The sequence below is a fragment of the Collinsella sp. AM16-21 genome, assembly GCF_003471905.1.
Taxonomy (GTDB): Bacteria; Actinomycetota; Coriobacteriia; order Coriobacteriales; family Coriobacteriaceae; genus Collinsella.
Genome location: NZ_QRKJ01000009.1, coordinates 57,237 through 112,711, shown reverse-complemented (window position 1 = coordinate 112,711; position 55,475 = coordinate 57,237). Strand labels below are relative to the sequence as shown.

49 protein-coding genes and 1 riboswitch (1 of these 50 only partly in view) are annotated in these 55,475 nt (G+C 60.1%); of the genes, 25 read left to right on the top strand and 24 right to left on the bottom strand.

Annotated elements, in window-relative coordinates; translation table 11 throughout:
- Both DW180_RS06595 and DW180_RS06590 read right to left on the bottom strand, forming a co-directional pair.
- Positions 1–716 (bottom strand): hypothetical protein (locus DW180_RS06595; RefSeq protein WP_118238082.1); only part of this gene is annotated, 716 nt, incomplete at its 3' end.
- Positions 717–868: 152 nt separating this feature from the next.
- Positions 869–2,284 carry an MFS transporter gene (locus DW180_RS06590; RefSeq protein WP_118238080.1) on the bottom strand — a complete coding sequence of 472 codons (1,416 nt, stop codon included), beginning with the start codon at positions 2,282–2,284 and terminating at the stop codon, positions 869–871.
- 204 nt (positions 2,285–2,488) lie between these two features.
- Here DW180_RS06590 and DW180_RS06585 point away from each other — a divergent pair, with 204 nt between their 5' ends.
- A complete protein-coding gene (locus DW180_RS06585) occupies positions 2,489–2,899 on the top strand; it encodes a peptide deformylase (RefSeq protein WP_118238078.1) in 411 nt (136 codons plus the stop codon).
- 183 nt (positions 2,900–3,082) lie between these two features.
- Here the strand turns inward: DW180_RS06585 and DW180_RS06580 are convergent, their stop codons facing one another.
- Positions 3,083–4,603: an aminotransferase class I/II-fold pyridoxal phosphate-dependent enzyme gene (locus tag DW180_RS06580; protein WP_118238076.1), complete on the bottom strand. Its 1,521-nt coding sequence runs from the start codon at positions 4,601–4,603 to the stop codon at positions 3,083–3,085.
- 162 nt (positions 4,604–4,765) lie between these two features.
- Positions 4,766–5,623 carry a LysR family transcriptional regulator gene (locus DW180_RS06575; RefSeq protein ID WP_233545208.1) on the bottom strand — a complete coding sequence of 286 codons (858 nt, stop codon included), beginning with the start codon at positions 5,621–5,623 and terminating at the stop codon, positions 4,766–4,768.
- A gap of 118 nt (positions 5,624–5,741) precedes the next feature.
- On the opposite strand from DW180_RS06575, the gene DW180_RS06570 reads away from it, so the two are divergent.
- Positions 5,742–6,653 carry a DMT family transporter gene (locus tag DW180_RS06570; RefSeq protein ID WP_118238072.1) on the top strand — a complete coding sequence of 304 codons (912 nt, stop codon included), beginning with the start codon at positions 5,742–5,744 and terminating at the stop codon, positions 6,651–6,653.
- 139 nt (positions 6,654–6,792) lie between these two features.
- Entirely contained in the window at positions 6,793–9,042 is a 2,250-nt protein-coding gene (locus DW180_RS06565) for a KUP/HAK/KT family potassium transporter (protein WP_118238070.1), read from the top strand.
- Between the two features lie 79 nt (positions 9,043–9,121).
- Here DW180_RS06565 and bsh read toward each other — a convergent pair whose 3' ends face one another.
- A complete protein-coding gene (bsh, locus tag DW180_RS06560; protein WP_118238068.1) occupies positions 9,122–10,087 on the bottom strand; it encodes a choloylglycine hydrolase in 966 nt (321 codons plus the stop codon).
- A gap of 131 nt (positions 10,088–10,218) precedes the next feature.
- Positions 10,219–10,638 carry a peptide deformylase gene (locus DW180_RS06555; RefSeq protein WP_055250721.1) on the bottom strand — a complete coding sequence of 140 codons (420 nt, stop codon included), beginning with the start codon at positions 10,636–10,638 and terminating at the stop codon, positions 10,219–10,221.
- 193 nt (positions 10,639–10,831) lie between these two features.
- Between DW180_RS06555 and DW180_RS06550 the strand changes: the two genes are divergently transcribed.
- The 4 genes from DW180_RS06550 (at position 10,832) to DW180_RS06535 (ending at position 16,999) form a co-directional block, all read left to right on the top strand.
- Entirely contained in the window at positions 10,832–12,145 is a 1,314-nt protein-coding gene (locus DW180_RS06550; protein WP_118238066.1) for an NCS2 family permease, read from the top strand.
- A 207-nt stretch (positions 12,146–12,352) separates the two neighbouring features.
- A complete protein-coding gene (locus tag DW180_RS06545) occupies positions 12,353–14,137 on the top strand; it encodes a hypothetical protein (protein ID WP_118238064.1) in 1,785 nt (594 codons plus the stop codon).
- Positions 14,138–14,408: 271 nt separating this feature from the next.
- Positions 14,409–16,121, top strand: coding sequence for a hypothetical protein (locus tag DW180_RS06540; protein WP_118238062.1), 1,713 nt, complete (start codon positions 14,409–14,411; stop codon positions 16,119–16,121).
- A 212-nt stretch (positions 16,122–16,333) separates the two neighbouring features.
- The gene (locus DW180_RS06535) at positions 16,334–16,999 is read left to right on the top strand and encodes an alpha/beta hydrolase (RefSeq protein WP_158570956.1); all 666 of its coding nucleotides are present in this window, start codon (positions 16,334–16,336) and stop codon (positions 16,997–16,999) included.
- A 61-nt stretch (positions 17,000–17,060) separates the two neighbouring features.
- Here the strand turns inward: DW180_RS06535 and DW180_RS06530 are convergent, their stop codons facing one another.
- The 4 genes from DW180_RS06530 to DW180_RS06515 all read right to left on the bottom strand — a co-directional run bounded on the left by DW180_RS06530 (position 17,061) and on the right by DW180_RS06515 (position 21,622).
- Positions 17,061–18,395 (bottom strand): uracil-xanthine permease family protein, encoded by a 1,335-nt coding sequence (locus tag DW180_RS06530; protein ID WP_118238058.1) that lies wholly within the window; start codon positions 18,393–18,395, stop codon positions 17,061–17,063.
- A 122-nt stretch (positions 18,396–18,517) separates the two neighbouring features.
- Positions 18,518–19,651: a 5-methyltetrahydropteroyltriglutamate--homocysteine S-methyltransferase gene (locus DW180_RS06525; RefSeq protein WP_233545206.1), complete on the bottom strand. Its 1,134-nt coding sequence runs from the start codon at positions 19,649–19,651 to the stop codon at positions 18,518–18,520.
- A 155-nt stretch (positions 19,652–19,806) separates the two neighbouring features.
- Positions 19,807–20,703, bottom strand: coding sequence for a LysR family transcriptional regulator (locus DW180_RS06520; protein WP_117803760.1), 897 nt, complete (start codon positions 20,701–20,703; stop codon positions 19,807–19,809).
- A 10-nt stretch (positions 20,704–20,713) separates the two neighbouring features.
- A complete protein-coding gene (locus DW180_RS06515; protein ID WP_118238054.1) occupies positions 20,714–21,622 on the bottom strand; it encodes an HAD-IIB family hydrolase in 909 nt (302 codons plus the stop codon).
- A gap of 63 nt (positions 21,623–21,685) precedes the next feature.
- A riboswitch (TPP riboswitch) is annotated at positions 21,686–21,796 on the top strand.
- Between the two features lie 51 nt (positions 21,797–21,847).
- Between DW180_RS06515 and thiM the strand changes: the two genes are divergently transcribed.
- The 3 genes from thiM to DW180_RS06500 are packed head-to-tail and all read left to right on the top strand — an operon-like array spanning position 21,848 to position 23,724.
- Positions 21,848–22,687 carry a hydroxyethylthiazole kinase gene (gene thiM / locus DW180_RS06510; protein WP_118238053.1) on the top strand — a complete coding sequence of 280 codons (840 nt, stop codon included), beginning with the start codon at positions 21,848–21,850 and terminating at the stop codon, positions 22,685–22,687.
- A gap of 3 nt (positions 22,688–22,690) precedes the next feature.
- Positions 22,691–23,032: a thiamine-binding protein gene (locus DW180_RS06505; RefSeq protein ID WP_022093950.1), complete on the top strand. Its 342-nt coding sequence runs from the start codon at positions 22,691–22,693 to the stop codon at positions 23,030–23,032.
- The gene (locus DW180_RS06500) at positions 23,029–23,724 is read left to right on the top strand and encodes a thiamine phosphate synthase (protein ID WP_118238051.1); all 696 of its coding nucleotides are present in this window, start codon (positions 23,029–23,031) and stop codon (positions 23,722–23,724) included. The genes DW180_RS06505 and DW180_RS06500 overlap by 4 nt, the downstream gene beginning before the upstream one ends.
- Before the next feature lie 223 nt (positions 23,725–23,947).
- Here DW180_RS06500 and DW180_RS06495 read toward each other — a convergent pair whose 3' ends face one another.
- Entirely contained in the window at positions 23,948–24,817 is an 870-nt protein-coding gene (locus DW180_RS06495; RefSeq protein WP_118238049.1) for a patatin family protein, read from the bottom strand.
- 324 nt (positions 24,818–25,141) lie between these two features.
- Between DW180_RS06495 and DW180_RS06490 the strand changes: the two genes are divergently transcribed.
- Together DW180_RS06490 and DW180_RS06485 are read left to right on the top strand one after the other, a co-directional pair.
- Positions 25,142–27,859 carry an EAL domain-containing protein gene (locus DW180_RS06490; protein WP_118238047.1) on the top strand — a complete coding sequence of 906 codons (2,718 nt, stop codon included), beginning with the start codon at positions 25,142–25,144 and terminating at the stop codon, positions 27,857–27,859.
- 124 nt (positions 27,860–27,983) lie between these two features.
- Positions 27,984–29,516 (top strand): diguanylate cyclase domain-containing protein, encoded by a 1,533-nt coding sequence (locus DW180_RS06485; RefSeq protein ID WP_118238045.1) that lies wholly within the window; start codon positions 27,984–27,986, stop codon positions 29,514–29,516.
- Positions 29,517–29,800: 284 nt separating this feature from the next.
- Here the strand turns inward: DW180_RS06485 and DW180_RS06480 are convergent, their stop codons facing one another.
- Positions 29,801–30,121 (bottom strand): DUF3784 domain-containing protein, encoded by a 321-nt coding sequence (locus DW180_RS06480; protein ID WP_117635527.1) that lies wholly within the window; start codon positions 30,119–30,121, stop codon positions 29,801–29,803.
- A 333-nt stretch (positions 30,122–30,454) separates the two neighbouring features.
- Between DW180_RS06480 and DW180_RS06475 the strand changes: the two genes are divergently transcribed.
- The 4 genes from DW180_RS06475 (at position 30,455) to DW180_RS06460 (ending at position 33,347) form a co-directional block, all read left to right on the top strand.
- On the top strand, positions 30,455–31,078 hold the full coding sequence (locus tag DW180_RS06475) for a flavodoxin family protein (RefSeq protein ID WP_118238044.1): 624 nt from the start codon (positions 30,455–30,457) through the stop codon (positions 31,076–31,078).
- A gap of 17 nt (positions 31,079–31,095) precedes the next feature.
- The gene (locus DW180_RS06470) at positions 31,096–31,437 is read left to right on the top strand and encodes an arsenate reductase family protein (protein WP_055252194.1); all 342 of its coding nucleotides are present in this window, start codon (positions 31,096–31,098) and stop codon (positions 31,435–31,437) included.
- 86 nt (positions 31,438–31,523) lie between these two features.
- A complete protein-coding gene (locus tag DW180_RS06465; protein ID WP_118238043.1) occupies positions 31,524–32,654 on the top strand; it encodes a GTP-binding protein in 1,131 nt (376 codons plus the stop codon).
- 93 nt (positions 32,655–32,747) lie between these two features.
- The gene (locus DW180_RS06460) at positions 32,748–33,347 is read left to right on the top strand and encodes a tRNA (cytidine(34)-2'-O)-methyltransferase (protein WP_118238041.1); all 600 of its coding nucleotides are present in this window, start codon (positions 32,748–32,750) and stop codon (positions 33,345–33,347) included.
- Between the two features lie 29 nt (positions 33,348–33,376).
- Here the strand turns inward: DW180_RS06460 and DW180_RS06455 are convergent, their stop codons facing one another.
- The 4 genes from DW180_RS06455 to DW180_RS06440 all read right to left on the bottom strand — a co-directional run bounded on the left by DW180_RS06455 (position 33,377) and on the right by DW180_RS06440 (position 39,893).
- Positions 33,377–35,872: an excinuclease ABC subunit UvrA gene (locus DW180_RS06455; RefSeq protein ID WP_233539797.1), complete on the bottom strand. Its 2,496-nt coding sequence runs from the start codon at positions 35,870–35,872 to the stop codon at positions 33,377–33,379.
- A 10-nt stretch (positions 35,873–35,882) separates the two neighbouring features.
- Positions 35,883–37,001, bottom strand: a complete 1,119-nt coding sequence (locus tag DW180_RS06450; protein ID WP_118238037.1) for an AAA family ATPase — start codon at positions 36,999–37,001, stop codon at positions 35,883–35,885.
- A 93-nt stretch (positions 37,002–37,094) separates the two neighbouring features.
- The gene (locus DW180_RS06445) at positions 37,095–39,098 is read right to left on the bottom strand and encodes a translation factor GTPase family protein (protein ID WP_118238035.1); all 2,004 of its coding nucleotides are present in this window, start codon (positions 39,096–39,098) and stop codon (positions 37,095–37,097) included.
- Positions 39,099–39,404: 306 nt separating this feature from the next.
- Positions 39,405–39,893 (bottom strand): GNAT family N-acetyltransferase, encoded by a 489-nt coding sequence (locus tag DW180_RS06440; protein WP_117582849.1) that lies wholly within the window; start codon positions 39,891–39,893, stop codon positions 39,405–39,407.
- Positions 39,894–39,969: 76 nt separating this feature from the next.
- On the opposite strand from DW180_RS06440, the gene DW180_RS06435 reads away from it, so the two are divergent.
- A complete protein-coding gene (locus DW180_RS06435; RefSeq protein ID WP_055310006.1) occupies positions 39,970–40,266 on the top strand; it encodes a hypothetical protein in 297 nt (98 codons plus the stop codon).
- Between the two features lie 67 nt (positions 40,267–40,333).
- Here DW180_RS06435 and DW180_RS06430 read toward each other — a convergent pair whose 3' ends face one another.
- Entirely contained in the window at positions 40,334–41,038 is a 705-nt protein-coding gene (locus DW180_RS06430) for a class I SAM-dependent methyltransferase (protein ID WP_118238033.1), read from the bottom strand.
- A 435-nt stretch (positions 41,039–41,473) separates the two neighbouring features.
- Here DW180_RS06430 and DW180_RS06425 point away from each other — a divergent pair, with 435 nt between their 5' ends.
- Complete coding sequence (locus tag DW180_RS06425; RefSeq protein WP_118238031.1) at positions 41,474–41,875, top strand: hypothetical protein; 402 nt, start codon at positions 41,474–41,476, stop codon at positions 41,873–41,875.
- A 129-nt stretch (positions 41,876–42,004) separates the two neighbouring features.
- On the opposite strand, the gene DW180_RS06420 is transcribed toward DW180_RS06425, so the two are convergent.
- Positions 42,005–42,820, bottom strand: a complete 816-nt coding sequence (locus DW180_RS06420) for a putative RNA methyltransferase (protein ID WP_118238029.1) — start codon at positions 42,818–42,820, stop codon at positions 42,005–42,007.
- 178 nt (positions 42,821–42,998) lie between these two features.
- On the opposite strand from DW180_RS06420, the gene DW180_RS06415 reads away from it, so the two are divergent.
- Positions 42,999–44,381, top strand: coding sequence for an MATE family efflux transporter (locus DW180_RS06415; RefSeq protein ID WP_118238027.1), 1,383 nt, complete (start codon positions 42,999–43,001; stop codon positions 44,379–44,381).
- Positions 44,382–44,408: 27 nt separating this feature from the next.
- On the opposite strand, the gene DW180_RS06410 is transcribed toward DW180_RS06415, so the two are convergent.
- Entirely contained in the window at positions 44,409–45,275 is an 867-nt protein-coding gene (locus tag DW180_RS06410; protein WP_117758265.1) for a LysR family transcriptional regulator, read from the bottom strand.
- Between the two features lie 158 nt (positions 45,276–45,433).
- Between DW180_RS06410 and DW180_RS06405 the strand changes: the two genes are divergently transcribed.
- Both DW180_RS06405 and DW180_RS06400 read left to right on the top strand, forming a co-directional pair.
- Positions 45,434–46,336 carry a DMT family transporter gene (locus DW180_RS06405; RefSeq protein WP_117758266.1) on the top strand — a complete coding sequence of 301 codons (903 nt, stop codon included), beginning with the start codon at positions 45,434–45,436 and terminating at the stop codon, positions 46,334–46,336.
- Between the two features lie 88 nt (positions 46,337–46,424).
- Positions 46,425–47,150, top strand: a complete 726-nt coding sequence (locus DW180_RS06400; RefSeq protein WP_117758267.1) for a uracil-DNA glycosylase — start codon at positions 46,425–46,427, stop codon at positions 47,148–47,150.
- A gap of 50 nt (positions 47,151–47,200) precedes the next feature.
- Here DW180_RS06400 and DW180_RS06395 read toward each other — a convergent pair whose 3' ends face one another.
- From DW180_RS06395 to DW180_RS06385, 3 genes are all read right to left on the bottom strand, one after another.
- The gene (locus DW180_RS06395) at positions 47,201–47,881 is read right to left on the bottom strand and encodes an SDR family NAD(P)-dependent oxidoreductase (RefSeq protein WP_117758268.1); all 681 of its coding nucleotides are present in this window, start codon (positions 47,879–47,881) and stop codon (positions 47,201–47,203) included.
- A 9-nt stretch (positions 47,882–47,890) separates the two neighbouring features.
- Positions 47,891–48,613 (bottom strand): VUT family protein, encoded by a 723-nt coding sequence (locus tag DW180_RS06390; protein WP_231501599.1) that lies wholly within the window; start codon positions 48,611–48,613, stop codon positions 47,891–47,893.
- 156 nt (positions 48,614–48,769) lie between these two features.
- Positions 48,770–50,383 carry a peptide chain release factor 3 gene (locus tag DW180_RS06385; RefSeq protein WP_117758269.1) on the bottom strand — a complete coding sequence of 538 codons (1,614 nt, stop codon included), beginning with the start codon at positions 50,381–50,383 and terminating at the stop codon, positions 48,770–48,772.
- A 559-nt stretch (positions 50,384–50,942) separates the two neighbouring features.
- Here DW180_RS06385 and DW180_RS06380 point away from each other — a divergent pair.
- The 4 genes from DW180_RS06380 to DW180_RS06365 all read left to right on the top strand — a co-directional run bounded on the left by DW180_RS06380 (position 50,943) and on the right by DW180_RS06365 (position 53,867).
- A complete protein-coding gene (locus DW180_RS06380) occupies positions 50,943–51,323 on the top strand; it encodes a GntR family transcriptional regulator (protein WP_117758270.1) in 381 nt (126 codons plus the stop codon).
- A 23-nt stretch (positions 51,324–51,346) separates the two neighbouring features.
- Positions 51,347–52,228 (top strand): ABC transporter ATP-binding protein, encoded by an 882-nt coding sequence (locus tag DW180_RS06375; RefSeq protein ID WP_117758271.1) that lies wholly within the window; start codon positions 51,347–51,349, stop codon positions 52,226–52,228.
- The gene (locus tag DW180_RS06370) at positions 52,225–52,923 is read left to right on the top strand and encodes an ABC-2 transporter permease (protein ID WP_118238025.1); all 699 of its coding nucleotides are present in this window, start codon (positions 52,225–52,227) and stop codon (positions 52,921–52,923) included. Before DW180_RS06375 ends, DW180_RS06370 begins: the two co-directional genes overlap by 4 nt.
- Positions 52,924–52,991: 68 nt before the next feature.
- Complete coding sequence (locus tag DW180_RS06365; RefSeq protein ID WP_117640579.1) at positions 52,992–53,867, top strand: EamA family transporter; 876 nt, start codon at positions 52,992–52,994, stop codon at positions 53,865–53,867.
- A gap of 94 nt (positions 53,868–53,961) precedes the next feature.
- Here DW180_RS06365 and DW180_RS06360 read toward each other — a convergent pair whose 3' ends face one another.
- Together DW180_RS06360 and DW180_RS06355 are read right to left on the bottom strand one after the other, a co-directional pair.
- Positions 53,962–55,266, bottom strand: a complete 1,305-nt coding sequence (locus DW180_RS06360; RefSeq protein ID WP_118238023.1) for a chloride channel protein — start codon at positions 55,264–55,266, stop codon at positions 53,962–53,964.
- Between the two features lie 125 nt (positions 55,267–55,391).
- On the bottom strand, positions 55,392–55,475 hold the final stretch of the coding sequence (locus DW180_RS06355; RefSeq protein ID WP_117758274.1) for a TIGR00730 family Rossman fold protein. 450 nt of this gene lie beyond the right edge of the window; 84 of the gene's 534 nt are visible here — the last part of the coding sequence; its start codon lies off the right edge, out of view; the stop codon is at positions 55,392–55,394.

Here is a 55,475-nt window from a genome sequence, read left to right as displayed (position 1 = left end):
CGATCGCCACCGCGACCGCCACGGTCGCCACCACGGCCGCCGCGATCGCCAAAGCCGCCGCGACCGCCACGGTCGCCGCCACGGCCGCCGCGATCGTCACGGCCGCCGCGAGGACCGCGGTCCTCGTCCAGGCCCATGGCGACGAGCGGAGCAATAACCTTATCGAGAGCGGCCATCAGCTCGGTGGCCTCCTCGTAAGAAAGCTCGGGCAGGAGCTTCTCCTTCTTGTTGGCAAGCTCGACCAGGCCCTCAGCGGCATCCTCGGCAGCGAAGACGACGATCTTGCGCATATCGCCCTCGGCGTCGTCGATGCGGCCGACCAGATCGGCAGCCTCGGCCTCGGCCATCAGACCATCGAGCTCGCGGAGGCGCATGCCGAGCAGGTCGGACATTTCCTTCTGCTCCATCTTGGGCTTGAGGTCAAGAAGCTTGATGGCGCGCTCGATGTTCGCCATGCGCTCGGCCTTGGCCTCCTCCTCCTTGGAAATAGCAAAGCGACGGCTACGCAGCAGACGGGCGGCCTTCTGCATCTTGTCCATCAGCTCTTCGTCATCGTAATCAACGGCGGCCTCGACAACCTCGGCCTCCTCCTCGGCGGAAACCTCGTCAGCAGCCTCAACCTCGGCAGCTTCGGTCTCCACGGTCTCGACTGCCTCAACCTCGGCAGCCATGGTCTCGTTCTCGGTCTCGTTCATGATCTCTTCGTTCTCAGACATGAGACTCCTTCTTGGCCCTCTCGGGCATCATCGCCCCATTCGCGGGGCCCGTCGCGCACTCTTTGCGCTTTAAACATTCATGCCTCTCGGCAAAACGTCCATTAGTTTATGGTGTCGCCATCCAATCTAGCTGCAGAATCTATGTGCACACATTAATGCGACATGTGCGACTCGCGGCGGGCGTACACCAGCGACACCGCGAACCCAGCCACGGCAATCACGGCCGCCACGCGCACGGCAGCCGCAAATCCGATCGCCTGGGCAACGTCTGCCGCAACGCCAGTGGCGCCGGCAACCGCCGCAGAACTCGAAAGCAGACCGATAAACAGCGATGGACCAAACGACGCGGCAATCATGTTCCACGTGTTGAGCAATGCCGTTCCGTGAGGATGCTCGGCGGCGGGCAGCGTCTCCAAGCCGGCCGTCTGTGAGGGGTTCAGCACCAAACCGACGCCAGCATACACCACAATGGTCAGTGCCACGACGACGCCGATGTTCATGCTTGCCGCTGTCATCGAAATGGCAGTCTGCCCCACAGCAATCAGGGCAAAGCCGACCGGCAGCAGCGGCCATGCGCCACGGGCGTCCATCACGCGTCCGCCCACAATCGAGGTTACGGCGTTGCAGGCAATCGCCGGCAAAATGAGCAAGCCCGCAACAAGAGCGGTCATGCCGTATGCGCCCTCAAAATAGAGCGGCAGCAAAACGCTCATCGAGAACGTCGTCATCATCGACACCACCACAAGCAGGCACGCAGGCCAAAAACGAACGCTTGCCATGGGGCGCACGTTGAGCACCGGATGTCCGAGCTTGAGCTGGCGGACCGCAAACAGGCCAAGCAGCACCACAGCGGCGAAAAGCGTCACGATACCGGTCATCACATTGGTCGAGAACTCGCCTACGGAATACACAAACGCCGTAATGCCGGCCGCAAGCAAAGCAACCGACAGAATATCAAGCGTAGTGTTCGAGCGCTCTCCAACATTTCGAACGAGCTTTGCTGCCGCCGCGGCGACCACGACACCGCCCACCAGCGGCACTACGAACACCGCCCTCCAGCCAAACAACGTGCACATAAGACCACTGACCACAGGTCCAAACGCCGGCCCCAGCGTAATGCAGGCACCGCCCAGACTCAGATACAGACCGAGCTTCTCGCGCGGAGCGCAAGATAGCACCACATTCATCATGAGCGGAAACAAGATGCCCGATCCCGCAGCCTGCAAAATGCGACTTGGCAGCAAGACGGTAAACGTTGGGGCGACCAGGCACAGGACTTCTCCGGCGACCAGGCATCCACATGCGAAAAACAGCAGCTTGCGCGTCGAGAAGCGACCGGAAAGAAAGGCCATGATGGCCGTAAAGATCGACGTCACGATCATGTAGCCCGAAACAAGCCACTGCGCCGTGATGGCACTCACCGAAAAGGCCGCCATGATGTCGTGCAACGCCACGTTAATGATGTTCTCGTTAAACGCGGCAACAAAGGCCGCGATATACATTACGGCGAGAAACGCCGAAGTGGCCGATGGCGCTACTTGAACTTGTTGCTGAGATTTGCTCCCCATGCATTTCCTTCCTCTTGGAACGACAGTCGTATCGCCCCAGAGGAACAGTCCAGGGCAAGGATGAGCCCTAGACTTACGCCAGACGCCGCACGCGACGAGTCTGGCAACATGGTCCAACGTCGAAAGATTGTAACGCGAACGCGCAGCTTTCCTTCCGCGCTATTATTGAAAGTCCACGAAAGCATGAGACATGAGGAGCCCGCCATGATTAAGCCCATCATGAAATCCGAGTTCTTTTTGCGCCTGCCTTCCGAAGACGCCGGCCCAGAAGATGCCGCGACCGGACAGGATCTTCTGGATACGCTCCACGAGCATGAGCACGAGTGCGTGGGCCTCGCCGCCAACATGATCGGCGTGCGCAAACGCATCATCTGCGTAAAGGACGGCAACAGGGCGCTCCTGATGTACAGCCCTCAAATTCTTGAGCAGGTCAATGCCTATCAGACGAGCGAAGGCTGCCTCTCGCTGATCGACGAGCGTCCCTGCACCCGCTATCGCCGCATTAAGGTGAAGTATTTGGACGAGAACTTCGTCCACCGCATCAAAAACTTCTCGGGCTACACCGCCGAGATCATCCAACACGAAATCGACCACTGCAACGGGATTGTTATTTAGACAGCCAGGGTAACGATGCAGGTTGAGCACACGACAGCGAGCGAGCCGCATTTGCGCCAAGGTGACGTGAAATGAGAGGGCGCTGACCTTCTGGTCGCGCCCTCGAAATTGAACGTCAGATTGGCGTGAATGCGGCTCGCGCAGCGTCAAGTGGTCCGCCGTTCGGTAGAACGGCGGAACTAATTAGCTCTGGCGGTAGTGATCGAAGAAGTCGGCGAGGTCTTCGAGCGACTCTTTGAGCACTTCCATGCGCGGCAGGTACACGATGCGGAAGTGGTCAGGCTCAGCCCAGTTGAAGCCGCCGCCGCGCGTGATCAGGATCTTCTTCTCGTGCAGCAGGTCAAGAGCGAACTGCTCGTCATCGGTGATGTTGAACTTTTTAACATCCATCTTGGGGAAGATATAGAACGCCGCACGCGGCTTGACCACCGAGATGCCGTCGATCTTGTTGAGTGCCTCATACACAAAGTTGCGCTGCTCGTAGACACGACCGCCGGGGCGGATGTAGTTGTTAACAGACTGATGGCCGCCGAGCGCCGTCTGGACGATTGACTGAGCCGGCACGTTGGAGCACAGGCGCATGTTCGAGAGCATGTTGATGCCCATAATAAAGTCGCTCATGCAGCGCTGGTTACCCGAAAGCACCATCCAGCCAATACGATAGCCCGCGATCATGTGCGACTTGGAAAGGCCGCTAAAGGTGACGCAGGGCAGGTCGGGAGCGAGCGAGGCAATCGAGACGTGCTCGTAGCCGTCCATGCACAGGCGGTCGTAGATCTCATCGGCAAAAATCATGAGCTGGTGCCTGCGCGCGATCTCAACGATGCCCTCGAGTACCTCGCGCGGATAGACCGAACCCGTGGGGTTGTTGGGGTTGATGATGACGAGGGCCTTGGTCGCGCTCGTGATCTTGGACTCCATATCCTCCAGGTCGGGATACCAATCCGCTTGCTCATCACACAGATAGTGAACGGGATGACCGCCGGCAAGGGTTGCGCACGCCGTCCAGAGCGGATAGTCGGGGCTGGGGATCAGAATCTCGTCGCCATTGTCGAGCAGCGCGTTCATCGAAAGCTGAATGAGTTCGGACACGCCGTTGCCCGTGTAGATGTGCTCCATCTGAACATTGGGCAGGCCCTTGATCTGCGAGTACTGCATGATTGCCTTGCGCGCAGAGAACAGGCCGCGCGAGTTGGAATAGCCTTCGCAGTCGGGCAGCTGCTGGCGCATGTCCTTAATGACCTCATCGGGCGTGCGGAAGCCAAAGGGCGCCGGATTACCGATGTTGAGCTTGAGAATACGCTCGCCCTCGTCCTCCATACGGGCGGCCTCGTCGACGACGGGGCCGCGCACGTCATACAGGACGTTATCGAGCTTGGTGGATTTTGAAAAAGTACGCATGGTGGTGCTCCTTGGAATTTGAGCTGAGGGATGGGGTTCGGGCTTGGGTACGTTGCGAGGCGATGATTCCTCGCCTTGATCGGCGTCACCGGCGAGCAGCCAGGAAACATCGACCTCCAAAATACGAGCGAGCAGCTCTGCCACATCGCGCCGCGGGATCGTCTTGCCGCTCACATATTGGCTCATCTGACTCTTGCCGAGTTTTTTTCCGAGCATCTCCGATGCGCGGATTACGTCCGACTGGCGAACGTCGCGATCGGACATGGTCTGTCGCAGGCGATCGCTAAACGTCTCTTGGGCCATTAGAACCTCCTTGCTGGCAAAGTTCAATTTATAGAACACGAATTGAACCTAAGTTCAATTTAGGCAGCAGTATAGCGCCGTACCTTATTCGGAAGTTCAATTTCACAAGAAAACGTACCGAACTCCGAGATTTGTCCAAGGCGGACAATGACGCGCACGCGTTTAGAGATATTCAAGGAATCGAGCGGCGGCAAGCGAAACGTCAGCCGTGCGATATATCGCGTTGATCTGCCGATGGGGATGTCCCTCGAGCGGACGCACGGCGACATCGAACTGACAGCGGCGCAAGATGAGCGCCGGAAGAATACTCACGCCCAGACCGTCCTCGACCATGGCCATAATCGCATAATCATCCCAGGTCGATAGCTTAGAACGCACCGCCAGACCCGCGCGGCGAAACAGCGGCGTAATCTCGTCGTCGCTACCGCGTTCCAGAAGAATAAACTGCTCGTTGGCCAAATCGGCAAGGGAAACGACCTCCGCGGTGGCAAGCGAGGAGTCCGCTGGCACCACGGCCATCAGCTCGTCTTGCACCAACGGCCGCGACGCCATGCCGGCGCCGCGTGGCTCGCGCGGAATAAAGCCCAGGTCGCAGCGGCCTTCCGCCACCCATTGCTCAATCTCGGAGTAATCACCCATCAGCAGCTCGTAATCGACATCCGGGTGATCAGCGCGAAACCGCGCGATCACCGGCGGCAGTACATGGGTCGCCACACTCGAGAATGTACCGATACAGATCTTGCCACGCATGAGCCCCCGCATCTCGTCCACGCGTCGCTGCAGGCGGCCAAACTCTTCGCATAACGCCTCGACTGCCGGCATGACCTGCCGCCCGTCGGCAGAAAGCACCACGCCCTCGCGGCCGCGATCAAGCACCTTAAAACCCCAGCCTGCCTCAAGGTCGCCCACCATGCGGCTCACGCCCGATTGCGAATACCTCAAGTGCTCGGCGGCGCGCGTAAAACTTCCGGCGCGCACCGTCTCGAGCAGCACCTGCATCTTTTGGATATTTGTTTCCACGGCGCGCCTCCATCCTTGCATGATGTTTTGTCATGTTAACCATGCATTATATTCGCTTTTCTTCTAAAGCAACCTCACCCATAGTGAACATGCAGGGATATGAAAGGGGCGGCTGCGCATGAGCAACGGACTGATTACATATTTAGCAGCACTGTTGTTGTTTGGCTCCAACGGCATCATCGCCGCTGCCATCGCGCTGCCGAGCTCCGATATCGTGCTGCTGCGCACCTTTCTGGGAGCCCTCTCACTTGTCATCATCCTCGCCATCACCCAACGCCATAAGCTGCATGCGCTTTCTCGTCCCCGCGAAGCCGCGGCCCTGATCCTCTCGGGAGCAGCGCTGGGCGCCAGCTGGATTTTTCTGTTCCGCGCCTACCAGACGATCGGCGTCGGCGTATCCTCGCTGCTGTACTACTGCGGCCCCATCATTGTCATGGCACTCTCCCCGCTCATCTTTGACGAAAAGCTGACCGGCGGCAAAATCGCTGGCTTCATCGCCGTTGCTTGCGGTGCTTTTCTCATTGCAGCGCAAGGTCTAGGCGGCAATATGCCCATTGCTGGTATCGCCTGCGGAATCGCCTCGGCCTTCTGCTATGCGCTGATGGTCATCGCTAGCAAGGGTGCGCCACACATCGAAGGCCTCGAAAACTCCACGCTCCAGGTGAGCGCCGCCTTTGTGACCGCGCTGGTCCTCACGCTCATCACGCAGGGTGCCCCCTCATTCCTGTCCGCCGGCGTCGCCGCTGGTATTGATTGGCGCGCCGTCGCCATGCTCGGCATTGTCAACACCGGCATCGGTTGCCTGCTCTACTTTAGTGCTGTCGCCAAGCTGCCCGTCCAGACCGTCGCGGTCGTCGGCTATCTCGAGCCTCTTTCGGCGGTCGTGTTCTCCGTTGCCCTTTTGGGCGAAGCCATAACGCCGGTCCGTCTGATGGGCGCCGCGCTTATCATCGGCGGCGCGATTTTTTGCGAACTCGCTGGCAAGCGCGCAAGCGCCAAGGCCGGTATCGCCCAGACAGTACGCGCTTAAAAGCTCCTGTTTTGAAATGCTACCCGCGTACATGAATAATCCCCAGATGGGGATTATTGTCTAAAACACCCCGATGTGCCAAACTGCTCTTATATGTATAAAGATGGCATAAAGGTCCACTGCTCTTTGCAGAGGCCAGATGTCTAAGGGAGTCCACGTGGCACACAACAAACTGGAGGCAAGCCTCCAAGGCCAGCACGGGCAGGGCGGGCATGGAGCCATCCCCCTTTCCGCTGGCATGCTGCTCGTAACGCTCGGCGTCGTCTACGGAGACATCGGCACGAGCCCCATGTACACCATGAAATCAATTGTCGCCAACAACGGCGGCATCGGTACCGTCAGCGAGGACATGATCTTAGGCGCGCTTTCGCTCGTCATCTGGACCATGACGCTCGTGACCACGGTCAAGTACGTGCTGATCGCCATGAAGGCCGATAACCACAACGAAGGCGGCATCTTCGCCCTGTTCAGCCTCGTACGCAAGGTGGCACCATGGCTGATTCTTCCCGCCATGATCGGCGGTGCGGCACTACTCGCCGACGGCATCCTCACCCCCGCGGTCACGGTCACCACAGCCATTGAGGGCCTGCGCACTATCGAGTGGGGCCATGCACTGCTGGGCGACGGCCAGACCAACGTCATCATCATTACCATCATCATTATCTGCGGCCTATTTGCCATGCAGCGCGCCGGCACCTCGTCAATCGGCAAGCTCTTCGGCCCGCTCATGACACTATGGTTCCTGTTCTTGGCAGGCGCCGGCCTGTTCAACATGCTCGGCAACCCGTCCATCCTACGTGCGCTCAACCCCATCCGCGGCATCATGTTCCTGTTCTCGCCCATCAACCACTCGGGCATCATGGTGCTCGGCTTCGTCTTCCTGTCGACGACCGGCGCCGAGGCGCTCTACTCGGACATGGGTCATGTGGGCAAGGCCAACATCTACGCATCCTGGCCGTTCGTAAAGGCGGCCCTCATCCTTAACTATCTGGGCCAGGGAGCTTGGCTGCTCGCCAACAATTCCAATCCCCAGATGCTCGCGATGGATATCGTCAACCCGTTCTATATGATGCTTCCCGAGCCCCTGCGCCCCTTTGCCATCGTGCTTTCGGCCGTAGCGGCCATCATCGCCTCGCAGGCGCTCATCACCGGCTCGTTCTCGCTGGTATCCGAGGCAACCCGTCTCAACCTTATGCCGCACCTGCGCATCCACTACCCCAGCGACACCAAGGGCCAGCTCTATATTCCGCTCGTCAACAACATCATGTGGGTCGGCTGCATCTTCATCGTGCTGCTGTTCCAAAACTCCGAGCGCATGGAGAGCGCCTACGGCCTCGCCATTACCGTGACCATGCTCATGACCACGACGCTTTTGACGAGCTACATCGCCGGCATCCTCAAGCACAAGCTGGGTGCCTGCGTCTTCGCTCTGCTCTTTGGTGTCATTGAACTATGCTTCTTCGCCTCGTGCCTCACCATGTTCTTTGACGGCGGCTACGTCATGATCTTCCTGGCGGCACTGCTGTTCGGCCTTATGTATGTGTGGCGTCGCGGCACCGCCATCGAGCGCACGCAGACGATCCTGCTGCCCGTCTCCAAGTACATCGATCAGCTCAACCGTCTGCGCAACGACGAGACCTACCCCGTGCTCGCCGACAACCTGGTGTTCCTCACCAACAGCCCCGACCCGCTCACGCTCGACCGCGACGTGCTCTACTCCATCTTGGATAAGCATCCCAAGCGCGCCAAGGCATATTGGTTCATCAACGTACACGTTACCGATGAGCCCTATACGCACGAGTATTCCGTCGAGACCTTTGGCACGGACTTTTTGTTCCGCGTGCGCCTGGACCTGGGCTTTAAGGTCAACCAGCGCATCAACGCCTACCTGCGCCAGATTGTTGGCGACCTGATGGCATCGGGCGAGCTACCGCCGCAGCACCACACCTATTCCATCTACGAAACACGCGGCAACGTGGGCGACTTCCGTTTTTGCATGCTGCGCAAGATGCTTGCCCCCGAAACAGACATCAACCGCAACGACCGCCGCGTGATGGCCATCAAGTACGCCGTCCGTCGCGCCTGCGGAAGCCCGGCACGTTGGTACGGTCTTGAGAACTCGGCCATCATCATCGAGTACGTGCCCCTCTTTGCCCGCATGCGCCCGGCGGTCAAACTCGTACGCACCCATGTGCCGCTCGAGATCCAGATCGAGGAAGCCGAGGAAATGGAAGTCGACATCTTCTCGGACGACCTGGTCAACGGCAACGAAGCCGGCAGGAACATGAACGTCGACCCCACCGAGTTGCTCGAGAGCGTCGCCGATACGCCCGAACAGCAACAGCTCGACGGCCTCGAGAGCGAACAACTCAACGACGCCAACTTCTAGCGACGTCGCGCATCGACGACAGCGGCCCTGCACCTCACAGGAGATGCAGGGCCGCTTTGCATTGCAGTAAAGCTATCGGCTACGAACGACGCGGCTCGGGAACCACGAGCCTATCGGGGCTCGCGCCCTCGGCATCCATCAGACTCACGTAGCGAATCGACGGATCCCCATACATCGCGTAGTAATAATTGCCCGTGTGCGCGCTAAAGCATCCGGTATAGATGGTCTTCTCGAACTTGCCATCGCCCATCCTGGACGCTCCCTCAATCATCACCACGCCCTCGAGTGAACGGAACATGCGGACGACGTTTTCGGTCTCGCTCTCCTTTTGCGGGTAATTGGCATTGAGGTACGCCGCCTTTACAAAACGGCTCGGCGAATAGCAGTCACCCGGAATACCGCGCATGCCGGCACCCGCGCCATAGGGCTTGAGCTCGGCGCCACGCCATGTCGCCGTCTGCGGAAAATCGCTGGTGGCGGTGATATAGGTGCGCAGGTTTTCCATATGCCACGGGAAAGTCGGCTGGTTGGCAAGGGTATCGACCGGGTCGTCGTATACATGCAGGCCGTCGGCCATCATCTCGACCACGATACTGCGCTGGCTGTCGCCGATAATCCAATGGAGCAGCGACACGCCCAGGCCCTCGCCGGCAGATTTGGCGACAATCACCGTATCGCGCAGTGCAGCCTCGGCCTCGTCGACCGTCGAGAACGTCGCCGCCACCCACAGGGGAAACTCGTAGGCCGCGATATTGTTCTTGCCGTCAACCGGACCCTCGGCATACTCGGCATAGCCGGGAAAGTTGAGTCCCGCCACAGCCAGACCTGCATCGTTACCGCAGTCGAAAAACATGGGATAGTTCTTGTAATCGATGCACATACCGATCACCGCGTGTGCCGCCGACGCATCGTCGATAAACGAATACGGAATGTGAAACCCGCGCGGCATCACGCGAACCTGTTGGCCGTAGTCAAAGCTCCAGTCGAGGTTGCGGCCCAGATACATGTGGCCGGAATTATCGGTAAATCGAATGCTCGTACACATAGCGCCTCCTAGCTTTACGTTCTTGCTAATTTCATTGTCTCCAAACAAAAAGGCGCTAAACACAAAAGCCCGGACATGACAACAATGTCACGCCCGGACCAAAAACGACGAAGTGCGGTGCTGTGGTCGCCCTAGACAAGCTTGCCAAGACAGTGATCGATCATATGCTGGATCATCTGCGCCTCGAAGCCCACAAAGTCCTGCTTGCGCTCGCGCATCTTGCCGTCGACGATCTGGTCAAAGGCAACCTTGCACTTGATATAGCGCGTGGACTTGGTGACCTCCTCGTGCGTCAGGCAGCTCTCCTCCATCTTGCTGGCACCCAGGCCAAACACCAGACGGGGGTTGTAGAGCACGTGGGGCTCGCCGGCGTCGTCCAGGTAGACGCAAACCTTCTTGGTAACGCCAATCTGGTTAGCGGCAAGGCAGCCGGCATCGTCGAGCGACTTGATGGTATCGATCAGGTCCTGAGCAACCGACTCGTCCTCGACGGTCGCAACCTCGCAACGCTGGGACAGGATAGCCTCGTCGTGGCAAAGCTCTTTAATCATACGTTCCTCCATAGGGGTCGTTGTAACCGCTTAAGTATACGGTACCTACACAATTTCATGCGAAAGATACCGCCCGTCCGTTACAAACCGCCGAACATCAACATGTGAGGAACACCAACTTCACAAAGGCGATATAGTGGGTGGGTTCGTGTCAATCGGCCTAAACTCGGGGCCGAACAAGGAAAGGGTATGCATGGACGAACTTTTTCACGCCAGTGAGCGCAAGTCCACAATCGGGACCGAACTTCGCGCTGGACTGACAACATTCCTGGCGATGGCCTACATCATCGCCGTCAACCCCGCAGTGCTCTCGGGCGCCGGCATCGATGCGGGAGCGCTCGCCTGCGCCACTTGCCTGGGCGCCGGCATCATGACCATCTGCATGGGCATCTTCGCCAACCGTCCGCTCGCATGCGCGTCGGGCCTGGGCATCAACGCCATGATTGCGGGCATCACCACCACCATGTGCGGCGGTGACTGGCACGTGGCCATGAGCGTCATCTTCCTCGAGGGTGTCGTCATCTTGCTGCTCGTCCTTTGCGGCCTGCGCGAGGCCATTATGGACGCCATCCCCGTGGTTCTGCGCCACGCTATCTCGGTGGGCCTGGGTCTGTTCATCGCCATGATCGGCCTGTGCGACGCCGGCATTATCACCGCTGGCGCCGGCACACTCGTCGGTCTGGGCGACATCACCTCCCCCACCTTTATCGTCGGCATCATCTCCATCGTCGTGACGGTTGCCCTGGCCTCCCGCAACGTGCCGGGCTCGCTGCTCATCGGTATCATCGTCGCCGTTATCGCCGGCATCCCGCTGGGCGTCACCCACGCCCCCGAGGGCCTCATCGCCCCGCTCGATTTCTCGACCTTTGGCGCTCCGTTTGCCAGCACCGCCGACGGCAACATGGCCATCGTAAAGGTCCTGACCGACCCGATGCTGCTCGTCGTGGCCTTCTCGCTGCTCATGAGTGACTTCTTCGATACCATGGGCACCGCGATGGCCGTCGCCAAGCAGGGCGAGTTCCTGACCGAGGACGGCAATGTCGAGGACATCCGCCCCATCCTGGTCGTTGACTCCGTGGCCGCCGCTGCCGGTGGCTTTATGGGCGTCTCCTCCATCACCACCTTCGTCGAGTCCACCTCTGGCGCCGCCGACGGTGGCCGCACGGGCCTCACCTCCGTCACGACCGGCGTGCTGTTTATCCTCGCCGCGTTCTTCTCCCCCGTCGTCTCCATCGTTTCCAGCGCCGCCACCTGCGGTGCCCTGGTCTATGTCGGCTACCTCATGATGAGCGAGGCCTCCGAGATCGACTGGTCCGACGTGTCGCAGGGCTTCCCGGCGTTCATGATTGTCGCCGGCGTGCCCTTCACCTACTCCATCTCTGCCGGCATTGGCCTGGGCTTTATCGCCTATGTGGTCGTCGCGCTCTTTAAGGGCGAGGCCTCCAAGATCAAGCCGCTCATGTGGATCGCAGCCCTCGCCTTCCTCGTCTACTTCTTTGTAGCGTAAGGGCAAGATTCACAATACCAAACACCAAAGCGCGGAGTCGCATCGAGCGGCTCCGTGCTTTTCTTTTCAAGTCAGGCATCGCACGGACGCGCGATGTATTGCTTCCCAAGTTTTGGACATTTTGCCCTCCAAACGGCACTACCGCCGGCTACATCCTGCAGATATGCTGGGCGTAATCGCATAGGCCCTATGAGGATGGGAGTAACCATGGCCGCCCTGTTCACGACCCCCAAGCGCAATGACAAAACCTCTGGAGCCCATTTTGTCGAGCCCGACGTGCGCCGTCGCACGCTGCTCGCACACGGCAGCTGGCGCCGCGTGACACGCCGCATCGTTGTAGGCGCCGTATGCGCGCTTACGGTGAGCTCTCTGCTCATGCCGAGCGTCTCGCTCGCGGCGGAGTGGATTGATGTTGGCGGCACCCAGTACAACGCCGGCACTGCGGCGGGCGACGGCGCCGGCACCTGGAGCTGGGACGGCGCCGACGACATGAAGCTCATCAACTATAACGGCGGTGAGATCAAGGCTGCAGGCAAGCTCAACATTGCCTACGAGGGCAGGAACACCGTGAAAACCGAGCCTGATTACACCGGAGCCGCCATCAAGACGCAGGACGGCACTAGCCAGAAAGCAGAGTTGAACATAACGAGCTCGAATAGCACGGATGAGCTCAATGTGACAGCCGAGGCCGATGCAATTAAATCAACAGGCGACCTCTCCATTTCTGGCCCAGGCACTGTGAACACCACAAGCACTGCTTCCGACGGAATTGAGGCAAAGGGCGATCTCTCTATCACGGGCTCGGGCACCGTGAATGCAACGGGCGGTACCGAAGGCATCCAATCCAAGGGCAAGACCACCATCGATTCCTCTGGCACAGTGATCGCTAAAGGAGGCGAAGGTTACGGCGTCGCCGCGGGCAGTGACCTGATCATCAAAGGCGGTGGCAAGGTAGAAGCAAGCTCGATAGAAGAAGCGGCGATTTGGGCTGACGGCAACATCGACATCTCGGGCGGCAGCCAGGTCAAGGCAAGCTCCCAGGGAGATCTTGCCGTCGACGCTGAGGGTAGTCTCGCGGTCACGAACGCCTCCCTTGACGCAAGCGGTGTTGAATATGGTGTCTATGCCTACAAGGGCGTTACGCTCGATCATGCGACCGTGACGGTCCGCACAAGCGCGAGCGGCGGCCAGGCCATCGCCCTCATCACTGATGGGGACGACATCGTCATCAAGAATGGTTCCATCGTGGACGCGTTCGCAGAAGGCAAATTCTCGGTTGCAATCTCTACCAGAAACCACCAGCCAAACGTCGCTGGCGGCCACATCTACATCAGCGACTCCGTTGTTAAGGCTATAGCCCGCTATGTCGAGACCGGTGGCGATGGCCCCGATCACTACAGCAACGACCAAAGCGGCGAGGTCATCCCTGAGCCTAGGGGTCTGAACATCGGTATCTTCGCCCAGACCTACGAGGGCATCACGCCCGCGAGTATCTCGATCGTCCGCAGCAAGCTCACGGCCGAGGGAGACACGGCGGCGATCTTCGCCCTTGCCATGAGCGCGGACGGCAAGGCAATCGGCACCATCGAAATCGAAGGCTCCACCATCCTGACGCCTGAAGGCGGCAAGGTCATTGACTATCGCAACAAAGAAGGGCTCAGCAACGGCGGCATCTACGAAGCGGGTCAAACCATCGGCACGGGCGACGCCACGATCGACTCCCCCTATGACGCCGCTGTCGCCAAGAGCACGGTCATCGCGCCTCCCGAGGAGATCGAACCCGAGGAGAAGCCAGGCGAGACCAAGCCCGAGGGTTCCAAGTCCGAGGGCACGAAGACGACCAAGACCGTTGCAGTTGCAGCCACGGGAGCCAAGACCGCCGGCAAACTCGCGGCAACCGGCGACGCCTCGAGCGCAGCCATCGTGGCAGCCGCCCTTGCGGGAACAGCCGCCATCGCCGCGGGCGCCGTGGTGAGCCGCAAGCGCTCGTAAACACTTTTTCGCACAGGACGAGTGGATCGCGGCCCTTGCCTTCCTCGTCTACTTCTTCGTAGCGTAAGGGCAAGGCTGCAAAAGCTGAACAATAAAGCGCGGAGTCGCCATGCGGCCCCGCGCTTTTCTTTTAGCGCCGGTCCCTGCGCCGGCGTGCGGCCTATTTCTCCCCCATTTTGGCCATTTTGCCCTCCAAACGGCACTACCGCCGGCAACATCCAGCAGATACGCTGAATCTAGTCGTATAGGCCCTATGAGAACGGGAGCAACCATGGCAGCCTTGTTCACGACCCCCAAACGCAATGGCACTACCGCCGGAACCCATGTTGCCGAACCCGACGTTCGCCGTCGCATAGGACTCGCGCACGGCAGCTGGCGCCGCGTGACGCGCCGCATCGTCGCGCGCGCCGTGTGCGCGCTCACGGTGAGCTCGCTGCTCATGCCGAGCGTCTCGCTCGCAGCGGAATGGGTCAAGGTCGGCGGCAACAAGTACAACACCGCGGCGAGCGACGAGGCCGGTACCTGGTCGTGGGACGGCGCCGACGACTTGAAGCTCAACAACTATAACGGCGGCGAGATCCAGGCCGCAGGCAAGCTCAACGTGAATTACTCGGGAAACAACATCGTCACTGCCGACTGGATCGAAGGCATCAAGGCTTCTCATGGCACTAACGAGAATGCCGAGCTCAATATCCAAGGCGACGCGGGCAGCACGCTCAGCGTGACATCTACTGAGGACGCTATCCTCTCCACGGGTAATATCAACATCGACGGAGCCGGATCCGTCAACGCCACGAGCACTGGGTTTGATGCCATCAATGCCGGGGGTGATCTCGCTATCAAAGGTTCGGGCAACGTCAACGCCACGGGTGCATCGGATGGCATCAGGGCAAACGGCAATATCACGATTGACGACAGCGGAGTCGTCACCGCCAGGGCTACCGAGGACAAGGGTATTGGGACCGGCAAGAACCTCACCATCAAGGGCGGCGGGACGGTCGAGGCAAGCTCCGAGAAAGACGCTGCCGTCGAGGCCAAGGGCAGCCTCGCAGCCACAAACGCCTCCCTCAACGTAAACGGTGTTGAATATGGCGTCTATGCCCACAAGGGCATCACCCTCGATCATGCAAACGTGACGGTCCGTGCAGGTAAAGGCAGATACGGTGGCGCCATCGCCCTCTTCACCTACCAGGACGACATCGTCGTCAAGAACGGCTCCACCGTGGACGCGTTTGCGGAAGGTGAGGTTTCGGCTGCATTCTCCACCAGAAACAATCGACCCAACGGGAAGGGTGGCCACATCTACATCAGCGACTCCGTTGTCAAGGCCATAGCCCGCTATGTCGAGAACGGCGACGGCCCCACCCCCTACAGCGAAAACCAAGATGGCGAGACGAGCCCCGAGCCCCAAGGCGAGAACATCGGCATCATCGCCCAGACCAGCGAGGGCGTCACACCCGCAGTCATCTCGATCATCCGCAGCAAGGTAACGGCCGAAGGAGATACAGCGGCAATCTTTGCCCGTGCCATGAGCGCTGACGGCAAGACAATCGGCACCATCAAGATTGAGAACGCCGCCATCCAGACGCCCGAAGGCGGCAAGGTCATTGACTATCGCAAGCTCCGTAACGGCATCTACGAGGCAGGCCAAGCCATCGGCACGGGCGACGCCACGGTCGACTCCCTCTATATCAAAGCAGTCGCCAAAAGCACGACCATCGCACCTCCCGAGGTAGCCAAGCCGGAAGACCCCAAGCCCGACGAGACCAAGCCCGCAGAAAGCAAGCCCGCGGAGTCCAAGCAGAACCCCAAGCCTGAGGACTCAAAGCCGACCAAGGCCGTTGCGGCTTCAACCACGAAAGCCAAGACTACCGGCGTGCTCGCGGCAACCGGCGACGCCTCGAGCGCAGCCATCGTGGCAGCCGCCTTTGCGGGAACAGCCGCCATCGTCACAGGCGCCGTGCTGAGCCGCAAGCGCTCGTAGACGCCTTTGGCCTTTAACGCACGGGACGGCACCCACAGAAGTGCCAGCCTGCACGCCGTTTAGCAACGCCACCGCCGAGCTCCCCTCCAGCGGTGGCGTTTTCCGTTTGCGTCCGCGCGGCGCGCGCGAATGTTCTTGATGCTGCCCAACTGGTATACGCTGACGTGCGACAATTGGGGCTGCCAATGTCACAACGCCGAGAGAAGCCCGTCATGGAAGCGCATCAAAAGCAGATAACCGTTTATTCGAATCATACGGAAAGCGCACCTGTCATCTACCTTCCTGTGGTCGTGGGCGACGGCGGCGAGGTGTATGAGTGTTGCCGAGAGCTCGATTGCCCACCCTTCACCCTTATCGCCATTGGCGGCCTCGACTGGAATCGCGAGCTGAGTCCCTGGGCATGCGACGGGACTGTACGCGATTCCGAGCCCTTTGATGGGCAGGCGTCCGGGTTTCTCGATGAGCTGCTGAATCAGATAATCCCCCAGGTCGAGCCGTCGCTTTCTCGGCCGCCCACCTGGCGCGGCGTTGCTGGCTACTCGCTGGCGGGTCTCTTTTCGCTTTGGGCCCTCTGGCAAACCGATGCCTTTGACCGCGCCGCAAGCGCGTCGGGGTCCCTGTGGTTTCCCGAATTTGTCGATCGCGCCAGCACGGCGCCATTTGCCGGCAGCCCGCAAGCCGTCTATCTGTCACTCGGCAAAAAGGAAACCAAGACGCCCAACCGCATGATGCGGCACGTACTCGACGATACGCGCGCGATGGAAGAGCTGTTTATTGAGCGCTACATTCCAACAACGCTGGAGCTCAACCCCGGCAATCACTTTGCCCAAACCGACTTGCGCATGGCCCGCGGCATCCACTGGATACTGACGCATTAAAAATGGTGCCCACGCGCATATGCGCATGGGCACCATATCTTGTTTTAGCTGAACGCAACTGCTACTCAGCAGCCTCCTCGAGTTCGGAGACGTCAAACTCAAAGTCGTTGCCGGGCAGAATGGCATTGAGCACGATGCCCACCAGCGATCCCACGGCAAGACCCGAAAGCGAAATCGTCACGCCGCCCAACTCCAACACGATGGCGCCGGCGGTGCTGTAGGCAATGCCGAGTGAGAGCACAAGCACCAGCGCGGCCACCAGCACGTTGCGGTTGTTCTGGAAATCGACCTGGTTCTCGATGAGGTTGCGTACGCCCACGGCACTGATCATGCCGTAGAGCACGAGCGACACGCCGCCGATAACGCATGCCGGCATGGCGGCGATGACCGCGGCGAACTTGGGGCAGAACGAAAGCACGATGGCGCAGCACGCGGCAATGCGAATCACGCGCGGGTCGAACACACGCGTAAGCGCAAGCACGCCGGTGTTCTCGCCATACGTGGTGTTGGCCGGAGCGCCAAAGAGCGAAGCCAGAATCGTGGCAAGGCCGTCGCCGAGCAGCGTGCGATGCAGACCGGGATCGGCAATATAGTTGCGCTCGCAGGTGGAGCCAATAGCGGAAATATCACCGATATGCTCGATCATGGTCGCGAAAGCCAGCGGCATGATGGTGATGATGGCCGTCGTGGCAAGACCGCTATCGAACTGCGGGCCAAAGAGCGCAAACACGGTGTTGTCCCACACGATGGGCAGACCGACCCACGGAGCGGCGGCAACGCCCGAGAAATCAACCTCGCCGAGCGCAGTCGCAACGGCATAGCTCACCACAACGCCCAGCAAAATCGGCACGATCTTGACCATGCCGCGGCCCCAAATATTGCAGATGACGATCACAGCCACGGCGACAACGGCAACAAGCCAATTGGTCTGGCAGTTGGCAATAGCGGAGCTCGCCAGGATCAGACCGATCGAAATGACGATGGGGCCAGTCACCACCGGTGGGAAGAAGCGCATGACGCGCTTGGCGCCAAACGCGCGGAAGAGTGCCGCCAGCACCGGGTAGAGCAAGCCGGCGCAGGCTACGCCCAGGCAGGCGTAGGGCAAAAGCTCGGCCTCGCCGTTGGGCGCGATGGCGGCATAGCCGGCAATAAAGGCAAACGATGAGCCTAAGAATGCCGGCACCTTACCGCGCGACAGGAAGTGAAAGAGCAGCGTGCCCAAGCCTGCAAACAAAAGCGTTGCCGAAACCGAGAGACCGGTGAGCACAGGCACCAACACCGTGGCGCCAAACATGGCAAACAGATGCTGCAGACCGAGCAGGAACATGCGCGGGCGGCCGAGCGACGATGCGTCGTAGATGGCATCGCTGACGGCGGGCGTCGAGGATTGGGACATGGATGTCCTTTCGAATGGAAGGGCGCTCGGGCATAGCGGATAACCTGCCCGAACGATACGATCCGAACCATTGTACGCGATACGCCACGTCTCGCACGCGCCGCCACCTGCAAACGCTAGCGCTATTTCCAAACGCGCTCGGCAATGCGCCTAACCAGCGCAATCTTTGCCCACTGCTCGTCCTCGGTCAGCTTGTTGCCGATCTCGCAGCTGGCAAAGCCACACTGCGGAGACAGATACAGGTTCTCGAGCGGCACGTACTTTGCCGCCTCGCGGATGCGCTCGACGATGGCATCCCCGTCCTCAAGCTCTGCGGCCTTGGTGGTCACCAGGCCCAACACGACCTTCTTGCCAGGGGCAACATACTTCAGCGGCTCAAAACCGCCGGCGCGCGGCGTATCGAACTCCAGGTAAAATGCGTCGACATCCTCATGTGCAAACAGGTACGGTGCGATGGGGTCATAGCCGCCCTCGAAGGCATAGGTAGAGTGGTAGTTACCACGGCACACGTGCGTGTTAATGACCAGGTCGTCGGGCTTGCCCTCGATGGCGGCGTTGTTGAGCGCCACGCCCAGCTCGCTCACCTTTTGCAGGTCGACCGGGCTCATGCCGGTTTTGGCGACAAAATCGGTATCGCAGTAGATACCCCAGGTGCAGTCATCAAACTGGATGTTGCGACAGCCCGCGGCATACAGGTCGGCAATCACGGTGCGGTATGCTACGGCGATGGCATCGGCGAGCTCCTCGTCGGTCTTATAGACAGCGCGCAGGCTCTCCTGCTGGCCATCGCAGCGGTCGAGCGTAACCTCCGAGAACGTCTGGATCGGCGCCGGAATGGTCTGACGCGCAACCTGACCCTCCCCCTCGAGTGCCTTGACAAATTTAAAGTGCTCGACGAACGGATGGTTCTCGCCGCTGATGGGGCCGGTTACCACGGCGGTGTCAGCCGTGGTCTCCTCGTCGTGGAACATATAGCCCGTACGCGAGGTACGGCGTTCAATGCCGTTGAGCCCCCACATAAAGTCGAGGTGCCAGTAACTGCGGCGAAACTCGCCATCGGTAATCACCTGCAGGCCAGCGGCCTTTTGCTTGTCCACCAGATCGCGAATAGCCTCATCCTCGACGGCCTTAAGCCCCTCGGCATCAAGCGTGCCTGCCGCATAGGCAGCGCGGGCATCCTTTACGGCCTGCGGACGAAGAAAGCTGCCGACGATATCAGCGCGAAACGGCGCGTTCGGTTGAATTGAAGTGCTCATAGATATCTCCCTTTGCATTGGTTGCTTTACTGGGACAGAGTATGAGCGCTCATATAGCCATCGTAAAATATACGTTTATAACAGTTTGATATAGATGCTTCCTATATCAGTTGGGACTGCCATAAAGAGATTTGACCCGTGCAGGACGCAGTAGTCTAGATATGCTGACGGATCGCGTCGATATAGGCTTGACCGTAGCGCGTAAGCGTCGTGTTCTTGCGCGTGATGATGCCGATCTCCATGTACTCATCCACATCGAGCGGAATCGAGATAATGCCGGGGCCGTTGAGCTCGTGGCTGATCACGCCCGAGCATACCGTGTAGCCGTTGAGGCCCATGGCCAAATTGAACAGCGTCGCACGGTCGCGCACGCGGATATTCTTGCGGCGCTCAAACGTCGAGGTCAGCTCCTCGGAATAGTAAAACGAGTTGTAACTGCCCTGCTCGTAGGACAGGAACGGGTAGTCTTCCAAGTCCTCGAGCGTCACGCTGGAGCGGGCCGCCAGCGGATGGTCGGCACAGACGAAGACATGCGGCGTGGCGCAGAAGAGCCCTTCGAACACGAGCTCGTTGGCTGCCAGCATGCGCTCGATGACCTCGCGATTATGCTCGGACAGATACAGGATACCGAGTTCGCTTTTCATGTGCGCGACGTCCTCGATAATCTCGTGGGTTTGCTCCTCGCGCAGGGTAAAGTCGTAGCGCGCGGCATCGAACTCACGGATCACATCAACAAACGCGTTGACGGCAAAGGAATAATGCTGGCAGCTCACACTAAAGTGCGGCACCTGCTCGGACGCGCCCTTGTACTTGCCTTCGAGCAGATCCGCCTGGTCGAGCACCTGGCGTGCGTAGCCCAAGAAGGTCTCGCCCTCCTCGGACACAATGACACCCTTGTTGGTGCGCTCAAAGATGTGCACACCCATCTCGTTTTCGAGATCGCGGATCGACGCGGTAATCGAAGGCTGCGACACAAAGAGCCGGCGCGAGGCTTCGGTAATGCTGCCGCATTCGGCAACTTTGACGACATACCTGAGCTGCTGAAGCTTCATAGCGCCCTCCCTAGACGTTCGTGACGCCAAGACCCGCCGCGTCCATCTGACGCATAAACGGCGGCATCTCCCCCGTCGCGGCGCAGGCGGCAATCTGATGCAGAGCCCCGGCAACCGCATCGTCTGCCGCAGCGCCGATATGCCAGCGCGCGGCAGCCGTGACGGCCTCGTTGGCATTGGCGACTGCAACGGAGTTGGGGACGGCACCGATCATGGGCAGGTCGTTATCGGAATCGCCAAATACGGCCACCTCGTCGGACGTCAGGTCCAAAGCGCGCGCCAGCTCCAGCGCAGCGCAACCCTTGTCCCAACCTGCTGGAAGAATGTCGAACAGGCGCACACGATTGTTGGGAAACACGAGCGAGAGTTCCGGCACCTCGGCGGCAACGCGCTCGCGTAGCTCCGCGAGCTCCTCACGCGAACGAGCACTCCAGATATTCGCCTTGAACACCGGCGCATCATCGACGACAGGACGGCACGGGGCCTCTTCGCCCTTGAGCCATGCGTTGCCGCCCGACTCCATGGCGCGGCGCACACGCTCGGGGTCGCTCGTTACACAATAGGCATCGTTATTCCAAAAGTCATCGCCCAGGCTGTAGACCTTCAGATACGTATCGTCGGTCTGTTGCTCTAAGTAGTCAGCCAAGCGCATAAGGGCGGCGTTATCGGTCGCATGCGAGGCTACCACCTCGCCGTCCACAAACATGACCTGGCCGTTGCAGAACGCGCCGGTCGAGAAGCACTCGGCGCGATTGCGGAACATCCAGCCCATCGCGGAGGGTTGGCGACCCGAAACCGGGCCAAAGTGCAGACCCGCCGCCTGCATGGCATGAATGCCCTCGATGGCGTAGTCGCTGGCGCCGTCATGCCCGGCTGGAATCAGCGTATCGTCCATATCGGTCAGCACAAGTTTAATCATAAGGCCCCCTCGGTCATTCTTAATCCCGTCTATTGTACCGATGCGCTAGTATAGGGAACAACAGATTCGATGCGGGAGTGCCGGCGGTGCAAACCACAAGGCTGAGAGGGCATGGGGCCCAATCCTTTGAACCTGTCAGTTAATGCTGGCGTAGGGAGCATGCCGCCTTTACAGGGGCGCTGTCTATGCACAGCGCCCCTTTTCTATGCCAAGGAGGCATGTGCAGTGATTGATTCGGAAAAGCTTAAGCAACGTATGGTCAAGGCCGTAGAGGAGATTCGAGCCACCAATCCGATGGCCGGCTCCATCACCAACACGGTGACGATCGACTTTGTCGCCAACGCGCAGCTCGCCGTGGGCGGATCGGCCGCCATGGTCTATCTGCCAGACGAGGGCGAGGCACTCGTTGCCGGCGGCGGTGCCATCTATCTCAACATGGGCACGCTCTTCCCCATCTACGAGCAGACGATTCCCCGCGCGGCCAAGGCGGCCCACGATGCCGGCAAGCCCTGGGTGCTCGATCCGGTGGGCTTGGGCATCGGCAGCCTGCGCACCCAGCTGGTAGGCGAACTCAAGCAGTACAAACCCGCCATCGTGCGCGGCAACGCCTCCGAGATCATTGCGCTCGCCGGCCTGTGGGGCCTTGAGGGCGAAGCGGCCGATCTGAGCCGCGTGCGCGGCGTCGATACCACCGACACGGTAGACGCCGCCCGCGATGCCGCCGTGGCGCTCGCCCGCTACACCGGCGGCGCCGTAGTGGTCTCGGGCGAAGTCGACCTGATTACCGACGGCACGACCGTGGCCAAGTCCCACGGCGGCAGCCCACTCATGTCCAAGATCACCGGCTGCGGCTGCTCGCAGGGCGGCGTGCTGGCCGTGTACGCCTGCGCCGCCGACCCGTTTACGGCAGCCATCTGTGGCACCGCCGTCTACAACGTTGCCGGCACGCGTGCCGCCGCCGTCGCCGATGCCCCGGCAAGCTTTAAGGTCGCCTTTATCGATGAACTCTACCGCGCGACCGCCCAAGACATCGCCGATAACCGACTCGAACTCGAGGAGGCATAAACCATGTCCGAACCCGCAACCAATACCGGCATGAACACGCTCGTCGCTGTAGCCATCGCCCCGTGCGGCACCGGCGATGAACTGTCCGCCGAGGTCGCTGAAGTCGTGCGCGTCATTCGCGAGAGCGGCCTTCCCAACCGCACCACCTCGATGTTCACCGAAATCGAGGGCGACTGGGACGAGGTTATGCAGGTCGTGCGCGACGCGACCTTTGTGTTGGCGAGCAAGGGCATCCGCACCGAAGTCGTGCTCAAAGCCGATATTCGACCCGGATTTACCGACACCATGACCGGCAAACTCGAGCGCATGGAAGCGCAGATCAAAAAGCAGGAGGAAGCACGATGAGCATCCGCGACAACCTTGATATCTCGGCTTATCTGGTACTCGGCCCCGAAAACACGCTCGGACGCCCCGTGGGCGATGTGGTGGCCCAGGCACTCGACGCAGGCTTTACCTGCATTCAGGTGCGCTCCAAGGTGGCAAGCGCCCGCGAGATCATCGCACTGACGGGCGATGCCGCGCAGGCCATCGCTCAGGCCGGCAAAACCGGGCAGGTCGCGCTGCTGATCGACGACCGCCTTGACTGCGTACTTGCCGCACGCGAGCAGGGTATTGCCGTCGACGGCGTGCACGTGGGCCAGAGCGATATCCCCGTGGAGGTCTGCCGCAAGCTCCTGGGGCCCGACGCCATCGTGGGTCTTTCGGCCCGCTGCGAGGAGATGCTCGAGTACGTCAAGACCGCCGACATGAGCCTGGTCGATTACCTGGGCATCGGCCCGCTCCACGAGACCGAAACCAAGCGCGACTGCGGACGTGCGGCCGACGGCTCCATCATCACCAAGAGCTTTGAGGACCTGGCTGCCCTCCATGCGGCAAGCCCCGTGCCCATCGTGGTGGGCGGTGGCGTCAAAACGGCCGACCTGCCGCAGCTCAAGACTACCGGCGTCGATGGCTTCTTTGTGGTGAGCGCCGTCTGCAGTGCCGACGACCCCTACGCCGCCGCCAAGGAGCTTGTCGATACCTGGCAGCAGGCATAGGTATAGGCCGAGCAGCTGATTCGCAGCCTCATATCTTCAGCAATGGAAAGCGCATCCCAGTTTGGACCTCCATTCCGGGATGCGCTTTCCGTATAGAGAGCCAGCGGGAAACTGCGTCCCAGTCTGAACGCATATTCCGGGATGAACTTTCCGCCACGGGCCTCTCGCGGAAACTGCATCCCATTCCAAACGCCCATTCTGGGATGCACTTTCCGCCGCCGCCCTACCCCGCCAGATACGCTTCCAACGCCGGCAAAGTCGCCTCCGCATCGCGACGGCCGATCTGATAGATGCGCTCGAGTTCATCGGGCTCGCGGCACAGCGACGGCACCTTCACCGATTCGCTCGGCCGCACCACAAAGATCTCGCCAGCGGCTTCGCGACGCGCCAGGTCATCGAGCGTGTCATTGTAGACCTCATGCCGATGCTCAAGCGCCGCAACAAACTCCGGGTAGTGACGGAACACGCGACGCAGCATAGGCATCACGCTATTGGGCTGCTTTACAAAGCCCGCCGGCTGCGTGAGTACCACGATGTTTCGGTCATACCCCTGCGCAAACAGCCAAGCGCTGGGAATGGAATCGGCAACACCGCCATCCAAGTACTTGCGACCCTCGATGGCAACAGGACGCGTCGCCACGGGAATCGCCGACGACGCCCGGATCCACTCGATATCGCGCTCATCGCCATAGGGCAGGTCATGGTAGACGGCCTGCCCCGTCTTAAGATCGGTACATACGCACGTAAACCGCATGGGGCAGGCGCGATATGCCTCCAGATCGATGGGATCGCGCTCGATGGGCACCTCGTGATAGGCAAACTCGGCATTGAACATATCGCCGGTTCGTAGCCAGCTCGTCACGCTCGCATAGCGCTTGTCGGCACAATAGGCCTTGTTGTAGCGAATGGCGCGGCCAATCTGGCGCGATTTAAAGTTGTAGCCAAACGCCGCGCCCGCCGAGACTCCCACCATATGGTCGCAGGTCAAGCCGTGCTCCATCCATACGTCGAGCACGCCCGCCGTATACATACCGCGGTAGCCGCCTCCCTCGAGCGCGAGCCCCACCGTGCGCGTCGTATCTGGCTGCGTCATGCGATCATCTCCGTTCCCGTGTTTTAAAGCGGAACAAGTATACCCGCCAACATATATCGACTCAGTCGCATTTATATCGAGCATCGCATCGTCACGCTACCGATTGGCGAATAATAGCCGCCCGCGGCAGGGGCACCCATATACAATCCTCTATTGTTGTTTATACTACTCAATAGTTATCAGCAGCGAACACGGACCGACATATTAAACCAGCGACGCAGCAAGGCGGGGGCCTGGATACACGCAAAGCGTTGAGCAGCAACGCGTGTGTACAACGAGCTCGCCCGACGCAATACACCCCGACCTCAGGAAGCCGCTTACAGCATGGATATCGCCAGCAATTACACCGAGACGCTCGAAAAGACCATCCGTGACCTTCTCGAGCGTCAGGACGATCTGATCAGGACTGCCTTTACCGACGAGCTTACCGGTCTTGGCAACCGCGGCGGCTTTACCCGTTCCCTAGAGGAAATCTGGGAGCAGGAATTGCCCGTAACCATGGCGTTTATCGACATCGATAACCTTAAGCACTGCAATGACATCTTTGGACACGACGAGGGCAACCGCTATATCTTGCAGGTGAGCCTCTATCTCAAGCTGTATATGAAGGTGGACGAGGCGGCATTTCGCCTGGGAGGCGACGAGTTTGCCATCCTGTCCACAATCGCGACCGAGGATGACCTTGCCGAACGTCTGGAGCACTGTCGAGAGGTCCTGCTCAAAAATAACGATTCCGAGATGCCTCACTCGTTTAGCTACGGAGTGTCACACGCCGACCCCGCCCTGGGCGAAGCCTCCAATCGCATGACGCTCGATGCCGACCATCGCATGTACGACTACAAGCTGCGCCATGCCGTGCACCTTGATCGACGCAATATCACGCAAGTCCACGCCGACGATTTCGAAGTTAGCGATCGCATTTTCGACGCCCTTTCGATGCTCAACGAAGGCCGCTATTTCTTTATCGAGAACCTGGACAAACATCGCACCCTTTGGTCACAAGGCGCTATGCGCGATCTTGGCCTTCCTTCGGAGCATATAGACAACTGCCACGATTACTGGAAAACGCGCGTCCATCCCGATGACCTCGAGGCCTATAGCGACGATATCGACCAGATCTATAACAGCTCCAAGCACCGTCGCGTCATGCAATACCGCGTACGCAACGCCGCCGGCGACTACGTTCTCTGCCGTGCTCGCGGGTTTCGTATCGACGGCGACGGAAATGTCCCCTCGCTCTATGTTGGCGAGCTCGTCAACCACTCGCTTGCCGAGACCGTCGACGCCGCCACGGGCCTTGGAACGCAGCGCATGTTGCTCAACGCTATCGATGCCTGCCGTCGCGACTGTTGCGAGACGGGGCTTATAGCGGTGCGCGTTCGCGGCACGACAAAGCTCAACGAGCTTTACGGAGCCGAGGCTGTCGACAACATGCTCGCCGAATACGCAGGCCGCATGTTGTCGATCACCCGTGGCAGGAGTCGCGTCTACCGCTCACGAAGCGTCCAGTTTGTCGTGCTCAGCAACGATTTGGACCATAAGGCGTTCGAGGAACTGGTCCGTCATCTAAAAGAGGCCGTTTTCGCTCCCGTTCGAATCGCGGGCGATACCATTACTCCCGTCTGTCTAGTCGTTCCGGCCTTTTACGAGCGCCTAACCAATCAAGCGACCGCCGTTTTAGGCGAACTCGACCGTCGCCTTCGCACGGCCGGCGGACTTGTCCCCAACGACAGCCTCCCCATACCCGAGATAGAGCGCAAAAGCGCTATCGCCGAGCGCATCGATATGCTCACGGGCCTCTGTCGACCCAGCGAGTTTATGCGGCGCGCCAACGCATTTCTCCAGACAAGGCGCGACGGCGCTTGGTGTATCGCCACCGTCGACATGGGACACATGCGACTGTTCAACGAATGGCACGGACAGGCCGAGGGCGACCGCGTGCTCGCCGACGTGGGCACGGTCCTCAAGGACATCGAAAATGCCGACATGGGCGTCGCAGGATACTGGGGCCAAGACGACTTTTGCATACTCATTCCCTTTGAGCGCGACACCGTCCATCGAATCTATAGTCGCATTCGCGAGACCGTGGCCAAGCACGATGACGGCGTAGGCTTCTGGCCGTCCATGGGCGTTTGCCCTATCGACTCCAACGAGGAAATCACCATCGATGCACAGGCCAAGGCCATGTTTACCAATCGGCGCGCAAAAAACGACTTTAAGGAGCGCATTGCCATTTTCCGCCCCGAGGAGTATGAGCGCGAAATCTCGTTCCACCGCACGCTGACCGAATTCCAGTACGCGCTCTCAAACGGCCGCATCACCTACTACTTGCAGCCCCAGGTCGACATGGAAACCGGCGAGATTATTGGCGCCGAGGCGCTCACGCGCTGGATTGACAAGGATGGCTCCCTCATTTCACCCGTCACCTTTATCCCCGCTCTCGAGGAAAGTGGTTTTGTGGTGACGCTCGACAAATACGTTTGGCAGGGCGTTGCCTCGTGGCTGCGCGGGCGCATCGATCGAGGGCTTCGCGTGGTTCCGATCTCGCTCAACGTGTCGCGCGTGGATATCCTTGCCTGCGACGTTGCCGAACATATGGGAGCGCTCGCCGCGCAATACAACCTACCGCCCGAGCTCATGCGCATCGAGATCACCGAGACGGCTTATACGGGAGAGTCCGAAGCTGTGGATAAGCTGACAGCCGACCTGCACAACCGCGGCTTCTCGACCTACATGGACGATTTTGGCACCGGCCAGTCCACGCTCGCGATGCTCAAGAACGTCAACGTCGACGTCATCAAGCTCGACCGCACGTTTGTGCCCGTCGACGGCGATCAAGGCCGCAGTGTGCAAATCATTTCATCAATGCTCGAGATGGCGCAGTCGCTCCATCTGCCCGTTGTGGTCGAAGGCATCGAGACAAATGAGCAGGCAAACATGCTGCGCCACATGGGCGCCCGCTACGCTCAGGGCTTCCTCTACTACCGTCCCATGCAGGCGGAGGTTTTTGAGGCATTGCTCGATGGTGGCGACAGCAACTAATACGCTCGTGCGCAAACGCCACCGTCGAGGGAGCGTTTGTTCCCATGAGCTAACTAATACCCCAATCTAAACCGAATTGGGAGTAAGATACAAACCATTGTTCCATCCAAGGAGGTCATCCATCATGAACGAGTCGTATCGCCTGGGCGAGCAATCAATCATCGCTCATCTTCAGCGACTTGCGAACGGGGCCTCAACCACCGAGCTCGATGTTGCCGCGCTGCCCCCGGAGTTGCGTGCCATTGGTGAGCAACTGCAGAAAACGCTCGCCATCCTGCAACAAGAACGCGAGCTGCTTGAGCACGGCGCCTATATCGACTCGCTCACCAATCTTGGCAACCGTGGCGGGCTCGACCGCCATGTCGATCAGCTCTGGCGCAAAGGCACCCCCTTCACCTGTGCCTATATTGACATCGATCGCCTCAAGCATTGCAACGATAAGTTTGGCCACGCCGAGGGCAATCGCTACATTCTGAGCATCTGCCGCGCACTCACCGAGACCATGGAGCACGATGAGCTGCTGTTCCGTATCGGTGGAGACGAATTTGTACTTATATCCCCCACGACAGACGAAGCCGAGCTCGAGCAGCGCCTGGAGCGGACGCGTGCCAATCTTATCGAGGCAACATCGGACGGCAAGGCGCCCATGATCGCCAGCTTTAGTTTTGGCTGCTCGCGCGTCGACCCGCTTGCAGGCGATACGCGTCGCCAGATGACAAAGGACGCCGACCGCAAAATGTATCGCTACAAGCTCATGTACCGTGTGCAACAACCGGAAGAAGGCGATGCGCCGCAACGCCCGGTCACCGAACAACCCCCCCCCTGCAACGACCGAGTGTTCCAAGCGATCTCCATGAGCTCCGAGACACGCTATCCGTTCATCATTAACCTCGACACCGGCGAATCGCAATGGTCGGTTAATGCCGTGCGCGATTTTGACCTACCTTCCCAGCATCCCTACAACTCGCTCGATATATGGCTTGCCCGTGTTCACCCCGAGGACCGCGACAACGTACGTGCCGAGCTCGATATGGTGGTAAACGGCACGTGGCACTTCCACTGCATGCAGTATCGCGTCATGAATACCGCCGGAAAATACGCGCTTTGCGACTGCACGGGTTACCGCCTGGACGGCACCGATACCGAGCCCAACATGTATGTGGGCATTGTCACCAACCGAAGCTTGGCAGATACGACCGATTCCGTGACCGGTCTGGGCGATATCCACGCCCTGGTCAACGCCATTGGCGAGATGCGTCGCGTGGCACGAAACGCGGGCTTGATCGCCATTAAAATCGACGAAATCGCACAGGTCAATGCCCGCTTTGGCTTTGATGCAGGCGACCGCGTTTTGGCAGAAAGCGCCGCCTGCCTCATGGATTGCTCGCGCGGCAAGGGTCGTCTGTTCCGCTCGACCGGACCGATGTTCGTGGCGCTCTTTGACGAGCTTGATCCCGAAGAGACCGACGCGGTTGCAGACGAAATCGAACGGTTCTTGGGATCGCCCGTGCTCCTCGGCTCATTTGAATATCAGCCGCCCCTTCGCGTGGCGACGCTTCATCTGGACGCCGTCGACCGACAGCCCGTTTCCATTTTGAACGAACTTAATGCGCTGATTAAAGAGGCGCCGCAGGTACCGGGCACCAAGCTGGACTAGCGTTATGGGGCGCATGATGGTTAATTTCCGATCTCAACCGAACACATTGGGCAAATAGGTCGTACCCGCAGTTAGCCGAACGTCCCCGCAGTCCCTCCCGGGGCCCGGGGGCACCGTTTCGATACTCTTGGTTTACTTTGCCTGATGCAAATAAGTGCTCAACAAGATAGAACCTATCCCCCGCCACGGATATGCCCTCGAGCAAATCTGTTAAGCCAAGCCTATCAAATTCTATTGACAATTGGCTGCATTGGTCCATTTTGTCGTCCAGCCACTTCCGCTGGCTATCGCCTCATAAACACAAACCTAACGAGCCGCACGAACGACAAAGAAGCCAAGCTGAACAGAAGTAGAACCAAAACTTCAAAAACGCTGGTATTCCAATCACGTACCCAGCCCTCTACCGCCCACAAGAAAAACAGCAGCCCCATCCATAACGTCACAGAAGAAATCAGCTTTGCGTAAGGGCGTATATCAATCTCGCTCTCCCTTTTTGTGACATCATATCCAGCAATTGAGCAGAGCCATCTTCCTCTTCGGTATTGGATTGAAAGGACAATCAAGGCAATCGAAGTCATCAAGCAAACAGCATCCTCTGTTTCCATAGAGTTTCCTTTGCTTTCCATCCTAGTTACGCATTCACAATCGAATCAAACCAAGTATGAATTACTCGATAGCAACCGCCTTAGTATAAACCATAGCCGCACAGCAGCCCGCCTTCTAAGACCTCAGAGTTCGCCATCGAATGCGACCTGCCCAGACCCCTTACAATCTGCTCGCACGAGGCCCCGCACTCCAACATCCTCTGGACCGTATCCCGCTCGTACCTGGTGAGCGTGCCTGCCGTGGGCCCTCGGGGCTGGAATCGTGCCCCACGCCATCTGCCCGCTCGTGCGATAATCCTCCGCAGAAGTCACCGACAGCAGAGGGAGTTAGTGATGAAGGTTCTTTTGGTCAATGGCAGCCCCAAGGCAAACGGCAACACCGCCCGCGCACTCGCCGAGGTCGCCGAGCAGCTCAACGCCGAGGGTATCGATACCGAGATGTTTCAGCTGGGCGCCAAGCCCATTCGCGACTGCATCGGTTGCGGCCAGTGCGGCAAGCTCGATTGCCGTTGCACCTTTGACGACGATATGGTCAACGAGCTGATTGCCGCTGCCGAGCAGGCAGACGGCTTTGTCTTTGGTTCGCCCGTCTACTACGCGCATCCCAGCGGACGCATCCTCTCTGCCCTCGACCGTGCATTCTATGCTGGCAGCAAGGCCTTTGCGCACAAGCCGGGCGCCGCTGTCGCCGTTGCCCGTCGCGGCGGCACGTCGACCACCTTCGACGTGCTCAACAAGTACTTCACCATCAACCAGATGCCCGTGGTAGCATCCACCTACTGGAACAACGTCTTCGGTGCCATGCCGGGCGAGGCCGCCCAAGACGCCGAAGGCCTTGCCACCATGCGAAACATCGGCAAAAACATGGCCTGGCTACTGCGTTGCATCGAGGCGGGAAAGGCCGCCGGCATCGAAGCTCCCCAGGCCGATCGCGCTAGGACCAACTTCATCAGGTAGAACGGCGGAACCAAACAATGAACGTGCAGATCTTCGGTACCAAAAAGTCCTTCGATACCAAGAAGGCCCAGCGTTATTTTAAGGAGCGCCGCATTAAGGTGCAGTTTATCGACCTTAAGGAAAAGGAGATGAGCAAGGGCGAGCTCACGAGCGTGATGCAGGCGGTTGGCGGCATCGACAAGCTGCTCAACCCCAAAGCCAAGGACGAGGAGACGCTCGCACTCATCCAGCACCTCACCCCCAGCCAGCGTTTTGATAAGCTGCTCGAGAATCAGCAGGTTCTGGCCGAGCCCATCGTGCGCAACGGCAAGAAGGCCACCGTCGGCTATTGTCCCGACGTATGGGGAGCCTGGGAGTAGCCTGTGTTATTTGTCGGCGCGTGGGTATAAGAGCAGGCGTTTGGCATAAGATTCAACTGTAAGCCATGTCTAACAAAGGAGGGCACATGCCCAACAAACCCGTGAAGATTATCATGCTTACCGGATACCTCGGTGCCGGCAAGACCACGTTGCTCAACCACATCCTCGCAAACGACGGCGGCATCCGCGCCGCCGTGATCGTCAACGATATCGGCGAGATCAACGTCGACGCCAGCCTCATCGCTGACGGCGGCCTTTCCGAGACCGACGACCTTATCCCGCTCACCAACGGCTGCATCTGCTGCACGCTTTCGGACGACCTGGCCAACCAGCTGCAGGACATCGCCGATTCGGGCAAGTTCGACTACATCATCATCGAGGCCTCGGGTATTTGCGAGCCCATCCCCATCGCCTACACCATCTCGAGCTTCTGCGACGAGGCCAAGGTGGGCGGCGAGCCCAAGCTCGCGCTCGACAACATCGTGGCCGTGGTCGACTGCGCCCGCATGTACGACGAGTTCAACGGCGGTCGCGACCTCCTGGCCGAGGATATCGACGAGGACGACATCGAGAGCCTGCTTATTCAGCAAATCGAGTTTTGCTCCACGCTGATCCTCAACAAGACCGATACCGTCACGCCTGAGCAGATTGCCGAGCTCAAGGCCATCGTGCGCAGCCTGCAGAAGGACGCCGTGATTGTCGAGGCCCAAAACGGCGAGGTCCCCATGGAGGAGCTGCTCGACACCGACCGCTTCGACTTTATGCGCGCCTACAACTCCGCCGCCTGGATCGAGGCCATGGAGCATCCCGAGGAGCACGACGACCCCGAGGTGCTCGAGTACGACATCGAGACCTTTGTGTACTCCCGCCGCAAGCCGTTTGACCTGCAGAAGTTCACCAATTTTGTTGAGCAGGAGTGGCCCGACGAGGTCATTCGCGTCAAGGGCCCGCTGTGGCAGACCGGCGATCCGGACATGTGCTACATGTTCGAGCAGGCCGGCCACCAGATGCGCCTAATGGAGAACGGCCTGTTTGTCGATTCTGCGCCCGAGGGCGAGAAGCAGAAGATTATCGACGAGAACCCCGAGATCATGCAGATTTGGGACGACGAGACGGGCGACCGCATGACGAGCCTGTGCATCATCGGCCGTCACATGGACAAGGATGCGCTCATCGCTGCCCTCGATGCCTGCCTGACCGACTGGCACCGCGCCTAGGCTATCGAAGCGGGCGTTTTCCGCCCACGTAACCGCCAAACCACCACGAAGGTGCCCTTCGTGGTGGTTTTTCGTTCTGAGCCAAGGAGATTCATGTTCAACATTGTGCTGTATGCGCCCGAGATTCCGGCCAATACGGGCAATATCGGCCGCACTTGCGTGGTTACCGGTACCCGCCTGCATCTGGTGGAGCCGCTGGGGTTTTCGCTCGACGACAAGACAGTGCGTCGCGCCGGCCTGGGCTACTGGCAAAACTTGGACGTGACGACCTATGCCGGCTGGGAGGATTTCCTTGCGCGCAACGGCCTCTCCCCCGCCGACGAGCGCCTGCATCTGCTGACCAAAAAGGCACGCCGCACCTATGCGCAAAGCACCTACCGCGACGGCGACTACTTGGTCTTTGGCAGCGAGAGCTCAGGCATCCCCGAGCCACTGCTTGCCGCGGAGTCCGAGCGCTGCGAGCGCATCCCCATGTTGCGCGATTGCGACTCGCTCGAAAACGCCGACGCCTGGGAGGCCCACGAGGAGTCGCTCGGGCATACCGAGGACAGACACGAAGCCATCCTTCGACAGGATATCTGCGGCAACTTCGTCAATCCGGACGACTACCGCATCAGCGCACTCAACCTCTCCAACAGCGCCGCCATCGTCCTCTACGAGGCCCTGCGCCAGTCAAACTTCCCAGGAATGTGACAAAGGGACAGTCCCTTTTTCATATTCGCTTATAGATAGCGGCCGGTAATGCTCTTGGAGCAGGTCGCGATGTCTGCCGGCGTGCCGGCGCAGACGATTTGCCCGCCGGCGTCGCCACCGCCCGGGCCCATGTCGATCACATAATCGGCGTTACGGATAAGGTCGAGATCGTGTTCGATCACGATAACCGTGGCGCCCTTGGCAACAAGGCCGTCGAACACACTCAGCAACACCTGAACATCGAGCGGATGTAGGCCGATCGTAGGCTCGTCGAACACGAATACGGCATCGTCCTGCACGCGTCCCATCTCGCTCGCAAGCTTAAGACGCTGCGCCTCGCCGCCCGAAAGCGCCGGCGTGGGCTCACCGAGCGTGAGATAGCCCAAGCCCAGGTCGCGCAAGGTCTGCAAGCGCGTCTGAACTTTCTTGAGCCCCAGCGTGGCGTCGAGAGCCTCGTCCACACTCATGTCCATGAGCTGCGGCAACGTAAGCAGGCTCCCGTCCTTGCCCTCGCGATGGATATGCGAAGCCGCGTCTGCATAACGTGAGCCGCGACATGCCGGGCAGACGATCTCGACGTCGGGCAAAAACTGCACGTCGAGCGATATCGAACCCGTGCCATCGCACGTAGGGCAGCGCAAAGTGCCAGTGTTGTAGCTAAAGGCACCCGCCTTGTAGCCGGCTGCCTTGGCCTCGGGCGTACGGGCGAAGGCGCGACGCAGCTCATCATGAATGTCGGCATAAGTTGCCACCGTCGAGCGCACGTTGGCGCCGATAGGCGTAGCGTCAATCAGGTTGGCACGTGCAATGCCCTCGGCATCGATCCAGCGCACGTGGCGTGGCAAGCGCTCGCCAGCTGCCTGCGCCTTAAGCGCCGGGATGAGCGTCTCGAGTACCAACGTCGTCTTGCCCGAACCCGAAACGCCCGTCACCGCGACAAGGCGACCGCGCGGGATATCGACTTCGAGCGGCTTGACGGTATGGATGGTATCGGTCGCCATGCGGATGTGGCCCTGGTCGAACATTTCGTCGTCAGTCACCTGCGGACGCAAACGCTTGGAGTCCGATCTCAAAAACGGCGCGATGCGGCTGGCCTGCGATTGTTCGATCTCGTCTACCGTGCCCGCGGCAATCACATTACCGCCGCCTGCTCCGGCAACGGGACCCATCTCAACCAGATAGTCGGCTTCCGCCAGCACGCGTGTATCGTGGTCAACGACAACCACGGTGTTGCCGTCATCCACCAGATCGCGCATCACGCCTACCAGGCCGTCGACATTGGCAGGATGCAAGCCAATCGAGGGCTCGTCCAACACATAGAGCACACCCGTCGATCGGTTGCGCACCACGCGGGCGAGTTGCACGCGCTGACGCTCACCCGTGGAGAGCGTGGCACCTGCGCGATCGAGTGAAAGGTAATCGAGACCCAGGTCGACCAGACGACGGGCCGCTCCCAAAAACGAATCGCAGATATCCGTCGCCATGGGCTGCATCTCGACCGGCAAGGATGCGGGCACCCCGCGCACCCACTCAATCGCCTCGCCCAGCGTCATGGCCGCCGCCTGCGCCAGATTGATACCGCGCACCTGGGGCTGGCGCGCAGCCTCGGAGAGGCGCGTGCCGCCGCAATCACGGCACGGGCCCTCGCGCAAAAAGCGTGCCACGCGTTTGAGGCCCTTATCGTCCTTAACCTTGGCGAGCGCGTTCTCGACCGTATAGACGGCGTTGTAATAGGTGAAGTCGAGCGGCGTGGCGCCCTCGCCGTTTTTGGGAACGTAGAGAATGTGCTTTTTAACCGCCGGACCATGGAACACGATGTCGCGCTCTTGAGGCGTGAGCTGGTTAAACGGCACGTCGGTGCGCACGCCCATCTCGCCGGCCACCTGCTTCATCAGGTCCCACATGAGCGTGCCCCAGGGAAGCACTGCGCCTTCATTGATAGTCTTTGACTCGTCGGGCACCAGGCTCGCCTCGTCCACCTCGCGCATGACACCGGTGCCGCCGCAGGTAGGGCACGCACCGCCGCTATTGAAAGCCAAATCCTCGGCACTCGGCGCGTAGAACTCGCGGCCGCATGCGGGGCACGTGAGCGACAGGCCCGCAGCCACGTTAAGGCTCGGCTCCACGCGCGCCCCGCAATGCGGGCACACGTGATGGGCGCAACGGCTAAAGAGCAGGCGCAGACTATTGTTGAGCTCGGTCATGGTACCAAAGGTGGAACGCACGCCCGGCACGCTAGGGCGCTGATGCAATGCGAGCGCCGCCGGTACGTGCAGCACCTCGTCCACCTGGGCGTGCTCGGCCTGCGTCAGACGACGGCGGGTATAGGTGCTGAGCGCCTCCAGGTAACGGCGCGAGCCCTCGGCATAAAGAACTCCCAGCGCCAGCGAGCTCTTGCCCGAACCCGATACGCCGGCAATGCCCACGAGCCTCCCCAGCGGAATATCGATATCGATGTCCTTGAGATTGTGGACACGTGCACCGCGCACCTCGATAGCCTGTGGGCTCATCTTCTGTTCCGTCACCTTTATCACCCTACTCATGCCATAAAACGCGGTCGCGGATATACTTGCCCAGCATAGGCACGCTAAACCGGACGAGACCGTATCCGGCGGCCTCGATGACGCGCTCGCGAATTAAGCTTGCGCGATATTTACTCGCCCAGCTCTGGGTGCGATCGCAGCGCTCAATGATATCCGCCATGCGCGTCAGCTTGCCCTCGTCAACCGCCATAGCCTCGATAAAGAGGCGCTGTGGGGTGCGCAGCCCGTAATACAGAGGCGCGTCAACCGCTTCGTAGAACTCAGAGACGGCATCCGCATGACCAACCTCGACATCGCACCCTTCAATGACCTGCGAGCCACGCCGGACAGCAGACCGCCACATGTAATATCCCACCAGCTGAACCATATAGGGATGTCCCATGCTCTTGTGCGCCGCAAGATCCGCCGTCCCCGCATCAATGCAAAGACCAGCACATTCGACCGTCTGGATATATGAATCGCGCACCTGGGGCAAAGAAATCGCCCCCAACGTACGCTGCTGGGCGCGCCGCAAAAACGTCACGCTCGGCTCTTCGAGCAGATCGTCAACCATGCTGGGCAAGCCGGCAAAGACCAACGCAAGACCTCGCTGGTCGCTATCGGGCAAGCCCGTGGCATCCTGATCTCCGAGCACCTGCTGATAGAGAACGGCGAGAGCCGCCAGTTCCTCGATAGACGCAGATTGAGCCTCGTCAATCGCAAACAGAATACCCTTGCTTGGGCCGAGTTTCTTGAAGCGCTCGTTGACCAGCCCTCGCAACGTTTCGCCCTTTGCCCGCGCCGCCTCGACCGACATCCGGCCAAACGACGGACCAAACTCCATTGATGTCACAACGGGTTTATTCGAGCGAAGCGCGTCGGCCAAGCGGTCGCACAAACCAAGCGAAGCGGAATCGGAGACAACCGCCCATCCGCGCTCGCTGGCTAGACGTTGCAGCTCCCGCAGGAGAACCGTTTTGCCACAGCCGCGGTTTCCCGTAATGAGCATGAGCCTGCCCGGCGCTCCGGCGCCGTTGTCGAGCCCTTCCTCAAAATCTTCGATGACCGACTCGCGACCGATGAGTATCGGAGGCCGCTTACCAGCTGTGGGCTTAAAGGGATTTGGATTCATATCGGCCTCCTCGGATTGGCAAACGCTGCCTATAGTTATACCAACTTATACCGAGTTATACCAACAGCAGGTGACAAAGAGGCCGCCCTTCTATCACCAGTGGCCGAAAAACTCGGCGTCTGCTGCTCGCCAGGGGCGGAAGGTGGCGGGATCGACCTTTACGTGCGCCGCGGCGGGCACGTCGTACCATTTGACCGTGTAGCCGGCGCCGTGAGAGCAAAAGACCGAGTCGGGCGTGTTGGGCAGATCGGCCTCGGGTTCATAGGCCGCCGTCTCGATTACGCGCCCGGCATCATGGCAAGCCGCATAACCGGCGAACTCCAGGTACAGATGACCGCGCCCGCTCGTGTAGGCAGCCACCTCCAGCGCGTAATCCTGCACCTCGGATGCCGGCACGCGACCCACAAGCTTCGCTCGGTCTCCCGCCATCGTCGGCGGCTCGTACTCGGCACCCATGCGTGTGGCATCTGACAACGCCCGGCCCACGCACTCCCCCGGCACCTCGAGCTCAAAGTGGTACCACGGCTCCAGCAACACGTCTGCGCCGACCTCGCGCGCCTGCATCAAACCCTGGCGAATCGCGCGATACGTGGCCTGGCGAAAATCGCCGCCCTCGGTGTGTTTGGCATGCGCGCGGCCGCCCGTGAGCGTAATGCGCACATCGGTGATGGGCGAGCCCGTCAGCACGCCCAGGTGGTCGCGCTCCATAGCGTTGGTGAGTGCCAAACGCTGCCAGTTAAGATCGAGCTCGTCGGTCGAGGTCACGGTGCCAAACTGCACACCCGAACCCGCCGGCAACGGCTCCAGGCGCAGATGCACCTCGGCATAGTGGCGCAGCGGCTCAAAGTGGCCCACGCCCTCGACCGGCCGCGAAATAGTCTCCTTATAGAGAATGCCGCCGGGCTCAAACGCAACCGAAAGGCCAAAGCGATCGGCCAACACCCGCTGCACGACCTCGAGTTGCACGGCGCCCATCAACTGCAAATGGATCTGCTCAAGATGCGTATTCCAGCTTACGCCGAGCATGGGATCTTCGTCCGCCAACTCACTCAGCGCTTTAAACACCGCATGAACGTCGTGTTCGCCCGGCAGCACCGTATAGGTGAGGACCGGAGCGATGACGGGCGCATCGCCCGCGGGCTCCGCGCCCAGGGCGTCCCCTGGGCGAACGTGCGCAAGACCCGTCACGGCGCAAATACCGCCAGCAGCAACTTCTTGGGCAAGCTCATACTTCTCGCCGTTATAGATGCGTACCTGATCGACCTTCTGTTCCCACGCCTCGGCACTGGAACGCCCGCTGATCATCTGTTTTGCGCGCAGCGTGCCGCCGGTCACTTTAACCCAAGCCAAGCGCTCGCCACGATCCCCGCGGCTGACACGATAGACGCGCGCGGCAAACTCCGGGAGCCACGCCTGCTCACGCATCAGCGCGCATATACCATCCAGTAGCTCGTCAACGCCTTGGTCCTTGAGCGCCGAGCCGGCAAAGCAGGGAAAGAGCTTGCGCTCGGCAACCATGCGCGACAGCGTTGCGACAGAAAGCTCACCCGCTTCAAGAAACTCCTCGAGCGCCGCTTCGTCCAACGCAGCAGCGTCCTCCTGAACGGCGGCGCCCGCCAGCAGCTCGTTGGCATCCAGGCAGCCCTCGGAAAGACGCTGCCCGAGTTGTGCCAGCAAAACATCGCGGCTGGGATTCTCCAAATCGATCTTGTTGATGAAGATGAACGTCGGGATGTCATAGCGTGCAAGCAGGCGCCACAGGGTTTCGGTGTGCCCCTGCACGCCATCGTTGGCGCCCACCACCAGAATCGCGTAGTCCAGGGCACGCAGTGTGCGCTCCGCCTCGGCAGAAAAATCGACATGGCCGGGAGCATCCACGAGCATGACGTGGGTATCGCCGTGGTCGAGCACGGCCTGCGACGAGAAAATCGTGATACCGCGCTCGCGCTCGATCGTGTTAGTGTCCAGATGCGAATCGCCATCGTCCACGCGGCCACGCTTGCGAATGCGGCCCGCGTTGAACAGCATGGCCTCGGCCAACGTGGTCTTGCCGGCATCGACATGCGCCAAGATTCCAACGACCGCTTGCTTCGACATGGCTCTCCTCTTATTGCAAGCCCATCGCACGCGGCAACGGGCGTTCACGCTCCACACTGGATGATACAATTTACGGGCCGGTGGGCGAAGCGGGCCCTATCCCCCGACCGAGCTCATCGCCCCGCGTTGCCGCGCGGCGATTTTCGTAGGTTCGCGCCTTGCGAAAGCCGGCACCTCCCCTTTTTGTCTGCCCGGGTTCATCTGGGGCGGTAACAATGCGAGTCCCACAACGACGCGTTTTACCAAAAATGGCCCCACTCGGGGCCATTTTTTATTTGAGCTGGGTGATGATACGTGCCTTGGCTCCTACGCCTCGCGCAGCCAATCAAACGCGACACGCGCCGTGCCGTCGGACACATAGACGATACCGACACGCTCGAACCCCGCCTTGGCGATGGCGCCCTGCATGGGCAAGTTGTCCTCGTGCGTGTCAATACGCAGATGGTCGGCGCATTCCTTGGCAAAGGCAAACATCGCCGCCGCGATACCGTGCACGGTGCCGTCGGATGCCACGCGATGCAGCACGGCATACGGAGTGTCGCTGCGCCATTGACCGTCCTCAATCACGTCATAGCACTCGTCCGGACCCGGTAAAAAGGCAAACGTCGCCACCACGCGGCCGTCGACTTCGCACACGTAACTGCCACCAGCGGCAATATCGGCAGCCAGCTGCTCGGCCGAAGGCGTGCCCTCGGGCCACTGCGTGGCGTTGCCATGCGCGCGCATAAAGGCGCGGGCCGCGTCATAGATAGCCATGACGGCGGGAATGTCGGTATCGAGGGTTTTTCTGATCATCACGCGGCGACCTCACGTTTATTGGTATCACTTTGATTGAGCAATGATACCAACGTTTGGAAAGGGCAAGGAGCGGATGGGAAGCAAAAAGCGAGCCGCCTGGTCAAAGGCCAAAAGCGAGTTTTTGGGCGCTGCCACCGGCGGCGATATGAGCGACCTGTTTGCGCGCGAGGACGAGCGCCGCGATGCCCTGGACGCCGAGCGCGATGAGGCTTGGCGCTACAAGTCGTGCGAGCGCAAAAACCGCTACGACACACGCGCCGAGGCCGAGGCCGTTATGGCCGACTGCGAAAACCGTGGACGACGTGGCTTGGCCTGCTACAAATGTGAATACTGCGGCGGGTGGCACCTGACGTCGCACCCTTGGAAATAGGCGCCGCATCGGCGCGACACTCACGCAGCGGCGCGGCACCGACACATCGCCGGCCATCGCACGCAAACTACGGGCGCGGCGGCACCAAAACATCGTAGCGGACGGCCTTGCCCGCAAGCTGATAGCTCGGCTTAACGCCGGCAAGCAGCGGCCCCTTCACCGGCCGCTTGATAACGACCTTGCGCGGGTGCGGTGCAAGCGCAGCTTCGACCAGCGTCTCCTCATCGGCGCACGGCTGCTCCAAATGGTGCAAGAGCTGGAACTTCTTTTTAACCGCCGCGCTCTTGGTGCGCTCGGGAAACATGGGGTCCAGATACACCACGTCGGGAGCCGCGAGCTCACCGCGCTCGACCAGCTCAGCCGTATGGCGAAGGCCGGCAATGCTGTCCTCGCCCGCATGCAAACGCATACGCGCCACGGCAGTCGCAAGCGCCGGATCATCCGCCGCGCGGTCCAAGGCATCCTTGAGGAGCGCCGCGATCACGCAGTCCTGTTCATACAGATCGACGGTAAAGCCCGCTGCCGCCAGCAGCAGCGAATCCTCGCCAAAGCCTGCCGTGGCGTCAATCGCCCATGGCTGCTCGATGCCTTTTGTGCGCGCAGCCTTAACCAGCAGCTCTTGCTGCAGGCGGCCCTGCCTGAGCCGTGGAAGCATGCGGACAAAATCGGCGCGCAGCTCCATCGCACCGTCGGTGAGCGTGAGGCCCTCGGGCTTCCCGATCAGCTCAAGCCCCGCGGCCCGAGCAACAGAAAAGGGATCGACGACGCCCATGGGCACTCCTTAGCAAGCAAAGCGGATACGTGAGCGCCGCATGTGTCGGCACCCAATCGTCCGCTATTGTCCCACATGCGACATGGCCCACAACATCCCAATGCAAAGCACCGCCATCAATCCCGTGCACACGGCAGCGATCACGGAATCGCTCATGCGCCTTCCCAACGACCGCGGCTCGCGCGCCTGCCCTGTTCCGTACATCATGGCTCCTCCTTAGACCAACTCCTTGCTATGGCCTCATCATCGCAGCGCCGCACTTGAACTGCCATCGATTTGGCTTACGTCCGGCTTTCCTTTTTGAAAGGTTGGACCGTGCAGGTAAGAAACGCTTTCAAACGCATGCATCGCCCCGTTGAACTACAATGTGCTTCACGATATGTGCCGCAACCTGGGTGCGACAGATTCTCCGCGCCCGCATCGAAAGGACCAGCTATGAGCGCCGCTCGCAAGACACTCAAAATCCTTGCCCTGATTTATTTTGTGCTGGGCATCGCCAGTCTCATCATTGGAATCGCCGGCATCGCGACCGGCAAGCTCGAGTCCACCTACGGATCGAATGCCATGCTCGCCGCGGCCGTACTTGTCATCAAGGGTCTTGTCGATCTTGCCGCAGGTGTTGCGGGCATCAAGGGCGCCAACAAGCCTTCGCAGGTGGATGGTGCGTTTAAGCTCGGCATCGTCGCCGCAATCGCCACGATTGCGCAGGCCGTGCTCACGCTTCCCGCGTTTGGCGGCGACGCCATCAACTTTGGCGCCTTTGTCATCGTGGTGTACGACCTGTTCTTTATTCAGCAGGCACACGACATTAAGGCCGAGAACAAGGACCGCCTGTAGACTCCCTCCTTCCACTGCCCCCTACATCCAAGCAACCAACAAGGACCGATCGCGCAGCAACGCGGTCGGCCCTTTACGTTTGCCCAGATAAACCCTGCCAAAATAAACCTGTCCCTTTTTGGCAGGTTGTTAGCTGTGGCGGTACTCGGCGATGATGAAGTCGATGTCGGTTTGAAGGGTGTCCAGGTTTGCCAGGCGCTCTTTGTCGGCAGGGCGCGTGCGGTAGTAGTAGGGCGTCATCTGGAACACCGCCTCGATGTCAGCCTGGGTCTGGAGCGTAATGTTCGCAGACACCCGCTGCGTTCCGACCAACTCGAGCTCGGTCGTCTGCGGCAGCTTCTCGTCATTGAGATATGGCGTGTCGTAGAGCACCTCCTTGAGCCCAAACAGATGACGGGCACCCGGCACCACGGTGTAGAGCGAGCCCTCGGGTGCCAGCACGCGGGCAAACTCGCGCTCGTTAAAGGGGGCAAAGAGCTCGGTCACCATATCGAAGGCGCCATCGGCCACAGGGATATCCTTCATGTTGGCCACGAAGTAGGTCGCATCGCCGCGCTTGGCGGCCAGGCGCACCATCTCTTTACCCAGGTCAAAGCCATAAGCATCCACGCCCGGCACCGCACCCATGGCGCTGGTGTAGTAGCCCTCGCCGCAGCAAATATCGAGCAAGGTCATGGGGCCGTTCGCAGACGCAGCGCGCCCGAACACCCGCTCGCGCACCAGCTCGACCATCGCATCGCGCAACGGCGCATAGTATCCACGGTTCAGAAAGTCACGACGGCTGCGCGCCTGCGACTTGGGATCACCCATGGAGTCACCGCTCTTGGACGAGCGCAGCAGATATAGATAGCCCTCGCGCGCACGGTCAAACCGGTGCCCGCCCGCGCATGCAGCACCGCGCTCATCGTCCACCAACGGTTCATGGCAAACGGGACACAACAACATGGCAACTCCTTAGCGCGGACTACACAACGCCCACCATTGTCGCACGCCTTCCCCACCTAGTCATTGGGGACGTTCTTAAACGACTAGTCATTCAAGAACGTCCCCAATGACTAGTCGATTAGGAGTATCATCATCTGCGCAAATAAGCACGAAAGAGCATATTAGAGATTGAGAGCGTATGGCTGATACCGCGTCCAAGCACATTGACATGACCACCGGCTCACTGTGGCGCAATATTCCCCTGTTCGCCTTCCCCGTGGCCGCCACGAGCATCTTGGAGCAGCTATCGAACCTCATCGCCACGGTCATCATCGGTAACTTCTCAGGCGACCAGGGAACCCTCGCCATGGCGGCGGTCGGCTCCAATGTTCCGCTTACCAGTCTTATGCTCAACCTGTTTATCGGCATGTCGCTTGGCTCCAACGTGGTCATTGCCAACGCTATCGGCCGCAACGATCAGAACATGGTCAAACGCGCCGTCCATACCTCGATTTTAATGGCGCTCGTGGGCTTTGTCGTCATCGCCCTGGGCGAGATCTGTGCCGAGCCCATGCTCGCCGCGCTCAACGTTCCCGCCGAGACCATGCCACTCGCCTCACTCTACCTACGCGTCTTTTTGCTCAGCATGCCCTCGATCTTGCTCTACAACTTTGAGGCCGCAATCTTCCGCTCCGTCGGCATCACCCGCATGCCGCTGCAGGCGCTTGCCGTGTCCACCGTCCTCAACATTGGCCTGGACCTCATCTTTGTCCCCGTGCTCCACTGGGGCGTCGCGGGTGTCGCTATCGCCACCGCCATCGCCTATACCGTCAGCGCAGTCACGCTCTTTATCCGTCTGCTCAAGACCGATTCCGTCGTCCGCGTCACCCTGCGCGATCTGGCTATCGACCCCGTCGCCCTCAAGCGCATCGTCAAGATCGGCCTGCCCGCCGGCATCCAAAGCGCCGTCTTTGCCGTCGCCAACATCATCATCCAGTCCGCCATCAACAGCCTGGGCACCGAGGTCATGGCGGCATCCAGCGCTGCCATGAGCCTGGAGTACGTGTGCTACAACCTGCTCAACAGCTTTAGCCAGGCCTGCACCACCTTTGTGGGGCAAAACCACGGCGCTCGCCAGATCGACCGCTGCACCAAGACGCTCAAGGTCTGCCTGGTCGAAGGCGGTATCGTCGCACTCACCACCATCGTCATCATCGTCGGTCTGGGGCGCGAGATCCTGGCGCTGTTCAACAGCGACCCCAACATCGTCTCGATCGGCTATATCCGTGTGTGCTCGATCTTCCCGGCATACGCCTTTAGCATGTTCTACGAGAATATGTCCGGCTACCTGCGCGGCTTTGGCATCTCGCTCATGCCCGCCCTCATCACCATGATCTGTGTCTGCGGCATCCGCTTCTACTGGGTATTCTGCGTGTTCCCGCACTTCCGCACCTTTGCGAACATCATGATGGTCTACCCCATCAGCCTGGGCACCACGGCGTTCTTTATGGTCGTGGCGGTATTGCTCTGCCATCCGGCACACACCTACCGTCTGACGCAAGCCAAAGCGACAGCCCGCTAATCACCACACTCAACGCCACGCCAGTCATTAATTGACAATATGCGAGCTCATATAGTCGATAAAGTGCCTCGTGGCGACAGGCATGGTGTCCCAGCTGCGCCAGGCTGCAACCACGTCACGCGAAGGAGCATGCACGATGGGTCGTACGCGAATATCGGCCCGCATGCCCTCGACGGTACGGCGATACAGCATACTCACGCCTAGGCCCTCCTCCACCATCGCCATGATGGTGTAGTCGTCGGTCACCTCGCTCGTCACGTGCGGTGACAGCCCATGCGCCGCAAATGCATCGAGCACCAGGCTCTGTTCGCCCTCATCCAGCAGCACAAACGGCTCGGACGCTAGGTCGGCGAGTGTCACCTTTTCCTTTGCCGCCAGCGGATGCGCGGCCGGCAACAATGCTACCAACTCGTCATGATAGACCACGCGCTTCTCGAGCCCCGCGGTAAATCCGCGTGCCGTAAAGCAAAAGTCAACCACGCCATCGTGCACCCACTGGGCGTTGCGCGTGTAATCGCCCTGCTTGAGCGTAAAGTGAACGCCCGGGTGCAGGGCCCCAAAGTCGCGGATCACGCGCGGCAGCACGGTACGACTCACGTTGGTAAACGTCGCAATGCGAATGTCAGTCGACGAAAGCCCCAGCAACTCCTGACGCTTGCCCTCAAGCTCGGCCTCGGCAGTTACAATCTGGCGCAGATACGGCAGATACTGTTTGCCGTCGCGCGTAAGCGATACGCCCTGCTTACCGCGCTCGATAATCGTGGTGCCCAGCTCGCGCTCGAGCGCCTTGACGGCCTGGCTCACCGCGCTTTGTGTATAGCCCAGCTCATCGGCTGCACCCTTAAGACTGCCGCGATCGACCACCATACAAACAATCTGATACCGCGATGCCATCGTGCCTCCACATCAATGCAGCCGTAAAACGTTTTGCCAGCGCTTTTTCTAGCAACATTAGTATTTCTTAATCATACTGAAGATACATTCGCTTTACTACATCCACATCTGGGAGCAGAATCCTTTTTGCGAAACCGTTCTGTAACAAAAGGAGTCCCATGGATCGCAAAAAAGCAATCGCGCTCTCATTTTCCGTTCCCGTCGCATGGGGCTTTTCGTACCCCCTCATGAAGATCGGCATGGATAGCATGAACGCCACGAGCATCGTTGCGCTGCGCTGCATCATCGCCTTTGTGGCCTGTCTGCTGCTCTTCCACAAGCACGCGCTGCGTATCAACCGTGACGTGATGGTTCGCTCCGCCATCATCGGCGCCATCATGGCAACCGAGCTCACCTGTATGTGCCTGGGTTCCAGCCTCACCTCCGCCTCAACCGCCGGCTTTTTGCAGAGCCTGACGGTCGTAATCGTGCCGTTTGCCAACGCCGCCCTGCTGCGCCGCGCCCCCGAGCGCAAAGTTCTCGTCGGCACCGCCATCGTCACCTGTGGCATGCTGCTGCTCTCGGGCGCCGACTTCACCAGCCTGAACCCGGGCGCGCTCATCATGTTGCTCTCGGCCTTTGTCTATGCCGGCCACATCATTGTGGCGAAGCGCTTTGTCGAAGATGTCGACCCGCTGGCTCTGGGCGTTTGGCAGCTGGGCTTTGGCGGCCTGTTCTCGGGCATCGCCGCATTCGTCTTTGGCGGTTTCACGCTTCCCGGCACGCCGGGCGAGGTCGTAGTCGTCGTTGCCCTCGCACTCATCTGCTCTGCCTATGGCTTTATCACCCAGACGCTCGTGCAGCCCCACGTGCCCGCCGAGACCACCGGCTTCGCTTTCTCACTCGAACCGGTCTGCTCTGCCGTCTTCTCGTTCTTCCTGGTCGGCGAGGTCCTGAGCCCCATCGCCTTCTTTGGCGCCGCCCTCATCCTCACCGGCGTCATGGTGGCAACCGTCGAGCTTCCGCGCCTCCGTGAACATGGACAGGCCCGTATGGCAGGAGCGCCCGAGCGCGTCTCGTAGTCCCCACTCCTTATGCAGCCGCGGCATAAAGGTTTCCGGTGTGCCTTTACAATAGATGCCAACAGAGCATCTGCCATAAAGGAGCCCCATGGACACCGCGACCCGCAACCGCAACATAGCAACTTGGTTGGGCGATGCGCCGCAGCCGGTACGTGACACTACGAACCAGCTGCTCGAGCGCATCGCCCTTTTGCGTGCCGAGCAAACCATCTACCCGGCACAAGACGACATCCTCAATGCCCTCGTCTACACGCCGGCAGACCAAGCCAAAGTTGTCATCTTGGGTCAAGACCCCTATCACGGACCCAACCAGGCCATGGGGCTTTCGTTCTCGGTCCCCGCGACGCAAACCAAGCTGCCGCCGAGCCTGCGCAACATCTATAAGGAGCTCAATGCCGACCTGGGCTGCCCCGTTCCCGCCACGGGAGATCTAACGCCATGGGCACAGCAGGGCGTATTGCTCCTCAACACTACGCTCACCGTGCGCGAGCATGCCGCGAACTCGCACGCCAAGCTGGGCTGGAGCGCGCTCACCGACTACGTTATCGAACGCTGCTGTCAGCTGCCCCAGCCGGTAGTCTTTTTGGCATGGGGCCGCTTTGCCCAGCAGATGGTTGAGGGCAAGCTCGCCGCGACCGGCGCGGGCAAGGCAAGCGGCAAGTTCTGTCTGGCCTCCACGCACCCCTCGCCACTTTCGGCCAACCGTGCCACGGCAGAACTCCCCGCTTTTATGGGGTCGCGCCCCTTCTCGGCAGCCAATCGGCTACTCGAACAGCACGGCTCGACCCCCGTCAACTGGACTTGCCTCGGCTAAAAATCGATACATCAAAAACGCGCCCGACGGCTTTCCATCGGGCGCGTTTCCTATTCGGGCCAAATAAATTGGGTGCGGCCGGCCTCTCCGCCATCGATCAGCAGGCTCTGCCCGGTCATAAACCGGTTGGTCACGCCCACAAAGTAGATCCACTCGGCGATCTCTTGGGCGGTGGCCCAGCGCTTAAGCGGCGTGAGCTCCATAATCTGGTTCCACAGGTGTTCGTCTTCCATCACGCAACGGTTGAGCGGCGTGATGACGCCGCCCGGGTCCACACTGTTGGCGATGGCCTGCGGCGCCAAGCGGTTTGCAAGGTTCTTGGTGTAGGCGATAACGCCGCCCTTGCTGGCGGCATAGGCGGGAAACTCCGATCCCGTATGCCCGCTCGCCGACCCCACATTGACCACGGATGTAATGGCCGGCGCCGGCTTGGCGGCAAGCCCCTCCCCCACAAAGGCATAGCGCTCGGTCACGTTGATGGTGCTGCACAGGTTGGCGGCAATATCGTCGGCCGAATCCTGCGTGCCGGCAACGTTCACGATCACCTGGGGTTCAAGCTCGTCCGGAAACGAGTCCGGCTCGCGGACATCGACGATCAGATGGCGATAGTGCTCGTGCTCGACTGCCGCCGGCAGCAAATCAAAGCCCACGACCTCGTGGCCCTCGTCCAAAAAACGCTGCACGCACGCGGCTCCGATACCGCCCGAGGCACCCGTGATCAAAACCCGCATACTTGCTCCTTAGGCGGTTGCGTGACGCTCGAGGTACTCGGCGCCCACATTCTCGCGCTCCCAGCCACGCACGACCTTGTAGCCCACGGGGCTCAGGAAGACCTCACACAGCAGCTCGGCAACAGCGCCGGTCAGCGAGCACATAAGAACCTGCACCCAGGTCCAGCCAAAGAACGTGTGGCTCACCACAATGGCAAAGACCAGGTTGTCGATAAACTGGCCAACACCCGTGGACACATAGGAGCGGAAGGCGAAGCTCGCAAAGTTATTCTTTTTGAGCATACGGCCGAGCGACTGGTTGAGCGTGGAGTTAACGACGGCAGAGACGAGCATGGCGAGCGAAGATCCAAACACCACGTACCAGGTGCCGCCGATGGTGGCGTTAAGGGCGGTGTTGACCTCGATCATGCCCGTGTCATAGTAGGCGCCCCACATGCCGGGCGTGAGCGAGCACAGCCAAAAGCACAGGCTTACGGCCAGGTTGACCGCCAGCGCGAGGATAGAGATTTTGATGGATGCCTTGGCGCCAAAACGCTTGCAGATCATGTCCTGGCACAAAAACGAGACCCAGCTCACCACAAAGCCGCAATCGAGCGCCAGATACGGTAGGCTGATAAGCTCTTTGTTGGCCAGCAGGTTCATCATGATGACGCTCACGAAAAACAGCGAAACCGTTGCCGCGGGAATGCTCCGCAACAGGACCTTGTAGTCCTCCATGACCTTCTTGATCATTATGTACTCCTTTGGTTTTAGGTTTAACGAGCAGGATATCGGACCCGAACTGCTCGGCCGCCACGGTCTTGAGGCGACGGTGGGTATGATAGCCGCTCACGCGGCGGCAGGCAAGCAAACGGTGCGGCAGCCCCGCAGGGCCACCGCGCCGGTGCACTAAAACGTTACGTTGCCAAACTCCGACAGGACAAGGTCGGGGTTGTGGTCGGTCGCCCAGTCAACATTCCACGGACTCGTGAACAGCAGCAGCTTGCCGCCGCGCATGTCCTCGACACGCAGCGTGTCGCGCGTGAGCGAAAGACCCGGGATATCGATGGTGTCGGAGTCGTTTTGGATCCAGCGAATGTCCGTATAGGGCAGCGGCTGGCGACGAACCTCGACACGGTACTCAGCCTTGAGGCGGCGCTCGAGTACCTCAAACTGCAGCACGCCGACCACGCCCACGATGACGCTCTCCATGCCGGCACCCAGCTCGCGGAAGATCTGGATGGCGCCCTCCTGGGCAAGCTCCTCCATGCCCTTCACAAACTGCTTGCGCTTGAGCGTGTCGACCTGCGTAATGCGGGCAAACATCTCGGGGGCAAACGTCGGGATCTGCGGATACTGCACGTGGCGCTTGCCGGAGCACACGGTGTCGCCGATGCTAAAGATACCGGGATCGAACAGGCCCACGATGTCGCCGGCGTACGCCTCGTCCACGATGGCGCGATCGTCGGCCATCATCGAGGTGCCCGTAGCCAGCTTGAGCTTGCGGTTGCCCTGCACATGGAAGGCATCCATGCCGCGCTCGAACTTGCCCGAGCAAATGCGCACAAAGGCAATGCGATCGCGATGGTTCTTGTCCATGTTGGCCTGGATCTTAAACACGAAGCCGCTAAAGTCGTTCTCGGCGGGCGCGACCGGCTCGCTGGTGAGTGTATCGGTATAGGCGCGCGGCGTCGGGGCCAGACGCAGGAACTCTTTAAGGAAGGGCTCCACACCAAAGTTGGTGAGTGCCGAGCCAAAGAACGCCGGGCTCAGCTTGCCGCAGGCCACGGCATCCAGGTCGAGCTCGTCACCGGCGCCATCGAGCAGCTCGATGTCGTCCATCAGGTTCTTGTGGTTCTCCTCGCCAATAAGCTCGTCCATGGCCGGATCGCCCAGCTCGGCCTCGACCTCGGCGACCTTCTTGGTGGCGTTGGCGTGGCCGTCGCCCTCAAAGGCAATGACGCGACGGGTCTGACGATCGAACACGCCGCGGAAGTTGCGCCCGCTGCCGATCGGCCAGTTCATGGGATACGTATTGATACCCAGGACGTTCTCGATCTCTTCCATGAGCTCAAACGGATCGCGAGCCTCGTGGTCGAGCTTGTTCACAAAGGTAAAGATGGGAATATGGCGCAGCGTACAGACCTTAAAGAGCTTTTTGGTCTGGGCCTCGACGCCCTTAGCGCCGTCGATGACCATGACTGCGGCGTCGGCGGCCATAAGGGTACGGTAGGTATCCTCCGAGAAGTCCTGGTGGCCGGGGGTATCGAGGATGTTGACGCAGGCGCCGTTGTAGGTGAACTGCAGCACCGAGGAGGTAACGGAAATACCGCGCTCCTTCTCGATGTCCATCCAGTCCGAGACGGCATGCTTGGCCGAGCTCTTGCCCTTGACCGAGCCGGCAGTCTGGATGCTGCCGGTATAGAGCAGCAGCTTCTCGGTAAGCGTGGTCTTACCGGCGTCCGGGTGGCTGATAATCGCGAACGTGCGGCGCGACGAGATTTCATCCGACAGGCTTGCCATGCGGATCCTTTCTTGCATTGAGTGCATTACGTCGTTGTAACCGCACCATTGTAGCCGCGAAATCCCGCCATAGGGCACCTATCAGGACAAATTCATTAGCCAAGCTCGCTGTGCACCTGGCAGTCGCCTCAAGGACTGTCTCGATCTGTAACAGTAAGACGGGTTTTGAGCCTCTACCTGTTACAGATCAAGACAAACCGGCAGGCCCGCCGGCACAATCTCGATTTGTAACATCTGACCGCCCAAATTGGGTCTAGCTGTTACAAATCGAGATAAACAGGAAGGCAGGGAGCCAATGTCTCAATCTGTAACATCTAGCCGCGCAAATCGACTCTTACTGTTACAGACTGAGACAAATAGGCAAGCGGGCAAATAAGATCTCGATCTGTAACAGCAGGCGACCCAAAACGGACCCAGGTGTTACAGATTGAGATTGTTTTGGAGCAAGCGCGGCGCCGATGGGCTATTCCACATTTAGCTCTTGCATAACTGTGCATAGTGTATATATACTGTGCTTACCGGTTATATACACGTGTAACCCAACAGCTAAGGAGCCGCTGTGGACATCATCCTATCCGATTCGAGCGATAAGCCTATCTACGAACAGATATCCTCACAGGTCAAAGCTCAGATCCTTTCGGGCACACTCACTGCGGGAGCCAAACTCCCCAGCATCCGCGCGCTCGCGAGCGATCTTGGCGTGAGCGTCATCACCACCAAGCGCGCCTACGCCGACCTGGAGCAGCTCGGGTTTATCTGCACCGTGCAGGGCAAGGGCTGTTTTGTCGCCGAGGGCAACCAGGAGCTCTTGCGCGAAAACCAGCTCTGCCATATCGAAGAACTGCTTGCGAAAGCGGCGAGCCAAGCCGAAGCCCTGGGCGTTACGCGCGACAAGCTGCACGAGATGCTCGACCTGATAGCCCCCGAAACCATGCAGTAGCCATCTGCAAGAAAGGCTATACCATGCAAAACCTTCTAGAACTCAAAGGCATCTCACGCCGTGTGAGCGACCGTTTTTCACTGCGAGACGTCACACTTGCCGTGGAGCCCGGCCAGATCGTTGGCTTTGTGGGCGCAAATGGCGCCGGCAAGACGACGACCATTCGCGCCGCGCTCGGGCTTATAAAGCTCGATGCCGGCGAGGCGCATCTGCTTGGACAGCGCTGCGACGCCAACGCGCCCGACGAGGCACAGCGCCACCTGCGCTCCCGCGTCGGCCTTGTCCTGGACACATGCCCCTTCCCCTCCACGCTCAAGGTGGGCCAGGTCGAGAGGCTCGTAGGCCCGGCGTACCCCACGTGGAGCTGCGAAACGTTCGCCGGATTCATCGACCGATTTGGCCTCGATCCCAAGACGAAGGTCAAGGACCTCTCCCGCGGCATGGGCATGAAGTTGCAGCTTGCCTGCGCACTCAGTCACAATGCCAAGCTGCTCGTTTTGGACGAAGCCACCGCAGGCCTTGATCCCATGGCGCGCGAGGAACTGCTCGACGAGCTGCTTGCCTTTGTCGCCGACGGCCAGCGCAGCGTGCTGCTCTCGAGCCACATTACGTCCGACCTCGATCACACCGCCGACCGCGTCATCTGCATCGATAACGGCTCGATTGTGTTTGACCTGCCGCGCGAGGACATTACTGACCGTGCTGGCATCGCTCACTGCACTCAGGCACAGGCCGCCGAGCTTATGGCTTGCGTCGAAGACGCCCGCGCCGCCCACCACGCCTACAGCGTGGACGTGCTTGTGCCCGACCGTCGCGAAACGCTCGAGGCCTTTCCAGAGATTCCCTGCGATCGGGCAACCATTGATGACTATCTTCGCCTCATGCTGAAAGGGGCTTCGAAATGAAACGCGCCTTTATGTCCGAGCTCGCCATCGTTCGCACGCTCGCCCCGAGCATCGCGGGCGTCGGCCTGTTCATCTTCGTCGTACTGACCCTCGCCAACGCATCGGATGGCGATTCCGGTATGAGCGCCGGTGCCTGCGCGGTCAGTGCCATGTCGCCCATCATGGTTATGAGCTCGCTGGCCGGCTTCGACAATCAAAACGGATGGGAGCGTTATCGGGCGACGCTGCCCATCTCGCGCAAAGACATCATCTGTGCACGCTACCTGAGCATCATTGCCTTCTCGGCCGTTATGACCTGCGCCGCCGCGCTTTTGAGCATCATCACCTTTCCGTTCTTCGATCACATGGGCATGCCCTCGACGGGACAGATCGTCTTTGAGACCACGATAGCCTCCGCCGCATCGATGCTCATCTCCCTCATGATGGTGTTTTTGGCGCAGCCGTTATTCTTTCGATTTGGACACATGGAGGCGCTGCGCCTTTCCGTCGGCCTGTTTGCCCTGCTCGGATGCCTTGCCATGGCCACACTGAGCTCCTCCAACCCCATCAGCAACTGGCTCATGTCGATTGCTGGGGCGAATCCCGATCCCGCCGTCCTCGGCTGCCTGTGCGCAGGAATTGCCGTACTGGCCCTCGTGCTCTTTGCACTGAGTTGCGCCATCAGTACCAAGGTCTATCGAGCACGCGACCTGTAGGCAAGCGCGGTATCATCGGGCATGCGCCGCAGATCTGGCGCGGTCTTTTATGAGGAGGCGCTCAACCCGTGTCGTGGGTTACAGCAGCATTTGCATCAGCTTTCTTTGCCGGCATCACATCCATTTTGGCCAAATGCGGCATCAGGCACACCGACTCCGACGTTGCAACCGCCATCCGTACTTGCGTGGTGCTCGTATTTGCCTGGGCAATGGCGGGCATTTCTGGATCCATCGGAGCAATCGGCGCCATTCCCGCCAAAGCCTGGCTATTCCTCACCCTCTCGGGACTCGCCACCGGCGCCTCGTGGATCTGTTACTTTAAGGCGCTCAGCATCGGAGACGTCAACAAGGTTGTACCCGTCGACAAGATGAGCACCGTGCTCGCCGTGCTGATCGCCATAGTGCTTTTTGGTGAGACAGGCAACCTGGCGGTCAAGCTCGTGGGAACCGCAGTTATCACGCTCGGCACGTTTTTGATGATCGAGAAAAAGCAGTCCGTCGGCGCAGAGCAAAAGCAAGACCGAGCCTGGCTCGCTTACGCCCTCGGCGCCGCCGTGTTCGCGGCACTCACCTCCGTCCTCGCCAAGATCGGCATCGAAGGTGTCGAGTCAAACCTGGCCACGGCAATCCGCACCTGTGTGGTACTTGTTATGGCATGGGCAATCGTGGCTGCCAAGGGAAAGCTGGAGCAGGTCGCGCGCATTGACCCGCGCGAACTCGCATTTCTTGCGGCATCGGGCATTGCGACCGGCGCGTCGTGGCTGCTGTACTACTACGCCATCGCTGCAGGCCAGGTGAGCGTCGTCGTGCAAATCGACAAACTATCGATTGTCGTATCGGTGCTGTTCGCACGACTGGCCTTCAACGAAAAGCTGTCGCATCGAAGCGCCATCGGCCTTTTCCTCATCGTGCTGGGCACCGCCGCGCTCGCGATTTGGAAGTAGCGTCGGTGTCAGGCGAGATTCAGTCCACCCGCAAATCCGTGACACAGCGCCCACACCGGGCTTGAGATGTTTGTATTGCCCGCGCGCTACCGTGCTACTTGCGCAGCGGCTTGGGCAGCGGAATGCCCGCCGCGATGACGGCGGCGATGATCATGCAGACGATACCCTTGAGCGGGAAGCACATGAGCAGCAGGCCCACAACCATGACCGGCTGACGCATAACGACGCCCATCGTCGAGGCGGTGCAGACGGCGACGCAAAAGACCGGATCGGCGCCGGTGAGGATGGCAAGACCATAGCCCAGGCTCACACCCGAGAAGATAACCGGGAAGAAGTGGCCGCCACGCCAACCAAGGTTGATGAGGGCGGGCGTCAGCATGGCCTTAACAAGACCGGTCGCGATAAGCACGCCGGCGGGAATGGTCAGATAGGTCTCCATGAGCACGTCGGCTTGGGTCTCGCCGGCAAACATGGTGTAGGGCAGAGCCGTACCGCAGGCGGCAAGTACCAGACCGGCCAGCATTGCCTTAACGACAGGACGCTCTCCTATGGCCCGGGCAAACGTTTCGCTCGCGTGCTCAGAGACAAAGTACAGCCAGCCGCATACGGTGCCGACCAACGCCAGCGGAATGAGCCAGACAAGTTCCAGGTTGCCCACCTGAGCGGACTCGAACCTGGTCATGCCCATGCCGCCGCCCATAAGCTGGCCGAGCAGCAGGTAGGTACCCAGACCGCCGGCAATCGCGATGCCGTAGACCACGGTCTTTTGCGCCTTGGGCAGCTTGATGGTGATCTCGTCGGAGGCGGAATCCTCGTCTTCGTTGGCACCCTGACCGTCAGCACTTCCGGCGAGCGGCGCCACAAAGCCAAACACGGGCGCGGTAAAGAGTGCCGTCAGAGCAGCCTGGGTGCCCAGCAGCGTGAGCTCCCTAAACTCAGCTCCAAAGCGACGCATGCGGTCGCCGACCCAGCTGCACAGACCCGCGATAACGCCGGTCAGGCCGGCCTCCGGTCCAATGCTTCCGCCAAACAGCAGCGGCAGCAACGCCGCGAGCGAAAGCTTGCCCAGGTTGTCGTACGGATAGCGACCGTCTTGCTTAACCTTGGCCATTACCTGGTTGAGGTCATCGGTCTTGGTGCCCGTCATCTTTTCGTACAGGCCGATCAGCAGGCCGCCCAGCAGGCAGACGAAAAACGGATACGGCAAAAACCCGAACGGGCCGCTCGCGAGCTCGGGTGAAGCGACGCCCAGCATATGCGGGATCTCGGTCCATAGATAGTCGATACCGCGCTCCATCGCAAAGAAGAACAGCCAGACCGCGGTGCCCGCAAACGCACCGGTCGCAGCCACGCTCACTAAGAACAGCGCACGGTTTTTGGGTTTTGCAGGGGTATCCATCGGGACCTCCCGTGGTCAAATCGACAAAGATACGTTTTATTGTAGGACGAGCAGGCCTCGGGCGGGCTAACCATCTACGCCGCGAACGGTGCCGTTGGGTGCCGCACGAGCGATGAGCCTAAGGCTTAGGCGCCGATAATCGATGCGATTTGACGCAGGTCGTCGGCAAAGTAGATGCCGGTCTGGCGCTGCGGGCTCGATAGGCCCTT

Bases quoted from the DNA above. Each gene is read 5' to 3' on its own strand.
- DW180_RS06545 (WP_118238064.1), top strand. From the start codon at position 12,353: ATGGCCGCCCTGTTCACGACCCCCAAGCGCAATGACAAAACCTCTGGA.
- DW180_RS06555 (WP_055250721.1), bottom strand. From the start codon at position 10,638: ATGATTAAAGAGCTTTGCCACGACGAGGCTATCCTGTCCCAGCGTTGC.
- DW180_RS06430 (WP_118238033.1), bottom strand. From the start codon at position 41,038: ATGGGCGTCGTCGATCCCTTTTCTGTTGCTCGGGCCGCGGGGCTTGAG.
- DW180_RS06415 (WP_118238027.1), top strand. From the start codon at position 42,999: ATGGCTGATACCGCGTCCAAGCACATTGACATGACCACCGGCTCACTG.
- DW180_RS06580 (WP_118238076.1), bottom strand. From the start codon at position 4,603: ATGGCCCAAGAGACGTTTAGCGATCGCCTGCGACAGACCATGTCCGAT.
- DW180_RS06515 (WP_118238054.1), bottom strand. From the start codon at position 21,622: ATGATTAAACTTGTGCTGACCGATATGGACGATACGCTGATTCCAGCC.
- DW180_RS06585 (WP_118238078.1), top strand. From the start codon at position 2,489: ATGATTAAGCCCATCATGAAATCCGAGTTCTTTTTGCGCCTGCCTTCC.
- DW180_RS06485 (WP_118238045.1), top strand. From the start codon at position 27,984: ATGAACGAGTCGTATCGCCTGGGCGAGCAATCAATCATCGCTCATCTT.
- DW180_RS06490 (WP_118238047.1), top strand. From the start codon at position 25,142: ATGGATATCGCCAGCAATTACACCGAGACGCTCGAAAAGACCATCCGT.
- DW180_RS06435 (WP_055310006.1), top strand. From the start codon at position 39,970: ATGGGAAGCAAAAAGCGAGCCGCCTGGTCAAAGGCCAAAAGCGAGTTT.
- DW180_RS06450 (WP_118238037.1), bottom strand. From the start codon at position 37,001: ATGAATCCAAATCCCTTTAAGCCCACAGCTGGTAAGCGGCCTCCGATA.
- DW180_RS06570 (WP_118238072.1), top strand. From the start codon at position 5,742: ATGAGCAACGGACTGATTACATATTTAGCAGCACTGTTGTTGTTTGGC.
- DW180_RS06530 (WP_118238058.1), bottom strand. From the start codon at position 18,395: ATGTCCCAATCCTCGACGCCCGCCGTCAGCGATGCCATCTACGACGCA.
- bsh (WP_118238068.1), bottom strand. From the start codon at position 10,087: ATGTGTACGAGCATTCGATTTACCGATAATTCCGGCCACATGTATCTG.
- DW180_RS06495 (WP_118238049.1), bottom strand. From the start codon at position 24,817: ATGACGCAGCCAGATACGACGCGCACGGTGGGGCTCGCGCTCGAGGGA.
- DW180_RS06525 (WP_233545206.1), bottom strand. From the start codon at position 19,651: ATGAGCACTTCAATTCAACCGAACGCGCCGTTTCGCGCTGATATCGTC.
- DW180_RS06505 (WP_022093950.1), top strand. From the start codon at position 22,691: ATGTCCGAACCCGCAACCAATACCGGCATGAACACGCTCGTCGCTGTA.
- DW180_RS06445 (WP_118238035.1), bottom strand. From the start codon at position 39,098: ATGTCGAAGCAAGCGGTCGTTGGAATCTTGGCGCATGTCGATGCCGGC.
- DW180_RS06475 (WP_118238044.1), top strand. From the start codon at position 30,455: ATGAAGGTTCTTTTGGTCAATGGCAGCCCCAAGGCAAACGGCAACACC.
- DW180_RS06375 (WP_117758271.1), top strand. From the start codon at position 51,347: ATGCAAAACCTTCTAGAACTCAAAGGCATCTCACGCCGTGTGAGCGAC.
- DW180_RS06590 (WP_118238080.1), bottom strand. From the start codon at position 2,284: ATGGGGAGCAAATCTCAGCAACAAGTTCAAGTAGCGCCATCGGCCACT.
- DW180_RS06550 (WP_118238066.1), top strand. From the start codon at position 10,832: ATGGACGAACTTTTTCACGCCAGTGAGCGCAAGTCCACAATCGGGACC.
- DW180_RS06410 (WP_117758265.1), bottom strand. From the start codon at position 45,275: ATGGCATCGCGGTATCAGATTGTTTGTATGGTGGTCGATCGCGGCAGT.
- DW180_RS06480 (WP_117635527.1), bottom strand. From the start codon at position 30,121: ATGGAAACAGAGGATGCTGTTTGCTTGATGACTTCGATTGCCTTGATT.
- DW180_RS06360 (WP_118238023.1), bottom strand. From the start codon at position 55,266: ATGGATACCCCTGCAAAACCCAAAAACCGTGCGCTGTTCTTAGTGAGC.
- DW180_RS06535 (WP_158570956.1), top strand. From the start codon at position 16,334: ATGGAAGCGCATCAAAAGCAGATAACCGTTTATTCGAATCATACGGAA.
- DW180_RS06370 (WP_118238025.1), top strand. From the start codon at position 52,225: ATGAAACGCGCCTTTATGTCCGAGCTCGCCATCGTTCGCACGCTCGCC.
- DW180_RS06405 (WP_117758266.1), top strand. From the start codon at position 45,434: ATGGATCGCAAAAAAGCAATCGCGCTCTCATTTTCCGTTCCCGTCGCA.
- DW180_RS06500 (WP_118238051.1), top strand. From the start codon at position 23,029: ATGAGCATCCGCGACAACCTTGATATCTCGGCTTATCTGGTACTCGGC.
- DW180_RS06470 (WP_055252194.1), top strand. From the start codon at position 31,096: ATGAACGTGCAGATCTTCGGTACCAAAAAGTCCTTCGATACCAAGAAG.
- DW180_RS06390 (WP_231501599.1), bottom strand. From the start codon at position 48,613: ATGATCAAGAAGGTCATGGAGGACTACAAGGTCCTGTTGCGGAGCATT.
- DW180_RS06465 (WP_118238043.1), top strand. From the start codon at position 31,524: ATGCCCAACAAACCCGTGAAGATTATCATGCTTACCGGATACCTCGGT.
- DW180_RS06385 (WP_117758269.1), bottom strand. From the start codon at position 50,383: ATGGCAAGCCTGTCGGATGAAATCTCGTCGCGCCGCACGTTCGCGATT.
- DW180_RS06400 (WP_117758267.1), top strand. From the start codon at position 46,425: ATGGACACCGCGACCCGCAACCGCAACATAGCAACTTGGTTGGGCGAT.
- DW180_RS06440 (WP_117582849.1), bottom strand. From the start codon at position 39,893: ATGATCAGAAAAACCCTCGATACCGACATTCCCGCCGTCATGGCTATC.
- DW180_RS06425 (WP_118238031.1), top strand. From the start codon at position 41,474: ATGAGCGCCGCTCGCAAGACACTCAAAATCCTTGCCCTGATTTATTTT.
- DW180_RS06540 (WP_118238062.1), top strand. From the start codon at position 14,409: ATGGCAGCCTTGTTCACGACCCCCAAACGCAATGGCACTACCGCCGGA.
- DW180_RS06460 (WP_118238041.1), top strand. From the start codon at position 32,748: ATGTTCAACATTGTGCTGTATGCGCCCGAGATTCCGGCCAATACGGGC.
- DW180_RS06565 (WP_118238070.1), top strand. From the start codon at position 6,793: ATGTCTAAGGGAGTCCACGTGGCACACAACAAACTGGAGGCAAGCCTC.
- DW180_RS06520 (WP_117803760.1), bottom strand. From the start codon at position 20,703: ATGAAGCTTCAGCAGCTCAGGTATGTCGTCAAAGTTGCCGAATGCGGC.
- DW180_RS06395 (WP_117758268.1), bottom strand. From the start codon at position 47,881: ATGCGGGTTTTGATCACGGGTGCCTCGGGCGGTATCGGAGCCGCGTGC.
- DW180_RS06420 (WP_118238029.1), bottom strand. From the start codon at position 42,820: ATGTTGTTGTGTCCCGTTTGCCATGAACCGTTGGTGGACGATGAGCGC.